30 protein-coding genes (2 of these 30 cut by a window edge) are annotated in these 57,671 nt (G+C 44.6%); 16 read left to right on the forward strand and 14 right to left on the reverse strand.

The genetic code is table 11. From position 1 onward, the window contains the following. The 6 genes from K1X61_00205 to K1X61_00230 all read left to right on the forward strand — a co-directional run. Positions 1–418, forward strand: the end of a protein-coding gene (locus K1X61_00205; GenBank protein ID MBX7107045.1) for an alkaline phosphatase family protein. Its footprint begins 935 nt before the window's first position; only the last 418 of its 1,353 coding nucleotides appear in the window; the start codon falls outside the window, past its left edge; it ends in the stop codon at positions 416–418. 296 nt (positions 419–714) lie between these two features. Further along, positions 715–1,746, forward strand: coding sequence for a UDP-3-O-(3-hydroxymyristoyl)glucosamine N-acyltransferase (gene lpxD, locus K1X61_00210; protein ID MBX7107046.1), 1,032 nt, complete (start codon positions 715–717; stop codon positions 1,744–1,746). A 103-nt stretch (positions 1,747–1,849) separates the two neighbouring features. Then, entirely contained in the window at positions 1,850–3,256 is a 1,407-nt protein-coding gene (locus K1X61_00215) for a bifunctional UDP-3-O-[3-hydroxymyristoyl] N-acetylglucosamine deacetylase/3-hydroxyacyl-ACP dehydratase (GenBank protein ID MBX7107047.1), read from the forward strand. A 56-nt stretch (positions 3,257–3,312) separates the two neighbouring features. After that, positions 3,313–4,113 (forward strand): acyl-ACP--UDP-N-acetylglucosamine O-acyltransferase, encoded by an 801-nt coding sequence (gene lpxA / locus K1X61_00220; GenBank protein ID MBX7107048.1) that lies wholly within the window; start codon positions 3,313–3,315, stop codon positions 4,111–4,113. Beyond that, positions 4,097–4,714: an ABC transporter ATP-binding protein gene (locus K1X61_00225; GenBank protein ID MBX7107049.1), complete on the forward strand. Its 618-nt coding sequence runs from the start codon at positions 4,097–4,099 to the stop codon at positions 4,712–4,714. The genes lpxA and K1X61_00225 overlap by 17 nt, the downstream gene beginning before the upstream one ends. 40 nt (positions 4,715–4,754) lie before the next feature. Next, a complete protein-coding gene (locus tag K1X61_00230; GenBank protein MBX7107050.1) occupies positions 4,755–6,128 on the forward strand; it encodes a hypothetical protein in 1,374 nt (457 codons plus the stop codon). 19 nt (positions 6,129–6,147) lie between these two features. Here the strand turns inward: K1X61_00230 and K1X61_00235 are convergent, their stop codons facing one another. Then, positions 6,148–8,160, reverse strand: a complete 2,013-nt coding sequence (locus K1X61_00235; protein ID MBX7107051.1) for a T9SS type A sorting domain-containing protein — start codon at positions 8,158–8,160, stop codon at positions 6,148–6,150. A gap of 551 nt (positions 8,161–8,711) precedes the next feature. Here K1X61_00235 and K1X61_00240 point away from each other — a divergent pair. The 4 genes from K1X61_00240 (at position 8,712) to K1X61_00255 (ending at position 19,327) form a co-directional block, all read left to right on the forward strand. Then, entirely contained in the window at positions 8,712–10,685 is a 1,974-nt protein-coding gene (locus tag K1X61_00240) for a T9SS type A sorting domain-containing protein (GenBank protein MBX7107052.1), read from the forward strand. A gap of 184 nt (positions 10,686–10,869) precedes the next feature. After that, the gene (locus K1X61_00245) at positions 10,870–13,065 is read left to right on the forward strand and encodes a sulfatase-like hydrolase/transferase (protein ID MBX7107053.1); all 2,196 of its coding nucleotides are present in this window, start codon (positions 10,870–10,872) and stop codon (positions 13,063–13,065) included. A gap of 476 nt (positions 13,066–13,541) precedes the next feature. After that, positions 13,542–16,391: a hypothetical protein gene (locus K1X61_00250; GenBank protein ID MBX7107054.1), complete on the forward strand. Its 2,850-nt coding sequence runs from the start codon at positions 13,542–13,544 to the stop codon at positions 16,389–16,391. Between the two features lie 65 nt (positions 16,392–16,456). Continuing rightward, positions 16,457–19,327: an SBBP repeat-containing protein gene (locus K1X61_00255; protein ID MBX7107055.1), complete on the forward strand. Its 2,871-nt coding sequence runs from the start codon at positions 16,457–16,459 to the stop codon at positions 19,325–19,327. A gap of 403 nt (positions 19,328–19,730) precedes the next feature. Here the strand turns inward: K1X61_00255 and K1X61_00260 are convergent, their stop codons facing one another. The 3 genes from K1X61_00260 to K1X61_00270 form a co-directional block, all read right to left on the reverse strand. Then, entirely contained in the window at positions 19,731–20,990 is a 1,260-nt protein-coding gene (locus K1X61_00260) for a cation:proton antiporter (GenBank protein ID MBX7107056.1), read from the reverse strand. Between the two features lie 519 nt (positions 20,991–21,509). Continuing rightward, positions 21,510–23,996: a T9SS type A sorting domain-containing protein gene (locus K1X61_00265; protein ID MBX7107057.1), complete on the reverse strand. Its 2,487-nt coding sequence runs from the start codon at positions 23,994–23,996 to the stop codon at positions 21,510–21,512. Between the two features lie 72 nt (positions 23,997–24,068). Continuing rightward, positions 24,069–26,567 (reverse strand): T9SS type A sorting domain-containing protein, encoded by a 2,499-nt coding sequence (locus K1X61_00270; GenBank protein MBX7107058.1) that lies wholly within the window; start codon positions 26,565–26,567, stop codon positions 24,069–24,071. A gap of 379 nt (positions 26,568–26,946) precedes the next feature. Between K1X61_00270 and K1X61_00275 the strand changes: the two genes are divergently transcribed. The 3 genes from K1X61_00275 (at position 26,947) to K1X61_00285 (ending at position 33,943) form a co-directional block, all read left to right on the forward strand. After that, a complete protein-coding gene (locus tag K1X61_00275) occupies positions 26,947–28,569 on the forward strand; it encodes a T9SS type A sorting domain-containing protein (GenBank protein ID MBX7107059.1) in 1,623 nt (540 codons plus the stop codon). Between the two features lie 110 nt (positions 28,570–28,679). Then, the gene (locus tag K1X61_00280) at positions 28,680–31,448 is read left to right on the forward strand and encodes an AsmA family protein (GenBank protein ID MBX7107060.1); all 2,769 of its coding nucleotides are present in this window, start codon (positions 28,680–28,682) and stop codon (positions 31,446–31,448) included. Positions 31,449–31,747: 299 nt separating this feature from the next. Further along, positions 31,748–33,943 (forward strand): glutamine synthetase III, encoded by a 2,196-nt coding sequence (locus tag K1X61_00285; protein MBX7107061.1) that lies wholly within the window; start codon positions 31,748–31,750, stop codon positions 33,941–33,943. Positions 33,944–34,870: 927 nt separating this feature from the next. Here the strand turns inward: K1X61_00285 and K1X61_00290 are convergent. The 4 genes from K1X61_00290 to K1X61_00305 form a co-directional block, all read right to left on the reverse strand. Next, the gene (locus tag K1X61_00290; protein ID MBX7107062.1) at positions 34,871–35,323 is read right to left on the reverse strand and encodes a hypothetical protein; all 453 of its coding nucleotides are present in this window, start codon (positions 35,321–35,323) and stop codon (positions 34,871–34,873) included. 238 nt (positions 35,324–35,561) lie between these two features. Beyond that, positions 35,562–35,816, reverse strand: a complete 255-nt coding sequence (locus K1X61_00295) for a helix-turn-helix domain-containing protein (GenBank protein ID MBX7107063.1) — start codon at positions 35,814–35,816, stop codon at positions 35,562–35,564. A gap of 454 nt (positions 35,817–36,270) precedes the next feature. Then, on the reverse strand, positions 36,271–36,876 hold the full coding sequence (locus K1X61_00300) for a hypothetical protein (protein ID MBX7107064.1): 606 nt from the start codon (positions 36,874–36,876) through the stop codon (positions 36,271–36,273). Between the two features lie 12 nt (positions 36,877–36,888). Continuing rightward, a complete protein-coding gene (locus K1X61_00305) occupies positions 36,889–44,688 on the reverse strand; it encodes a hypothetical protein (protein MBX7107065.1) in 7,800 nt (2,599 codons plus the stop codon). Between the two features lie 708 nt (positions 44,689–45,396). Between K1X61_00305 and K1X61_00310 the strand changes: the two genes are divergently transcribed. Continuing rightward, positions 45,397–48,372, forward strand: a complete 2,976-nt coding sequence (locus tag K1X61_00310) for a GH92 family glycosyl hydrolase (protein ID MBX7107066.1) — start codon at positions 45,397–45,399, stop codon at positions 48,370–48,372. A 264-nt stretch (positions 48,373–48,636) separates the two neighbouring features. Continuing rightward, complete coding sequence (locus tag K1X61_00315; GenBank protein MBX7107067.1) at positions 48,637–49,653, forward strand: DUF4421 domain-containing protein; 1,017 nt, start codon at positions 48,637–48,639, stop codon at positions 49,651–49,653. Positions 49,654–49,678: 25 nt separating this feature from the next. Here K1X61_00315 and K1X61_00320 read toward each other — a convergent pair whose 3' ends face one another. The 6 genes from K1X61_00320 to K1X61_00345 form a co-directional block, all read right to left on the reverse strand. After that, positions 49,679–50,188 (reverse strand): YkgJ family cysteine cluster protein, encoded by a 510-nt coding sequence (locus K1X61_00320; GenBank protein MBX7107068.1) that lies wholly within the window; start codon positions 50,186–50,188, stop codon positions 49,679–49,681. Positions 50,189–50,285: 97 nt separating this feature from the next. Next, the gene (locus tag K1X61_00325) at positions 50,286–50,873 is read right to left on the reverse strand and encodes a riboflavin synthase (GenBank protein ID MBX7107069.1); all 588 of its coding nucleotides are present in this window, start codon (positions 50,871–50,873) and stop codon (positions 50,286–50,288) included. Between the two features lie 131 nt (positions 50,874–51,004). Beyond that, complete coding sequence (locus K1X61_00330; protein MBX7107070.1) at positions 51,005–53,698, reverse strand: gliding motility-associated C-terminal domain-containing protein; 2,694 nt, start codon at positions 53,696–53,698, stop codon at positions 51,005–51,007. Positions 53,699–53,873: 175 nt separating this feature from the next. Next, positions 53,874–54,623 (reverse strand): succinate dehydrogenase/fumarate reductase iron-sulfur subunit, encoded by a 750-nt coding sequence (locus tag K1X61_00335; protein MBX7107071.1) that lies wholly within the window; start codon positions 54,621–54,623, stop codon positions 53,874–53,876. Between the two features lie 72 nt (positions 54,624–54,695). Beyond that, positions 54,696–56,612, reverse strand: coding sequence for a fumarate reductase/succinate dehydrogenase flavoprotein subunit (locus tag K1X61_00340; GenBank protein MBX7107072.1), 1,917 nt, complete (start codon positions 56,610–56,612; stop codon positions 54,696–54,698). 10 nt (positions 56,613–56,622) lie between these two features. Continuing rightward, positions 56,623–57,309 (reverse strand): succinate dehydrogenase cytochrome b subunit, encoded by a 687-nt coding sequence (locus tag K1X61_00345; protein ID MBX7107073.1) that lies wholly within the window; start codon positions 57,307–57,309, stop codon positions 56,623–56,625. Positions 57,310–57,613: 304 nt separating this feature from the next. Between K1X61_00345 and K1X61_00350 the strand changes: the two genes are divergently transcribed. Next, positions 57,614–57,671: the start of a hypothetical protein gene (locus K1X61_00350; protein MBX7107074.1), read on the forward strand. The gene runs 533 nt beyond the window's last position; the window shows 58 of its 591 coding nt (coding positions 1–58); it begins with the start codon at positions 57,614–57,616; its stop codon lies beyond the right edge, outside the window.

The raw sequence follows: 57,671 nt of genomic DNA on the forward strand, positions 1-57,671 counted from the left end.
CCTGGTCTTCGGCAGTCAGGTCCTCAATCCTTTGAATGATTTTGAAAGTTTCCGTTTTTACAGGAAAGAATATGATGCCCTGCTGAAACTTATCCGGGAAAACGGCATCACCGGTGTCGTTTTGCTCAGTGGCGACCGTCATTTTTCCGAGATCATCAAAGTGCAGCCGGAAGGCCTTTATCCTTTATACGATATAACAGGTTCTGCTTTCACTTCACGCAGTTATGCAAAATTTGCGGAGACAAAAGAATTCAAAAACCCATACCGCGTGGTGCCTGCCGCCGTCACCGAACAGAATTTTATAAAAGTTACCATCAGCGGCGGACGTAATAACCGTGTGGCTGGTATCACAGCCATCACAGCCGATAATAAGGTGGCTTGGCAATATGAGATCCGGCAAGCGGAATTGAAGTGGTAGTCAGCTTACGGGACTGCATATCGACAATTAAAGCCAACATGCTCCATCAAGTTCCTTATTGCCCGATAAAGCAAGTGCCGGCAGTGTTTCTACTTAAGATGCGCCCCGTTATCACCTCCTTACCGGAAATATCCTAATGAGAAGACCTATATACTTTCAATAATTTCAGGCAGATTTTTTCTTTCACCTGATTTGCATTTCAAACTTGTAAAACGCCCTTGTTACTGTATGGTTTGGCCGCAGCCAACCGGCCGCTTTTGGCGTGTTCAACATGAAAAAAAGGTTATTTTTGCGCGATGAAAATGACGGCCGGAGAATGGTGTACTTTGCTTAAGGGAAATCTGGAGGGAAATCCAGCCGAAATCATTACGCATCCTGCTAAAATTGAAGAAGCGTCAGCAGGTGCAATCAGCTTCATCGCCAATGCCAAATATGAGCCTTATGCTTACAGCACTAAAGCCTCGGCAATTATTGTGGCAAATGACCTGGTACTGAAGAAAAACATCAGGCCGGCTGTGATTCGGGTTGAACAACCGTATATAGCTTTCACCAGTGTGTTGCAGCGCTTCAACAACCCGCATCATGATCTGATCGGTACGGAAGAACCTTCTTTCATTCATAGTGCTGCGGCTATCGGTGCTGATGCCTATATTGGTGCTTTCAGCTATATAGGCAAGAATGTGCAGCTGGGTGACCGTGTGAAAATCTTCCCGCATGTTTACCTCGGTGAAGGCACCACGATTGGCGATGATACGATACTCTATCCCGGTGTCCGCGTTTACCGGAATTGCAGGATCGGGAAAGATTGTGTTATCCATGCTGGCGTAGTGATTGGTGCAGATGGATTTGGATTTGCGCCGCAGCCCGATGGCAGTTACCTGAAGGTGCCGCAGTTGGGCAATGTGGAAATTGAAGACGGTGTGGAGATCGGCTCCAATACCAGTATAGATCGTGCTACACTGGGCTCCACCATCATCAGAAAAGGTGTGAAGGTGGACAACCTCGTACAAATAGCACACAATGTGGAGATCGGTGAGCATACGGTGATTGCCGCTCAAACCGGTATCTCCGGAAGCACAAAAATCGGTAAACACTGCCGCATTGGCGGACAGGTTGGATTTGTAGGGCATATTGAAATCGCGGATGGCAGCAGCATTAATGCACAGAGTGGCATTTCAAAATCCATAAAGGAAAAAAACAAAGCATGGAACGGTGCACCGGCTTTTGAATACACTGCTTCGCTGCGGTCGCAATCCATTTTTCGTAATTTGCCGGCATTGGATAAACGGGTGGCAGAGCTGGAGAAAAAATCATTGCAAAGTCATTAGCAAACCGCGTGTTAACCGGACATACACTGTACTGATGCGAATACAGCCACTACGATGGACACAGGAAGTTGGTAACTAAAGAATCTCTTCGAAAGAAAAAATCATGAGCGTATTTCAACAAACATTAAGCAAGCCATTTACCCTATCAGGAATTGGTGTGCATACCGGCCAGAGTGTCAACCTTACAGTGCGTCCGGCACCGGGCAACCACGGTTATATATTCAAACGTATGGATATTGAAGGGGAGCCTACCGTGAAAGCCGATGTGGATCTAGTGGTGGATGTATCACGCGGCACCACGCTGATGCAGCATGGGGTGAAGGTTAGTACGGTCGAACATCTGCTTGCCGCTCTGGTAGGCACGGAGATAGACAATGCTCTGATTGAGCTGGATGCACAGGAAGTGCCCATCATGGATGGCAGCTCGCTCATGTTCGTTGACGCCATTCTTGATGCAGGCATAGAAGAGCAAACCAATTTCAGAAAAGAATATTTCTGCCTGCCGAAAAACATCAGCTTCCGCGATGAACAGAAAAATGTGGAAATGGTGGCAATTCCTTCGGAAGAGTATCAGCTGACAGTGATGATAGATTACAACTCGCCGGTGCTTGGTCCGCAGCATGCCATGGTGGATCATATCAGTCAGTTCAAACAGGAAATTGCGGAAGCCAGGACTTTCTGTTTCCTGCATGAAATAGAATCACTGGTAGACAGTAATCTCATCCGTGGCGGTTCACTCGACAATGCCCTGGTAATTGTGGATCACAAAATAGAAGACGACCGGCTAAAAAAACTGGCAGGGCTCTTTAACCGTGAAGACATTGAAGTGGAGGAAGGTTATCTCAACAACGTAGCACTGCGCTACCGCAATGAACCGGCCCGTCATAAGTTGCTGGATGTTGTGGGCGACCTGGCATTGATCGGAACACCCATCAAAGCAAGGATACTGGCTACACGTCCCGGGCACTCGACGAATATCGCCTTTGCAAAAAAAATAAAAAGCTTTATCAAGGAATCGAAAGCCATGAAAGATATTCCTGTTTACGATCCTAACCTTCCACCAGTGTATGATATCCGGAAGATCGAACGGTCGCTGCCGCACAAGTATCCCTTCCTGCTCATTGATAAGATCATCGAGATAAGCGATCAGCATGTAGTAGGTGTTAAAAATGTAACCTTCAATGAAAATTTCTTCCAGGGCCATTTTCCCGGTAACCCTGTAATGCCCGGCGTATTGCAGATTGAAGCCATGGCACAAACCGGTGGCATCCTGGTGCTGAATACCGTGGAGGATCCTGAACATTGGGACACTTATTTTCTTAAGATTGACAATGCACGATTCAAAAACAAAGTAGTGCCGGGTGATACTATGATTCTGAAACTCGAACTGCTGAGTCCCATCCGCCGCGGCCTCTGTGAAATGCGGGGCATCGTGTATGTTGGCAACAAAGTGATGACAGAAGCCGACCTTGTGGCTAAAATTGTCCGCAAAGAACAACCGCTTTCCTGACCAGTCTTACGGCGATCGATAACTTTTCTTAACACGACACTATTATAAAAGGCACCATGTCACTGAATCTCACCAGCATTCACCCAAAGGCCAGGATTGGCAAGAATGTGGAAATAAGCCCTTTCGTAACCGTATTTGAGGATGTCGAAATCGGTGATGGCTGTTGGATTGGCCCGAATGTCACGATTATGAATGGCGCACGTATCGGTAACAATTGTAAAATATTTCCCGGGGCTGTTATATCCGGTGAGCCACAAGACCTCAAATATCTCGGAGAAAAAACGCTGGCCATCATCGGCAATAATACGATCATCCGCGAATGCGTAACCGTAAACAAAGGCACCACTGCAAACAATAAGACTATTGTCGGCAGCAACTGCCTGTTGATGGCTTATGCCCATGTAGCACATGACTGTGAGATCGGCAATAATTGCGTTATTGCAAACAATGCAGCACTGGCCGGCCACATCATCATAGAAGATTACGCGGTATTAGGCGGTGTATCTGCAGTACATCAGTTTGTAAAAATCGGCCAGCATGCATTTGTATCCGGCGGATCACTCGTGAGAAAGGATGTCCCTCCTTTCGTTAAGGCGGCCAAGGAACCTCTTTCTTATGTAGGTATCAATTCAATCGGCCTGCGCAGGCGAGGATATAATGAAGCTACCATTAACAGGATTGAAGATATCTATCGCATTATTTTCGTGAAAAACCATAACATCACCAAAGCACTCAGCCTGGTGGAAGAAGAGTTTGGCACCTCCCCCGAAAAAGATATCATCCTCGGATTCATCCGCAACTCCGAACGCGGCATCATGAAAGGCTATACGAACGGTCGCGATGAAAATCACGATTAGCAAGGGAGGTAAGCGTTTCAATTATGAGTGGATATTAAAAAATATCAACCTCACCTTTCAATCTGGTACTGCCTATGCCATTCTCGGGCCTAACGGCAGCGGTAAATCAACACTGATGCAGATTATTGCCGGCATGCTAAGTCCGTCAACAGGTACAATAATCTATGAAATCAATGGGTCGATGGTTGCTCCCGATGACATCTTCAGGCACCTCAGTATTGCAGCGCCTTACCTTGAACTGGTGGAAGAATTCACCATGCAGGAACTGTTTACGTTTCAACGACATTTCAAACCCTTCTGCAACAGGATGAACATTGACGAGGCAATAGCAGCCACCTCATTGTTTCCTGACCCTTCCAAACAGATCCGTAATTTTTCATCAGGCATGAAACAACGCCTTAAGGTTGCACTGGCAGTGCTGGCTGATGTGCCGCTGATATTGCTGGACGAACCAACCAATAACCTGGATGACAACGGCATCGAATGGTATCAGCAACTTATCAAAAAATTCCGGGGCGACCGGCTTATTATCGTATGTTCCAACGTAGCACATGAATATTTGTTCTGCACGGAAAAGATAGCGGTAACCCAATTTAAATAGTTGGCTTTTACTGACTATTTTGCTTTACTCAAACCACCTCATGCTGACCACCGGTGAAATGCTCGCTGCCCTGTTTTATTGGGCACTGGGTACGGTATTGATATTCCGGCTTCCGCTATTCCGCAACACCGGAATAACATCAACACAGTTGGGAGGCATCCTGCTGATTAAGGTGACAGCAGGCATTATCTATGGTTACATTCACCACCGCATGTATGATGGCGGAGACACTTTTGCATATTATTATGATAGTCTCATCGTCACTTCTGCGCTGCGTGACCACCCGTTAAAATTTCTGCACCTCGTATTCGGCATCACGCACAGACCACCCGACAGTGATATAGCGGTGTATGCTTATCGCATGAGTTATTATACCGGCATGAGTTCTTACTTCATGGTACGGCTTCATGCCCTGATGAATCTTTTCACATATTGTCATTACTACGGCAATGTGGCAATCTATAACTTCTTAACGCTCATCGGTCAATTGTACCTGTTCAGGTTTATTATGGTTTTTCAGCCGGCTAAAAAGAATATGGTATTAATACTGTTGTTCCTGTTCCCTTCTGTTGTCTTCTGGAGTTCGGGCATGCATAAAGACGGTATATCAATTGCTGCCATTGGTGTCATTTTATATTATGGCTATAAACTGATTCGCCTGATCTCTTTTACAACCGTGAATGGCGATGCATCAAAAAATAGTGAAGTAAAAATCAGTGAAGTAAGCAGTGAACAGCGGATGAGCCGGTTGATGCAATTGACTTCAGCTTTCTGCATGCTGGCCTTCGGGTTATGGATCTTAGCCGTCGTGAGGAATTACCTGCTATTGCTCCTGCTTCCCGGATGCTGCACATTCATCTTAGTGCAATATGCGCCACGCTATATGTTGCTGAAATATTTATTGATTTATACACTGTTTTATTTCTTGCTTTTTCAACTCGGCTCATTGCATGAAAGCGTGAACTTATCCCTGCAAATGGCTGCCAAGCAGCAGGAGTTTTTTCAAAACCCGGGAGGAAGAACAAATATTATCCTGCCGCCAATGAAGCCCGGAATAACCGGTTTGCTCTGCCAGGTTCCTGTTGCGTTATACAATTGCTTCTTCCTTCCTTCGCTCACAGGTATGTCATCCGCACTGCAAATTTTTCCGGCAATCGATAATATCGTGGTAATCGTAATGCTGGTAACTGCATTATTTTTTGCCTTTCAACAAACAGACAGGCGGCCAATGTCCCTTTTCCTGTTCTGCCTTTTTTTCGCATGGTCGGTATTTATCTTTACAGGCAGTATTGTTCCCAATATCGGAGCATTAGTACGTTATAAAATGCCCGGCACATTATTTCTGCTGGCCGGATGTATCATCGTTATAGACGGTAAAAAGATAAAGCAGCTGATGAAACGCAGCAGTCAATAACTAAAACAGCTCGTTGCTTTTATTGTTTCAGTAATTTAGAAACAAACTGCCTGTTATTGAAATTGATTTTCGCGATGTATAAACCCGCAGGTAAGGTCCGTAAGTCGAGTTGTATATTGTTAATGCCTTGCTGCAGTTGTTGGCTGCCCATGTCCAACACCTTACCATAGCTGTCTACCAATTGCAGGCGAGCCTCTCCATCAACTTCAGCCTGTACGGAAAGCGTAACCTGGTCCGTAAACGGTTGAGGATACACGCTGATTTCGCTGTTGGAAGGGATATCGTTTACCTGTTCTTTCAGGGGCATGCAGTTCAGAATATTGGAGAGGCCTATCAGTCCCACAAATCCGTCTGTCGTCGTTTTATCCGCCGACTGGTAAGCGCCTATTACATTCGTGAGTTTGGTTACTAAACCGATGTCAGGGCTTTTTGTAGCCACAGAAATATAGAACTGATCATTGTGACCGAAATCAAGATAAGGCCCGTGGCTCTCTGTATTGTCAAAATCTTCCATCCTTGTTCCTCCATATAAGGTGAAGAAGTCGAGTTTCTGTTTCTGGCCAACCGGCAGATCAGACAGTTTTGCAATGAATGCATCCATGTTTGGGCCATCATTCCCGGGCCCGTTCAGATCTGTGAGAAAGGGTTGCTGTGCACAGGAAGTGCAGCCGAGGTTGGTGCTGGTGGTCAGGCCGGTGATAATCGCATAACTTTTTGCAGTCACCGGATCTTTGTACCAGATGATGGCATTGGATACATCAATTGAGTTTCCGCCATAAAAGGTGCACCATGGAATGTCGCCGTCCAATGTGACTTTGGCAACAAATGCGTCATTGTCACCGCCGCCGCCGTAAGTTTTATCATATGCATTACCGGTCTTGTACATATTGGAACTCTGTGTCCAGCCTGTCCAGTAAATGTTACCCAGGTGATCCAATGCCAGCCTTCTGCCGCGGTCGGTATTGTTTCCGCCAAAATATAAGAACCAGTCGGGTCCCTTCTTCAGCACACTGTCCCATCGCATCAGGAAAGCATCTATGCAGACGCCGGAGCCTGAACAGTGCATGGCATTGCCATTATAATCAAGCGGCAAGTTGGGAGGATTGATCTGGATATCGAAACTTTCCGTGGTTCCTGAAATAATTGGAATACATCTTCCCTGGCTGGTATCCAGCACAATATCATGTCCCCTGTCATCCTGGAATCCGCCATAGTAACTGAAGAATTCAAGGCTGGAAAGGCAGTTGTCAAACTTGGCGATAAAACAATCTCCCGTGCTGCCGGTAGAGTTAAATGTACTGTCGTATTTGGATAGGGCATTGGTTCCCATATTGTTACTCTTGGCTCTTCCCGTAACAAAAAGTTCACTGGTATAAGGATCAATTGCAATAGCCAGGATATTATCCGGCGCACCCTGGTTGAATTTATTACCTCCCAGTTTAATCCATCTCAGTAAGTTGCCTGCAGTATCATATTTGGCTATAAAGCCATCGTAATTATCTCCTTTCGGCGATTGATAAACAGGTGCGGAGCATCCCTCCTCCGTCACACAACCAACAGTTGCTTTTGCCGATGCATCCGTATTGCGTATTTCTCCTCCTATGAAAATATAACTGTGACCGTTGTAATTATCCAGCGCCAGTGTAAAAGCACGTTCTTTCCCCTGTACAGGGAGCCCATTGGAAAAAAAGCGCGTAGCGAAAATCCGCTTCCACATAATGTCACCGCAATGGTTCAGCTTCAGCAGGAAAACATCATCATCGCCCGATTTCATCATCGTGTCACACATCATCACACTGTCTGTTACGGAAGCGGTACGGCCTACCACATAAATTACTTCCGGATATACAGATTTGTCAACGGCAATCTGTTCGATATATTCATTTTTATGCGTGGTGCTGCCCAGGTCAATGTAGGTTCCCCATCCCGGATAATAAATTTGCGCCTTTGCTGCCGGCAGGAAAAATAAACCTGCAAATACAGTGATGATGAAATACCGCATAACCGTATAAAATGTCTTTCTGCAAATCATAATGATCAAAATTTATAGTACGAATCTCAAACTCTTGCTGAAGCAATGGAATCCATCTTTGCCGCTGCTATCCGTCATTCTTCCCTGAATTTATTCCTCGAAAGGACGAAGCCGGAATTTAGCCTGCACAATTGAATCTCTTCACGCGCTCTAAGCATCAAAAAATAAAGAGGGCAAATATAAACACTCGTTGTAAGTCCGCGTAATTTATCATGGCGGCAACCGGTACTTTATATTATAATCTCCTGTTAATTGAAAAGTATCTATCCACAGAAAGCACCTTTGGAGTATCTGGCAAATCATTTTGCAGGTGCCGGGAAAAATGTCTGTTACCTTGTGGCTCCACAAAAAAGGAAGTGTCATTTTTCTTTATATCCTCAAATTTCAATTGCTTCAGACAGTGCCGGAGCGGAAAACAGATAACTGATCAGCAGGCAATTTGAAAGCAGCATGGTGCATCGTCACATGAGGCAATGTCTTCATACGGCAGATATCACTCCCCTTTTACTTATTTTTGGAACCATTATCACAATAATTTGAAATATTTAATCATGTTAGTCAGACTATTCAATAAGAGCATATACACACTGACTGCTATAGGATTATGGCTGCTGGTATTCAGTCAGCCGGTGAAATCTCAGACCTATAATGCAGTTGACTGGGGTACCTATTTCAACGATAACGTCAACTACCCGGATTACATGTATGAACTGGATGACCTGGTTGATCAGTTGATTGTGGACGAAAATAAACCTGAAAATATTTACCTGGTGAGTCAAAGCAAGGCCCCTCCTAAAATTGATGTCTCCATTTGTGACGGAGAAATTATGGACCTCGGAGGCGGCGACGGCTATGTGGCGAAATATAACCGTTGTGGCGATCTTATCTGGTCGGTTTACATTGGAGATTTCATTCAATGTATAGCACTGGATAAAGAAAATGGAATACCTGTTTTTTATGTAGCCGGTAAAAAAGGGTTCGTGGTAGATCCTGTAACGGCAGTGGCCTGTGATGGAAGCATAGCACCGGTTTTTCAGCCGGAAGCTGCAGACAAAGACGATGCATTTATTGCTAAATTTATTGATAATGGCACATCCGCATCTCTCTTGCGCTGGACCTATTTCGGCGGAAAGACAGCAAGCGGGAGTAAACTGGCCCCTGACAATATCCTGGGTATCGCTGTCAATAGGCACACGGTATTTGTGACGGGCACCACCAAAAGCATTCATCTTGATACGCTGGCACAGCATGCGGGTGATACAACACTCGATGAAAGCGGCGATGCTTTTTTCGCAGTGTTTGACAGCTTGTTAAGTTCATTGGAGTTTTTCTCTTACATCGGAGGCCCTGGCAATGACCGATGCCATGATATTATCGTTTACGACAATGGAACCGCTCCGGCTGATGTCTTCATCAGCGGGACTACGGATAGTCCTTCCGATATAGCATCCGGCACCGGTTTCGATCAAACCTATAACACCGGCACTGATGCGTTTTTATGCCAGTGGGATGATGATGATAATGATGGCATCTTTAAACAGAAATGGGGCACCTACCTCGGAGGATCGAAGTACGACCATGGCAGGCAGATGGCGATTGACGCCGATGGAAATGCATTGATAACATTGTGGGGACAAAGTAGCGATCTGCCGGTAACTGAAAAAGCATATGATAAAAACTTTGGTATTCCCGGACAACAGAATGATGGCAGCGATGCTTCCATCTTTAAAATTAGTAATAGCGGAAGCTTGATGTCTTGCACCTACTTTGGCGGCAACCGTGATGAAACGGTGAATGGCCTGGTTGTTTTCAGAAAGCAACAAAAACAATATGTCATAATATCTGGGCTGACAAAAACACCCGGCGATCAGTTCCCATCCAAATACCCAATTCAGACATCGCTCAACGGCACCAACAGCACAAATTTCTATGATGCATATATAGCAGTGCTTAATGATCCGGTAACCGCTCAGCAGAAGCTGATGTTTTCCACATTTTTTGGCGGATCGGCAGAAGAAGGACAGAAGACTGGCGCCAGCTATCATCCTGTAATTGCACTCGGTCCAAATAATGAATTATATTTCAGCGTCGCGACCACAAGTACAGACTTCAATACCGTGATCGGTAACAACTTTCAGCAGCTGATCAATAATTACAACGGGGAATCAGATGCATTTTTAGCTAAACTAATAAACCTGGATGCGGGCAAACAGTATGATTGCCCCGGGCCGCTGAAAGCCATTATTCAGTCTGATGATTTTCCGGCAGATGAAAATGTATTGTCTGTGTCTCCCAATCCGTTTGCCGACGACTTCACTGTCAAATTCATTGCTGATGCTGATGAGCATGGGACGATACAGATTTTCAGTTGTTACGGAAATAAAGTGATGGATGAACAAACAGGTATTGTCCGCGGCATGAATTACATGCATGTTGATCTAAGTAAAGAACCAGCCGGATTGTATTTGTTGTACATCAACAACGGTAAAAAGCAGATGCTGCAAAAAGTGATCAAACAAAATTAAAACAGATTAAAGGGCATCTCTGCTGAAACCGGTATTTTTAAGCCGGCTTATTTGGCGTAATCCGTATGCATAGTGTTTGTTTACTGAGTGACAAGGAGTTGCTGTTTCCGGCAGCTGAAATTGATACGGACATTACGATAAAACCAGCATTAAACATCATACATCATAGAACCAACCTTCACGCATGAAGTACATTTTACCCTTAATCATTCTTTTCTGCTCTTATCAAAGTTTTGCCAGCTGTACCCTTCCGGCGCCTAATGGATTTAAAACAACTGATGTTGCCAGCTGTCAGCTTTCCGTAAAATGGAAAAAAGTAAACGGTGCCGTTGCCTATCATCTGCAATATAAGCCAATCGCTGCCGGTAACTGGATACCATTGAATGCCATTGGTAACGTAACGGCTTATACCATAACCGGCCTTGCAGCCAGCACTGCTTATGATATTAAGGTTGTAGCAGTATGCGCATCTAATGAGGAAGGCGCTTTCTCTCCTGTCGTTTCAGCTGTTACAACAGCCTGCAGCACGCCAACCAACCTCGCAGTATCAGGTATCACCAGCGCCACTGCTACTGTCAGCTGGAGTGCGCTTTGCGGAGCCACTAATTTCACACTGCGTTACCGCAAAACGGGTACATCAGCCTGGATCACACTGCCCGGTATTTCATCTGTCACCTATCAACTCACCGGGCTCTTACCGGCAACAGATTACCAGGTGCGGGTGCGCGCCAAGTGCGGATCAAAGCCTTCGGATTATTCGGCTATCGTCGATTTCACCACCCAGTCATTGTCAGTTCCATCCAGGAAAAATGTGTTGCTCGTAATCATAGATGATGCGCGCTTCGACTCTTATGCTGTTACCGGAGCACCAACATGGTTTCATGATACTTCGATGTCGAAAATTGCCAATGAAGGGGTGAGCTTCTCATTGAGTTTTCCGGCGCAGTCACAATGTGCACCAAGCCGTGCATCCATAACCAGCGGACTGTACCCTCACCTGCACGGTGTAACAGATAACCCGACACAGGCTAATTCGGATACGATTACACAGATAACCCTTCCGCAGATTTTGCATGATAACGGATACTACACAGGACTTATCGGAAAATACCATGTATCCAAGCATCCGCAGCCGGGCTACGACTACTGGATGGAAATGCATGGCAATGATTATACCGATACAAAGTATAATCTCAATGGCACTACTGTTACGATACCCGGCCATGCCACTGATGTGGTCGCAGACAGTGCGATTGGTTTCCTTAAGAAAGTACCTGCCGATAAACCATTTTACCTGTGGCTGGCTTTTGCCGCTCCGCATACACCGCAGGTTCCGCGCCCGCAAGACGATGGTATTTTTAATAATGAAACAATGCCTGTACCGCTCAGCCCGGCCAAATACACGCAAAACTATCCTGCCTTTCTTTACAATTGCCATAATGCTTCCAATGCCGCAGGGTTGGCTGATTATTATGAAGGTTATTTTGAACTGCTCTACGGTGTGGAAGTACGGCTGGGAAATATTTTCCAGGAACTGGCCAATGAAGGCCTTATGGACAGCACGCTGATTATTTTTATGAGTGACAACGGATACATGATCGGCGAACACCAGCTGTTTGAAAAACAATTGTCGTATGAAGAATCCATTAAAATTCCCATATTCATGCGTTATCCCGGACTGATTTCAGCCGGCACGGAAATAAATGATAATCTCGCGATGAATATTGACATCGCACCTACCATACTGGATTTTGCAGGTATCACTGACACGTTTGGTATGCAGGGTGTTTCACTGCTGAAGATGATGAACAATACCGTGCAACGTAAGGAAATGCTTTACGAGTTTTTCAATAAGGATTGCGTGCCCGATATCAGGGCAGTAAGGTCGCTCGACTTTAAGTATGTTAAGTACAATTGCTCTCAGATAACCGAAGAACTGTATGATCTCAATGGTGATCCGCTGGAAACAACAAACCTGGTTAATACACCGGCTTATGCATCTGTATTGCAGCAGTACCGCGACAAATTAACTTTTTGGCGCAACTATTACCAGGACTTCACCTGGGATTCGCTGTACATCTGCAGCCTTACCAACCCGCAGCGGCTTACCCATACTCAGGGTACACCGCTTACATTGCTCACAACCTTTCCCAATCCCGCCAATAGTGAAATCATGATTCATTTTATTTCTTCCGAATCCGCTCCGGTAACTTTGCGGGTAATAAACACTTTAGGGATAACTGTTGATGAACAACTACTTTCCGAACCTGAATCAGAATTGTTCATCACCTTGCCCGTTGACAAACTTCCTTCCGGAAATTACCATGTCGTTGTACAGCAGGGAGATAATGTATACTCAACAGCCTTTCAACGACAATAGTCCTTGTGCACTGAAAAGCATTGTATTGCATGCACCTCATTGATCTGATGCGGGGCAATTTGCTGGCGATCAGCATACAAACATCATTTATTGTACAAGCAGTCAGATTTACAGCATGTTTTGCACGGAAAGATCCGATTGCATAAACGACTTTCATTACACGACTTCAAGGGTTTCGCGACAGCAAGATGCCAGTTGACTGCAATCACCCCATTTTCTCAAAATCTATTCAAACAAAAAAATGGTCAGCCTCCTGTTCTGTGCCGACCGGAATGCATTGATTGAAAATCAATCAATGATTCTACATGCAATTATATCAATACCATTCTGCATTCTTATGAATAGCAGCACAGGATGAATCCGGCAAGCAGCTAAACACTTAATTTTAGAGAAAGCCTTACCTTTGCAACCTGCATTTTTTCGATAGCTTACAGCAACGCAGGCTCCTTTAGTTATAACCTTTAAACTGATTTTCCTTGAAAAGACTTATCCTACCGGCAATTTTTTGTTTGTGCCTTGGAAATGTTTGGGCACAACAGGCACCGCAATCACATGGCATCGCGCTTCTTGAAAAGGGATTTATCAGGAACGACGGGCAGGTGAAAACATTCTCGGGCAAAGTGAATGATAAAGTGAAATTCGTTTATAACAACGGCTGTTTCAACCTCGAACTCACACAGCATGGATTCAGCTATGAGCTCTTTAGTATCAGTCGCGAAAAAGGTGCTATAGATGAAGCCGGTTTTGAAAGCGGGGATAATGATCCTGATAATTTCAATACGGTTATTACCGGATCTTCCCGCGTTGATGTCGAACTTTATCAGGCCAACAGGAAACCGGTTATCGAGGCTTCCAATCCGACCGGCGCTTATTTCAATTTTTATTACAGCCCTGTTAAGACCAACAGGATTGAAAAAGTACCGGCATTTAATACCGTCACCTATCGCAATATTTACCCGGGCATTGACCTGGTCTTCAATGCACCCGATCTGGAATCCGGCACTTCATTACATTATGATTTTATTGTTCATCCCGGCGCTGATCCTTCATTGATTCAGCTGAAGTACCATGGCGACCCATACGTAAACCTCCAGGCAAATGGTGCTATCAGACTTATTACAGCCCTCGGCTATGTGGAAGAAGGCAAACCATTTTCATTCCAGGGCAATGAGGACCACGAAATTCCATCGTCCTGGCAGGTAATCAATAACCTCGCAAGTTTCCGGATTGGCGGCTATGATAAATTGCAAACACTGGTAATAGATCCCACGCTGATGTGGGCAACTTATTATGGCGGACCTAATGTGGAAGATGTGGCCAAAGTTTCTCTTGACAAGCAGAAAAAGCCGATCATAGCAGGCAATACAGTAAGCACCCTCAATATCGCCTCACCTGGTGCTTTTCAGACAACCTACGGCGGTGGCCCTGCCGACTTATTTGTCGCTAAATTCAAGACTACCGGTAAACTTGACTGGGCATCTTATTTTGGTGGCGCTGACAAAGACCTGGGTTATGGAGCTGTGGCAGATAAAAATAATAATGTTATTCTCTATGGTAAAGCTGCCAGTGATGGCCTTGCCACAACAGGTCAGATGATTGTATATGGATCCGGCGAATGCATTCTGGTAAAATTTACACCAGACGGAATACTGCAATGGAGCACCTATAAAGGTGGTGCCGGCGATGATCATTACCGCAATGCCAGGATTGATTCCAAGGGAACGATTTATTGTACCGGTTATACTGAAAGCATCAACCACATTTCCACACCGGGCGCATTTCAGACTGTGTATGGTGGTGACGGTGACTGCCTGATCTCAAAGTTCACAACTGATGGCGTGGAACTCTGGACTACCTATTTCGGCAATAGTGGTTCTGACCGATTTCATGCAATCAACCTCGATTTATTTAATCACCTGTTGCTGGAAGGCACCACCGGCAGCCCATCCGGAATGACAACGCCCGGCGTGCATCAGACAGTGTATGGCGGTGGCGAGGAAGATGTTTTGCTTGCGCAGTTCGATACAAGTGGCTTCAGGATATGGAGCACATACTATGGCGGCGAATATTCTGATCGCGGAAGAGGTGTGGAATCGGACCTGCAAGGCAATATTTATATCGGCGGTCTTACAGAAAGCGAAACCGGTATTGCTACCGCAGGGGCACACCAGGAACACTGGACGCCCGGCTTCATTAACGGAGTTAGGCAGGAAGATGGTTATGTAGCGCGATTTACCCCAACGGGTCAGCTTGTCTGGGGCACTTACTATGGCGGTGGCGGTTATGACCGCATCTGGGGAATGGCTGTAGACCGCAATCTGAATGCAATTTTTGTTGCAGGTGGAACGCAAAGCGATGATTCCATTGCAACACCGAAAGCATGGATGACAGAAAGGGTTAACGGCTCTACGGAAGGCTTTTTTGCCAGATGGGATTATGACGGACAGCTGGTTTGGGGCAGTTATTGGGGCGGCCTGTCAGAAGATCATTTGCAGGATATTGAGCCGGATGGTGACGGGTTCGTTTATGTGCTCGGAGTTACCAATCAAAACAGGATGCCGGTAACACTCAACGTTTACCAAACCACTACATCCGGCAGTGATGAAGCTATGCTGGACAGATTCTATGCAGGCACAGAATGTTTCGATTATAACGAACCCAATAATTCATTGTCTGCCGGCAAACAAGTGATTGGATGGGCACCGCTTGACAGTTTTTATTACGGATACAACGGAAGTATTGTGAATGGCATGGACCAGGATTGGTTTAAGATTAAGATTAAATCCTCGCTGAACAATTTCATGATCATACTGAAGGATAAGCCCGCTGCCTACAACCTTAAGCTATATAACGCGCAGCAGCAACTATTACAGAGTGCTCAGAATCCTCCTTCATTGAATGACACGATTGTTTTTAACAATGCCCCGGCTGCTTACTACTATATCAGGATTTCCCATGGAAAAAACGTTTTCGATTCCATCAGTTGTTACAGGATGATCATTTATCAGAGCAGCTCTGTTTTTGATCTGTCGCCGGGAATAGAAAAAAATCAAGCCGGTGAAAATGCAATTTCCGAACTTACCATTTTCCCGAATCCTGTTACGGAACAACTCTCCTTCAGCATCAACACTTTGGCTGAAGAACATGGAACTTTGTTCATTTATGATATGCTGGGCCGTTTGTGTTATTCAAATGATTTAATGTTGGACGAAGGCTATCAGATCATGCATGTTCCAGTAGCAGAGCTTCCCGCCGGAAGTTACAGGCTGTTGCTGAAAAGCCATCAGGCAACAAGGGTATCCTCTTTTATTAAGACAGGTAACTGACCTGCTGCACCTAAAAACATCCAGATTAATTTCTTTACCGCTATTCATAAATCACTCACCTGCGAATGAAATCTCCACTTTTTACCTATGCAATGCTACTGATCTGTGTTTTATCCTGCCGGGAAAATACTCTTGCCCAAACATCATGGGCTTCCGACCCGCTGCAGCAGCTGGCTTTTGTTGAGAATAAAGGACAGGTGACAGATCAGCACGGAAAACAAAACAGTGATGTCTTGTTTATATATGCTGGTGAGCGATTCAATCTTCAACTCAAACGCGATGGATTCAGCTATGAGTTGTTTGAAGTGAAGCAACAAGCTGCAGGCATGTCTGAAGCCGGCGTCGTTCCATCAACCGATGATGATTTGACTGATCTTCTGAAAGATAATCAGCAGGTTCGCTCACACCGTGTTGATGTTAAACTTAATGGAGCCAACCCAATTGCATCTATCTTCGGCACAGAGCCTTTAGAAACAGTTGTGAATTTTTATACGGCGCCAGCTGCACCGGACGGCATCACCGGAGTCGCAACATTTAATAAAGTTATTTACCGGAATATCTACGCCGGCATTGACCTCCTTTTCACAGCACCTGATAATACCACAGGATCCTCACTGAAATATGAATGGATTATTCATCCCGGAGCAGATCCATCAAAAATAAAATTGCAGTATGATGGTGCAGTTGCACTTCTTCCTGCCGGCGACGGGGGCTTCAGGCTCGTTACCGGCACCGGACATATTGATGAAAGTAAAGTGTATGCTTATGCCGCTGATTCCAAATTACCCATAGATGCGACATATCAGTTTGATAAGAACAAGGTGAGTTACACAATTGCAAGAGACCCGCTTCAGACGATTGTGATTGATCCGAACATTCTGTGGTCATCCTATTATGGCGGCAACCTTTCGGAGGATATTAACAACGGTGAACTGGCAGTTGACAAACAGTCGAAAGTGATTGTGACCGGCAGCACGCTGAGCACACTGTATGTAGCCAGTACCGGCGCATACCAGACTGTTTATGGAGGCGGCTACCATGATGCTTTCATTGCTAAATTCACCACCGTCGGCAAACTCTCCTGGGCAACATATTATGGCTCTACCGGAAAAGATGAAGGACATGCCATCACTACTGATGGCGATAATAATATCTACGTGGCAGGACTTACTACGAGCAAAACCAATATGGTGACTGTTGGTGCCTACCAGACCGCTTTCGCAGGTTTCCAGGATGCATTTGTTGTTAAGCTCGATGCCTCCGGTGCCAGGTTGTGGGCTACTTATCTTGGCGGTTCTATCCAGGATGAAATCCTCGACCTGGACTGCGATAAGAAAGGAAATATCTATTTCTCAGGTTATACCATCAGCCCTGATAAGATTGCGACTCCAGGTGCATACCAGGATTCAATGAACAATCCGGGTGGCAACAATGGTGATGCCTTCTTAGGCGAATTTACACCAGGCGGTGTGTTGAAATGGTGCTCCTATTTCAGCGGACCGGCACAGGATCGCGCCCATGGAATTTGCGTTGGAAAAAATGGCGACCTGTACATCGAAGGCACTTGTGAAAGTCTCACTGAATTTGCAACACCAGGTGTGTTTCAAACAGTGTATGGTGGCGGCGGCACCGATGCATTTATTGCCAAATGGGATACAACAGGAAACTTCTACTGGTGCAGTTACCTTGGTGGCATCAATGAAGACCATGGCCGTGGAGTGAAAACAGATGCTGCCGGCAATCCTTACGTGATCGGCTGGTCAGCCAGTCCTTCCGGTATTGCTTCAGCCGGTGCCTTGCAGGAACATTGGTACGAGGCGTATGAAAATGATGGCGATCCCAAGTATGACGGTTTCCTGGCAAAATTTCATCCTGACGGCAGCCGCGAATGGGGAACATATTACGGTGGCAATGGAAAGGATCAGACATTCACCCTTGCAGTAGACGATGATAATAATTTTGTGTATTGCGGTGGGTTAACCAGCAGTTCTGTTAATATAGCTACGCCGGGATCCTATCAGCCGACCTACGGTAGTTCAACAGATGGCTTCATCGCAAAATTTACGTTTGGCGGAACAAGAGTGTGGGGAACCTACTTTGGTGCTGATGATAATGATGAAGTACATGGAATGGGCATTGACAAGAACGGATTCATGTACCTGTTCTTTTCCACAGAAGGCAATTCCTTTTCCGCTACACCTGACGCATATCAGACAACCGGTAACGGAGCCAATGAAACAATAGTCACCCGCCTGAATGTGGCTGATGCATGCTACGACAAGTACGAACCAAATAACAGCAGTGCCACGGCCGTACTGCTGAAGGCATTTGATGATTCCAGCCTTTGGGGCTATACCGCAGCGATTTCTTCGGCCACGGATGCTGATTGGTATAAATTGAAACTTTCCGCTCCTACAAATTTAAAACTGACGCTTACTGATTTATTCGCGGACTATGATCTCAAATTATATAAATCCAACGGGCAGCTGCTGTACTCTTCTGCGAACACCGGAACAACGGATGAGGACATCATTTATAACAGCGCACCAAAGGGAAACTATATCATTGAAGTAGTACATACAGCCACTTCGTTTGATGCAAATTACTGTTACCGCCTTTTGCCAGTTACGAATTCATCACCATGGCTGATGAAAGAAGGCCAGGAAATGCTTCAGTCACCGGCAGGTATTCGGGCAATTGTTTTCCCAAACCCTGCTGCAGGACAAATCCATCTGAAGGTATCCGCTGATTTTCCGCAGCAATCTGTCATCACGGTTTATGATTTACTGCACCAACCTGTTTATTCAGGGCAATTTGAACTAACCGGCTCCTCCAGTGAAATAGTGATACCTGCTGCCTCCTTAGCGCCCGGACTGTACCTTGCGGAAGTTCGTTCAGACAATTATAAAACATTGGTGAAAGTAATATTGCAGTAATGATGGATACCCGGAACTTGCCGTAAGCACCTTCATCATTTATTCAGCAGTTAATTTCCGTGAAACAGTTGCCGCGATAAAGCAAAAACCCGTTTTATTTAGCTATACACTTGCAGCATTCTTCCTGCATGCTGTTCATCACGATTTATAGGTTAGTCCATAACAGTGGTCATTAACAAAATCACTCACCCTTTCAGCCATTTTAGAGAAGTGCATCCTGCGGAAAATTGTCCACTCACTACCAGATAGACCAGGAAGTGTAATGAATCAAAAAGCACTTATCAGCAATTGTAAAACCGGGATGAATTTGTTTCCTCACAAATAATAACAGAGGCCTTGCTCTGCACAAAGCGGCACTTGCATGCTTCCTGAATGCGCGTTGCGGTTATTCTGATTGTCCTTTTTAGACTGCGGGAGCATAAATCCTGTCATGTCGCTTCAGGAAATAGTTAATAGCTGGTCCGGCAATAAGAATGGTGATGAAGGTCATAACCACGAGGCCAACAAAAATTTTTTCATTAATTATTCCTGCCTGCATGGCTAACATGCCCAGCACAATTTCCATGGATCCCCGCGCATTCATGGCAAAACCAACTGCAAGCGCTTTATTGGATCTGAAACCACTCAGGCGTGCACCGGCAAACCCTCCTGCTATCTTACCGATAAAGGCAATCGTCAAAATAAACAGGCAAATAAACAAATCGAAATCTTTGAAGAAATTAACCCTCAAACCAATCGAGACGAAAAACAAGGGTGCGAGCAGATTCGACACGAACTCATGCAGCATGTCCTTTGCCCGCTTGGTAAAGTGTTTTGAATCCCCCACCGATACACCAGTCAGAAAAGCACCAAAGATTGCATGAATACCCACCCATTCCGTGAATATCGCTCCAAGCAAACAGATGATAATTGCCAATGCCAGTGCCGCGCCCGGACCTTTAAATTGCACTGCCGTGAATTCAAAAAGCTTGTCAATAACCTGTCGCCCAATAGTCAGCAGAAGCGATGCAAAAATCAATACCAGCGTTACTGTTTGCCAGATATCAAGACTTTCATGGTGTAAGTCCCCTAAACTTATAACCACTGAAAACAACATCCAACCAGCAAAATCATTAATCATAGCTGCCGTAAGCAGTAAACTGCCAAATCTGCTTCTTCCCAAATCAAGATCAAAGAGAATTTTAGCAAGCACGGATAATGCGGTAATTGATAATGCAGTGCCCATGAACATGGCAGCGATTAACTTGTTCATTTGACCACCAACGGCAAAATGATCATAGAATAACCAGGTGCCGGAAAATCCTGCGGCAAACGGAAATAAGATACTCGACAGGCTGATCTTTGCTGCTGCCTTGCCTCGTTTCATTACATCGCTCAGATGCACTTCCATACCTGCCACGAACAGGAACAGGACGATGGCTATTTTTGACAAGCCGTCAAATCCAAGTTGCGCATTGGTGGAAGAGAAGAATAGTTGCTGAAAGAAGGAAGGGAAAAGATTCCCCAGCACTGTTGGACCAATCAGAAGACCTGCGATCAATTCGCCCATCACCGCAGGCTGCTTCCATTTTCTGCATAATTCTCCGAGGCCTCTGCCCAGCAATAATATTACAGTGATAATGACAAGAAAAGAAAGAAAATCATGCGCAGAATTGGAAGCCATAAGCGTGATTATATTATTTGACAAAAGCAAACGAAAATGCTGTGAATGAAATAGCTAAACAAGGTAGTTTTCTTTTGTAATTCCATTCTGTAAAATTTTATTTATCAGCTGCCAAATGACCTTTTTTGCTCCTGTGCATTGATATCCAGGCAAACTTGCGAAAGCGCTCTTGCATCTGCATCTTTAATTGCACACTGTATTTCATTGTCGCTTTGGATTTGAATACAATTACCCTTGCAGCTTAAATGAAACCTTCCTGTCTCAGATCAACAGATAAACAAAAGAAGAGGGCAGTAGTATTTCAATTTGGTTTAGTAATGTTATGATCCGTATGATTGCATTTCATACAATAAACAGAAACATGCTCTTCTATTGTTAAATCTCAACATGAAAAAGGCGCCATTAATCATTTAAATGTAAAATGCCTGGTTACCTATACAATTAAAAGAAATGGGTTCAATGTAAATAAAAAAAGGTGACTATGCGTCACCTTTTTAGCATCGATGATGAACAAAATGTTTACCTGATTATAATCAGCTTTTCCGTGGCCACCCTGCTATTGCCGTTTGCAATCACAACCTCATACAATCCCGGCACGAGATTCAGGTCACTAATATTCAGCTTATGTTGATTGCTGTTCAGTGTCTTTGCATAAACAATGGTTCCTTTCGCATCTGTTACATTCAATGTAGCATCGGATTTTAACTGGTAATTCACTACAAAATTTCCCTGGCTGGGATTAGGATAAATGCTCATAGAATGCTGGGCTGCAGGCTCGGTTTCATTTACACCAACCTCAACGCCCACTTGTATCTTTAGCAAAAAGGCATCATCAAACCCTCCAAATATTTCCTGACCAACACCGGGAGTGCTTATTCCCACACTTTCCGCTGTGCCAACCATAAAAATGTGAACTTTCTCATTATCGGCAGCAAGCGCAAGGGTGCTTTCATTTTCATCTCCACCGCAATATGTTCCCCATATCCTGTTACCGGCTGAATCGAATTTATCGACAAACATATCCTCCTTTCCTCCAAATACAGGTTGAAACCCTTCTGCGGTTGCCATGCTGGTAAGCGACGACGTAGTGCCGCCCATGTACACATCATTATTGATCATGGTGATAGCCCGTCCTCGGTCATCGGGCGGATCACCCAGGTAAGTTGACCAGATCGGATAACCATCCGTACTCCACTTCATTAATACAGCGTCATGATACGGCTGACCCTGATTGTCATAGCCGGCAGTCCAGTTTTCCTGGAAAGCACCGGGTGTGGCAACACCGGTATCACTTGCACTGTAACCGGTATAGTAAACATATTTGCCTTTATCGTCTACACGTACGCCTCGTCCGCGATCTTCTACCGCTCCGCCCCAATAAGTACTCCACTTAAGGCCGCCATTCGGATTGTACTTCGCAAGCAGGTAATCCTGCCCACCGCCGTTATGATCCCTGAACGCATTTTTCTTTATGCCGAACTTACTGCCGGTACTGCCATTGACATAAATGTTATTTTCATTATCCGCATCAACGCTCCTGCCATGGTCCTCGCTTTCTCCGCCTAAAAACGTAGCCCAGATTAACTGTCCGCCAGACGTCCACTTGCTGAGGCATAAGTCGGAATTGCCATTGTTAACCGGCTGCCAGGCATCCGGCGTGGCGATGCCACTGTCGCTGTTAGAGTATCCAACCATAATAATATTGCCGGCATCATCCTTCTTTAATCTGCGTATGATATCTTCATCTTCTCCGCCATAATAAGTAGCCCAAACCCTTTCTCCTGCCGGGCTGAAATAAGCAAGTATACCATCCTCTACACCCGCAAATATTTCCTGGTGCATCCCATTTCCAAGGGTCACAATACCATCTTCACTTGTTGTATGCGCACCGAGATAAATGAATTCATCTTCATTTACAATACAGGCGCGCGCGCGGTCTAAACCGGAGCCTCCGTAATATGTACCCCAGATGCGGGCACCGTTATCATAATATTTCTCGATCATGATATCAATGTCACCAATGAGCTGTGTCTGATAGGCTCCATCTGTGGCAATATTTTCTGTGCTGTAAGTTCTGCCGGTCAGAATCACATGATCTTCACTGTCAACCGCAAGGCCTCGCCCTTCATCACTGTACAAACCACCACAGTAAGTGGCCCAAACCAATGTCGGATCAATTATCAAAGACTGCCTGTTATCATAATGGGGCACATTAAAAGTGATAAAGTCATTCTCCTTCTTAAAGCTGACCTCAACGGGCATCAGCTTAATGCCGGCTGAACTCTGAATGTAAGACTCAGGGATCATTTCAAAAATGCGGCCGATTCCATTTGAGGATTCAAGTGTACCATTATCATAAATCTCCTGTCCGTTAACACCATGATACCGGTACCTGATATCATTTGCATTGCCGCCCGGATGCACAATGAAATCATAAGCAAGCGAACGAACCGGATAATCAACTGGAGCAGCAATCATCACCAGGTCGATATTATCATAAATGCCTTTGTAAGTTACTTTATTAAATTGTTTGACTTTTGTGATACCCTCCTGAGGCGTATAGGACAGATAGTAGTTAAGATAATCCGGCAAAACTTCCTCTGCCACCACCTGCACATCAGCATTAGCTCCAATGAACTCAAGATCAATCCTGTTGCTTTTATAAATTGCTTTAGGCAATGGTGCATCTTCCGGATCAAGGTGATGCGCTGTCGCATACCCGTCTGCTTCGGAAATACTGGCCTGATCTTCTTCCATCGTAAACAGATCAAAGCTGATGCCGTTTGATTTAAGTTGTACCTTGAGTCCGTCGCGGATATACATATACAGCAGATCCTTCCGTACAGATCCTTCCTGATCGAGAAATTGTCCTTTGTTTTCAATAAAACCCATTGGACCATCCAGTGGTATTTTCTGAGGAGCCTGTGCCATAGCGATGGATGCTGCAAATGCAAAAAACAGCGACAGACTGCAGACGATTGCATTAGTGCGGAAATACTGTTTCATATTGTTTTGTTGTTTAAGGTTAAAAAATATTCCCGCTTGAACAGGAATTGAACTATCGGCGAATTGATCAGTCTACCGGATGATGATGAAATTACGGCTGACAAGTTCCTTACCATTGACCGTAATCCTGCATGTGTAAATTCCCGGTGCCACATCGAGATTTGACACGGCTATTTTCTGCTCCGTTACCTGCAGCGGTTGTGTATGTACCAACTCTCCGTTCATGTTATAAATACCCATGGTGCCGGGTTCGGTCAGGTGATATTTGAGTGAAAAGGAACCCTGATTGGGGTCAGGATAGATGCTTACCGTGGAAAGATTGGCAGGTGTATTAACAGCAGTAACCGTGTCAACCTGAATCTTTACGAGATACGCATCCTCGTAGCCTCCATAAACTACCTGTGCTGCGCCGGGCGTAGCAATGTCAATACTGCTCGTTGTGCCTACCTGGTAGATGTGTGTATGCGATTTATCGACGGCCAGTGCCAGCGTGCTCTCACTGCCTTCTTCACCGATATATGATCCCCATTTCCTGTTTCCATCCGGATCAAAATGCTCAATAAACATATCATCATTACCCCCGAAAACAGGCTGAAATCCATTCGGAGTTGACATGACCGTTGAATTGGAAGTTGTACCGGCGATATACACTTCGTGGCCAATCATGGTGATGGCCCGGCCGCGGTCATCCAGTGGACCACCAATAAAAGTAGACCATATCGGATATCCGTTGGTGCTCCATTTCATTAAAACCGCATCATGAAACGGTTCGCCGGCACCATCGTAACCTTCACTCCAGTCAGGCTGAAAGGCGCCCGGCAAGGTTACACCTTCTTCGCTTGCACTATATCCTGTAAAGTATACAAAGTCACCGTCTTTATCTACATAAACACCTCTGCCACGGTCTTCCACCGCACCGCCCCAATAGGTGCTCCATTTACAATTGCCGTCCTTGGTAAATTTTGCAAGCAGGTAATCCTGTCCGCCTGCACTGGAATCTTTAAATGCATTTTTCTTGATACCGTATTTGCTGCCGGTACTGCCATTTACATAAATATTATCCGCATCATCTGTAGCTACACTTCTTCCATGATCTTCATTTTCGCCACCAAGATAAGTACCCCAAATGCGGTGTCCTGTTGTATCCCATTTGATAAGCATAAGGTCAGAGTTGCCATGCCAATCAGGCTGATAAGTATCCGGTGTAGTAATACCGCTATCACTCTCTGAATAGCCGACAAGAATAACATTCCCGTCAATATCAAATTTAAGGCGTCGCACCACCTCTGTTCCTTGTCCGCCGAAATACGTGGCCCACTTTCTGTACCCATCTTTGGTGAAGTATCCCAATACGCCATCATCGCCATCGCCTCCTGCAAACTGATCCCGGAAAATATAATTACCGTTATCCGGATCACCCGCAGCAATACCATCAGGGCTGTCAGTATGACTTCCGAAATATAGATTATCATATTTATCCGAAATAACACCACGGATATGGTCAGTTTTGGAACCGCCCCAGTAGGTACCCCAAAGTCTTCCGCAATTGGAAGTGTATTTTTCGATCTGCATATCAACATCACCCAGCAATTCAGTTTGAAAAGCACCATCGGTGGCTATGCCATCCGAACTATAGGTACGTCCGACAAGGATCACATTGTCTTCGCTGTCTACGCAAACACCGCGGCCTTCTTCACTGTACAATCCGCCGGAGTACGTTCCCCATATCACAACCGGGTCAATGACTAGAGACTGCTGTTTATCGTAAGGTCCCACCTCGAATGAAATAAAATCTTTGTGCTTCGCAAATGCAACCGATACTGGCATTACTTTGTTACCGCTGCTATTTTGCAAGAATGATTCAGGTATCATTTCAAACATACGTCCTGATGCATTAGCAGTAACCATGGTACCATTATCCAAAAAATCACGGTCATTCGATCCCTGGTAACGGTAGCGGATGTCATTCACATTGCCACCCGGGTGAACAATAAAATCATAAACCAATGCCTGATCAGGATACTGTGCAGGATTTGCTATCATCACCAGATCAATGTGATCGTAAAGATTCTTATAGGTAACCTTGTTGAATAACTTCACATCCCTGATGCCTTCTTTAGGCGTAAAAGCAAGATAATAGTTAAGATAATCAGGTTTCATTTCTTCCGCGATCACCTGTGGATGAGGGTTGGCGCCGATAAACTCCACATCAATACGGTTGCTCTTATAACGTACATCCGGTATGGGCCTGTCTTCCGGATCAAGTGAGTGGTCGATGGTATAAGCATCTGACTCCTTTACACTTTGTGGGTCCTCTTCCATCGTGTACATCTCGAAGCTGATTGAAGACGGCAACAGCTGCACCTTCATCCCCTTATTGACATACATATACAGCAAATCCTTCCGCACTTCACCATGTTGATTTCTGAACTGTCCCTTGTTTTCAATAAATCCTATCGCACCTTTCAATGGTAACTTCTCAACCTGATGAGCCTGCAGATGAAAGAACGATACTGTCAGAATGAAAACGCTTAAAGAAATGCGAAGTAACGGAGTAACATAACTTTCCATGCTTTAAAGTATGGTTTAGATTTGCAAAGTTATTGCATTCAGGTAAAACAGCCATTCTAAAATTCTTAACAAGCTGTTAATCGGCGCGCCAAAAGTACTTCATTTGCTCCGGACAACCATATTCAATTTTTGAATTGAAATTTTTAACATTACTTTAACCTGTTTAACAACATAAATAGTGGATGTCCCACGAAAGGTAAATCCTGATACCATTCAAAACAGTCATTTCACCTTGCTGACAAATCATCTGGTGGCATGCAGATAAACCGTTCATTAATTTCTCAGGATGATGTGTTTCAACCGTATATAAAATCCTTGGTGTATTTTCACAGCCGGAAAATCATGATTCCGTTTTTCCAAAAAAAACCTCAACCGATAAATGCAGTTCAGAATTTTACTTCCAAAAAAAGGCAGCCTTTCACCTTGGCAGCTTGTAATGTTACTTGTCGCATTGATCCCGCTTGCTAACGTGAATACCTGCCTTGCGCAGGTACCGGATATCATATGGTCCAAAACTTTCGGTGGACCGGGAAATGATGTCATGCAGGATATTTTCCCTACCGCAGACGGAAATTTTATTATGCTCGGCCTGACGGATTCAACGGGCGGTGATGTGACATGTGCAATAAAAGGTAAACATGATACATGGGTAATCAAGATGGCGCCCGACAGCACGATACTCTGGCAAAAATGTTTTGGCGGAACGCTCGAGGAAGGAAATCCAAATTCAAAAATTATCCAGACAAGCGATGGTGGTTTTCTTTTTCAAACGGAAAGCTGGTCGGATGATTTTGATGTGCAGGGGCATCATAGCCAAAGCGATGCCTGGACGGTAAAGCTGGATGCAAACGGCAATAAGATATGGGCACACTCCTTTGGCGGTACGGATTTCGATACCCCGCGTTTCATGCTGGAATTGCCCGGGCATAAATACCTGCTGATGTCGCGCACCACTTCACATAACGGTGATGTGCCAAACAACAGTTACCCTGATTTTTTTAATGCATGGGTGTTTGTTGTCGATCAGGACGGTAACATCATCAGGAATAACATTTATGGTGGTTCAGGTGATGATGATTTATATAAAGCCATACTGCGGCCGGATGGCACACTCGCTATGTTTGGCCTTACCAATTCCACTGACGGTGATCTTGCAGGACTCAATACGCAGGGGGTTGACGGATGGATGCTGGTGACCGATACCATGGGCAATGTGATCTCAAGCAAAGTGTATGGGCATCAGAATGAGGAAGACATACTCGATGTCTTTCCAACAGCGGATGGAGGTTTCATAACCTTTGGTGATACTCAGGACCCAACAGTTGCAGTGGAGAATGGATCCTGGCATGGTGATTATGATTTCTGGGCGATGAAGCTGGATGGTAACGGCAATGTTCAATGGCAGGGAATATATGGCGGATTAAAACGCGAACAACTGCATCGTGGTGCGATATCTTCGTACGATGGCAGTTATTTCCTCAGCGGTTCAACCTTGTCAACGGATGGTGACATCCTCAATGAAGAAAACAAAGCCAGGGAATATTGTCTCATGCGTATCAGTTCAGCGGGCGTTTTTCAATGGAGTGTAGCAATCGGTGGCAGCGAGCCCGAATATTGTTACTCTATGCTGGATGGCGGATTTGTAGTGGGCGGTGCCTATTCCAATGATGGTGATGTGTCAGGGCTGCAAGGCGACGCTGATGGATGGGTGGTTAAATTTGACGTGCCGACATTGATTCAACAAATGGAGTCATCAACCGGTTTGCAGATTTTTCCCAACCCTTCTAATAACAAAGTACATATTGATTATGGAACTATCAACGCGCCTGAAGTGGTGGAAATAAAAAACATACTTGGCCAGACTGTATGCTCACTTCCTTCCGGTCAACAGCACGCTGATATTGATGTGCAGGGATGGATGCCAGGCAACTATTACCTGGTCATTCGTACTAAATCAGGCTCAGCCCGTCATTATGTAAAACCATTCGAGGTCGTGAAATAATATAGCTTGTAAGCGTTGGTAACAAAATACGAGGCAATCCGGGCGCTGCAACCGGTCAGCGGTCGTACGGATGGCGTGTATCAATCCATTAAAATAAAAAGCTGTTACCTATGAAAAAAGCAGTGATCACTTTCTTGCTTGTAGTATCACTCCTTATCGCCGCCGCAGTCATTCTTCCATTTATATATAAAGACCGCATTGTAGCGAAACTGAAAAACGCGGTCAATGAGCAAATCAATGCAAGAGTAGATTTCGGCAATTTTGATCTCACACTTTTCGCTGCCTTCCCCAACCTTTCGTTTTGCCTGAATGATCTTACCGTTATCGGCATAAATGAATTTGACGGTGATACACTTACTTCAGTGAAAGAGCTGAAAATAACACTTGACCTGATGAGCGTTATTAAAGGTGAAACTGTAAACATCCGTTCAGTTGCTGCTGACGGCGTATTGCTTAACCTGCAGGTGCTGAAAGACGGACAAGCAAACTGGGATATTTCAAAACCGGCGCCTGTTACTGGCACATCCTCCGCCACTGCTTACACGATATCGTTAAAATCCTACAAACTGACGAATGCCGAAATCCGTTATGATGATCAGTCGACCGGAATGAACCTATTGCTGAAGAATGCAAATCATGAAGGAACCGGTGATTTCACGAAGGATGTCTTTATACTTTCTACTAAAACGGATATGGAAAAACTTTATGCATCCTATGGTGGCATAAGTTACCTGCATGGCGTGCATGCCTTGCTGAACGCAGATCTTGAAATAGACAATAAGAACAGCAAGTACACTTTTAAAGAAAATACACTTACCCTTAATGATCTTGCAATCGCATTCGACGGGAATGTTGCCATGCCTGCAGACGATATCGTGATTGATATGAAGTTTGCATCAAAGAAGTCGGGCTTCAATGCCCTCGTTTCTCTCATTCCCACTATTTATAAAAATGACTATCAGCAGTTAAAGTCATCCGGAACATTTGCATTTGATGGCTTTGTAAAAGGCACCTATAATGATCATGCTTATCCTGCATTCGGCATTAACCTGTCGGTTCAAAATGGCATGTTTCAATATCCTGCATTGCCTGCTGCCGTAAAGAATGTTGCGATCGACCTTAAGGTGAATAATCCGGATGGCATCACCGACCACACGATCATCAACCTGAAACACCTGCATGCGGAAATGGGCGGTGATCCTTTTGATGCACGATTGTACATCAGCACTCCTGTTTCTGATGCCCGCATTGATGCAAGCATTAAAGGCAGGATTGATCTCGGCAAAATCAAAGACCTTGTACCACTTGAAAAAGGCACGAACTTGTCCGGATTACTGACTGCTGATGTAACCGCCAAAGGAAGCATGTCAGCCATTGAAAGCAAAGCTTACGATAAGTTTAATGCCGGAGGCACCATTTCCATTACCGGCATGTATTATAAGAGTTCTTCCTTCCCGTCAGGCATGATCATCAATAGTTTCCTGCTTTCCTTTAATGCAAAGAATGTGACGCTTAACAATTGCGATGTAAAAGCGGGAGGCAGCGATATCAGGACAACCGGCACAGTGGATAATCTCTTCGCGTGGTATTTTAAAGACGAACTGTTAAAAGGATCGCTCAACATTACTTCCGGTCTTCTTGATCTGAATCAGCTCATGACATCATCATCGTCTGCTGCTGCGCCGGTGGTGCCCGATACGGCTGCAATGTCCGTGATAACAATTCCGTCCAATATCGATTTCAACCTCCACGCATCAGCCGCCAAAGTGCTCTACCAGGAATTTGTGCTGCAAAACCTGGAGGGAAATGTTTCCATGAAAAATGCTGTACTCGATATGAGCGGTCTGACCTTTAATATGCTCGATGGCCGGGTTGAAATGAATGGCGTATATTCAACTGAAAATGTAAAACAACCCGGTTTCAATCTGAGGCTGGCCCTGACCGGTTTTGACATTGCAGAAACCGCAACATCCATGATCACAGTTCGGAAAATGGCCCCGATCGCTGAAAGATGCTCCGGCAGTTTTTCATCATCACTTAATGTCCTCGGCACATTGAATGGCCATATGCAACCGAATCTGAATTCACTCACCGGCAAGGGAACACTGAAGACCGGCAATGTGGTTGTTTCCAATTTTGAACCACTTAATAAAATGGCTGATGCGCTGAAGATGCCGCAATACAAACAAGTGGCACTCAGCAATGTCAACCTTTCGTTTGAATTTAAGGATGGAAGAGTACATGTTGCCCCGTTTGAAACCATTATTTCCGGCACGAGTGCTTCTATTGAAGGGTCGAGCGGATTCGATAAGACGATTGATTATAACCTTAACCTTTCCATACCAAAAGCACAACTCGGCACACAGGCGGTTAACATGGTGAATAACCTCCTGACGGCCGCTAATAAAACAGCAGGCACCCAGTACGCAATGCCGGATCCGGTGCATGTGAAAGTGAATATCGGTGGAACAACTACCCATCCTGTAATAAAAACAGGATTGAAAGATGCCGCAACCAATCTTACCGAAACAATTCAGGAAGAAGTGAAAACGGTGGTGGCAGAAAAAATAGAAGATGGCAAAGCGGAGGCAAAGGCACAAGCCGATAAACTGATTAGTGATGCCGAAGCAAAGGCAAAAGAGTTACATGCAGCCGCAGTAGTGACGGCAGATAAGGCAAAAAAAGAAGGCTATGTCGCGGCTGATAAACTGGTAGCACAGGCCAAAGATCCGATATCAAAGGCGGCGGCAAAGGCTGCTGCCGATAAGCTGAAAAAGGAAGCTGATGCACAATCTGCAAAAATTATAAAAGCAGCCGATGATGAAGGTAAACGGCTTGTGGATGAAGCACATAAGCAAGCCGATGCTTTATTGAAATAGCCAAACTATCCGGCAACCCCTTTGTAAGCAATTAAAGCTGCCGGCTTTCTTTGTCAGCCTTTCAAGATTGATTGCCGAAGTTATTCTGCCCAATATGCACGGGAGCGCTTCCTTCGTTCTTCCGGCTTAATAGATTCCTTTCAATTTTTTACATTTTTTTGCGATACAAATTGATATCTATGGCTGTTATCCACAATTTTTTCTACTTTTTTCCACACAAATGACAAATTTAGGGAACTGCATGTAAATATTTTCTGAAAAAATAAATTCCGGTTTACCTTTGATGCAAATCCTGCATCATGACCAATCTTCGATTAAGATCCGTTGAACGTGTAGCTGAACCCAAACACGTCGACATCCGGAATCAGGGTAAGAAAATCTCCGATTACTTTGCCGAAAACGTCTTCACGGAAGCGGTAATGAAAAGCTACCTGAGTGAGGATGCCTACCTCAGTGTAATGGCAGCTACCAAAACCGGGCAGAAAATCGACCGGAAAATAGCGGATCAGGTTGCTTCTGCCATGAAATCCTGGGCCATCTCGAAAGGCGCCACGCATTATACCCATTGGTTTCAGCCCCTCACCGGCGCCACCGCTGAAAAGCATGATGCCTTTTTCCAGATCAACAGTTCAGGAAAAGGGCTGGAGATCTTCGACAGCAATGCTTTGGTACAGCAGGAACCGGATGCCAGCAGTTTTCCCAGCGGAGGATTACGCAATACTTTCGAAGCCCGCGGCTATTCTGCATGGGATCCTTCATCGCCGGCATTCATAATGGAGATTGGCAGCGGCAAAACGCTGTGTATCCCAACCATCTTTGTTTCATACAATGGTGAAGCGCTCGATTACAAAGCGCCGCTCCTCAAGTCGCTGAATGCACTGGAAAATGCAGCGGTGGAAGTATGCCACTATTTCGATAAGAATGTGACGAAGGTGGTGCCTACCCTCGGATGGGAGCAGGAATACTTTGTGATTGATGAGGCATTATTTGAAGCACGGCCCGACCTTGTATTCAGCGGGCGCACCTTATTCGGTCATGCACCGGCAAAAGGGCAACAGCTGGAAGATCACTATTTCGGTTCGATTCCCGAACGGGTTTATGCCTTCATGCTCGATTTTGAATCAGAATCCTTCAAGCTGGGTATCCCGTTAAAGACAAGGCACAATGAAGTCGCTCCCGCACAGTTTGAAGTGGCCCCGATTTTTGAAGAAGTGAATGTGGCAGTAGATCATAATCAACTGCTCATGGATGTAATGCAGCGGGTGGCACGCAGGCACAAGCTGCGCGTTATCCTGCATGAAAAACCCTTTGCCGGCATCAATGGCAGCGGCAAACACAATAACTGGAGCATGGCGACCGACACCGGGAAAAACCTGTTATCACCCGGCCGTACACCAAAAACCAACCTGCAGTTTCTCACCTTCTTTATTAATGTAATCAAAGCGGTGAGTGAAGGAGATGACCTGTTGCGCGCCTCTATTGCTTCAGCCGCCAATGATTTCCGGCTGGGAGCAAACGAAGCACCACCCGCCATCATCAGCGTTTTCATCGGATCATACATGACTGATATCCTCACCGAAATCGAATCGAAGGTGGAAAGCGGAAAGTTTACCGAAGAGCGTGAACAGACGCTGCGCCTGGAGATTCATAACAAGATACCTTCGCTGATGCAGGACAATACCGACCGTAACCGTACCTCGCCGTTTGCCTTCACAGGAAATAAATTTGAAGTGCGTGCCGTCGGCTCATCACAAAACTGTTCCTCCACCATGACGGTGCTCAATACGATAGTTGCCGACCAACTCATCAAATTTAAAGCGGAGGTGGACGGCCTGATCGGGAAAGGCAAAAACCGAGAAGTGGCGATCATGGAAGTATTGAAGCGATATATCACCGAAAGCAAAAAAATCTGTTTCGAAGGCAACAACTATTCTAAAGAATGGGAAGAAGAAGCCGCACGCCGTGGCCTGCATAATGTGAAGAATACGCCGCGCGCTCTCGACTTCATGGTTACACCGGAGAGCATTGATCTTTTTGTACGTAACCAGGTTTTCACCAGGGAAGAGATTCACGCGCGCCATGAAATTGAACTCGAAAAGTATATCAAGATAGTGCAGATTGATGGCCGCATAATCGGTGAGCTTGCTGTCAATCAACTCATCCCTGCAGCCATTCAATATCAAAACGAACTGATCAGCAATATCAAAGGATTTAAAGAAATCGGTTTAGATGTAAAGCATACAGCGGCGCAGCAGGAACTCGTTAAAGAAATCAGTGAGCATGTGAATGCCATTCTTACGCTCGTGAATGAAATGACCGAAGCACGCAAAGCGGCCAACAAGACAGATAATATTCGAGAACGTGCCATCGCCTATTGCGACCGGGTGAAACCATTCTTTGATGAAATCAGGTATCGTGCCGACAAGCTCGAACTTATTGTAGACGACAAACTTTGGCCATTGCCTAAATACCGCGAATTGCTGTTTATGAGATAGGCTGTATATGCTATTGCAATTTCCCTCAATAAAAAACCGCCGGAAGTTCATCCGGCGGTTTTTTTACATTATGAACATGAAATACTGAATATAGCAGAACCAGCCATCAACTTCTATTCAACTGAATCGTATATGAGAGTGTTAGTCAATCTTGAAAAGTTTTCGTGTTATTTACCATTTACGCTGCAAGAACTCCCAGTGCTTTTCTCTCATCCAATCCATAAACCAAATATCACTGTAAATATAGCTGATCTCACAACTATCTTGTTTAAAGTAACCGTCTGTAATAAGATCTTTAGTGACATAATAAAACATAGTATCCGCAGGGAAAGGCCTTTTAGGATTTAAGTCATTTCTGTTAAAAGCTACATTAGGATATGATTGGATGTAAAATTGCCATTTGTTATTAATTTTTCAGCCCCTGCGATTTGTACTTCATCGTGCATTGCTGATGTATCAGGATCAATAGAAGCAAATAGTAATAAACTTTTTGATTTGTTAGCATTAAAAAAACAACATCAGCCATTTTCCATTCTTCTCTCTTTAAATATTTTATGATTTTTATGTATCTTTCCATCCACTGATTAAGTGTATCCTTAAAGTTTTACATTACATATACATAATCAAATGTTGATTTTAATTCTTTAACTTTCTCACGAAAGCATTGCAACTGTTTTTCTTCTTTCACCTGATAGCAGAATTGCACAGAAGAAATCACCTGAACAAATAAGCTGATCAATAAGATCCGGGACATGTTCATACGTATATTATTACTGACCTGCTTCCTTCCGCATACTACAAAGCGATCTTCTTACATATACTTCTGTCACAGACAGTCGACAAGAGGTTAGCGTCTTAAATGCCAGCTATGAATCGAAAGTTACATCTGGTGGAGAAATAGTCCGAGAACTTATTAGCTGACGAATTTTAAGCATCCTTAACCCTCTTAAAAAGAGTCATAAACAATATTATAAGAATAGGAATAAAATTTATAGCCGTAAGAAAAACACCATCATCAGAATTTATTAGAAAATAACCCATAAATGTCCACAATCTGTAATTGATGTATATGTTGCTAATATCCAACGTATCTAAAGCCAATGCAAAGTATACTCCTGTTGCAAAAATAAATCCATTTCCGAATAAATTAAATTGAAATATCTGTAATATATTACTAACAATAGATAAATTGAAAGATAGCTGGTCTACCCTGATAAAAAGATAGCCTCCAGACACAAGAAGCAGCAAAATTAAAGGTCCAAGAAACAAAAAATTCAATAATGTATATGTTACAGCTAAAGTATACATACCCCAAAGGCCGCAAGCAAATTGGTATAAGCCCAGTATTCTAAAAAAAGTGTTACGGAATTTATTCTCCATGAACTTTGAAACTTACTTTATTAATTAATGTAGGGCGGATATAGTGCTGCTTCTTACCGTCAAAATCTATCATGATCACATCGGCTGCACAATACCCAAGATGCATGGTAACATCCTGTCTTTTCACATACCGGCTTAAGTGATAGCAATACTGACTATAGCCGTAACCATCCGGATGCTGCCCCAAATATTCCTGCCACAATAACTGGCGGGTTACACCGGTCTTTTCTAGTTCAGATCACGTACTGCTAAAATGCCGAACAAGTTGCTCCAGGCGAACGGTATCCTGCCTTGGTGAGTCGTTCAGATATGTCCCGTCCGCTAACTGTTTATTAGTTAACTCACCGACACTGTCTTCCAACAGTGACAAATATTTACGTACACTGTTCCTGCTAATCCCTATGCGGCGGGCCATTTCACGGATGGCGATGCCATCGGTTCTAAGCTGCAGGATTTGTTTTATTTGTTCCATTGCAATAGGCTTTTGTGACATGTCTCCCGTATTGGTTTAAGGAGTCCAATAATATCAAAAGCACTGATGCAATGATTACTTTCAGGTGGGTCAACATGCCGGAATGTCAGTCGACAGAACTTGTCTTCCCATGACCTTGCAATGGGTGGGTCAACATAGCTCGGAATCTCCACCTAATCTATGCAAGGTTGGTATTTCTTCAAGTCTTTCCTGTAAAGTTGTTACAGCATGACGATTTATTTTTTGCATCTAGTTATTAATTCATTCAAAAAATTTGGCTTTTGTATACTTACATTCACTCAGAGCATTGTGATATTACTTTCTGATCTGGTCGCGTATAGCCTATGGCAAATAGCTCAATAAATTTTCCCCTTTATGCCATGTCCAACGTTGAATTAAATATTCTTAAGTCACTTGTTCTGTAGTATGTTGATTTCTAAAACGCCCGCATTTTAGTGAAAACTAGATGCTGTCATCACTGTACTCGACGAGAAGATTCATAGCCGGTCGGCATTATGTTTCCTTCCAAATCGGTAACATTTGGCTTGTGAAGTTCGTGCCATCTTTTTAAAAAGCCATCTATATTTTCCATATCCGATTTAATCAATTTTTTTAATTTCTGGATTTCGATACCATAGCCTGATTTTGTATAGTAAGTTCCTACTTTATGCTGAGGCAAAAAAAACATATAAAACAATGGTGGACCTTTATAATCTTCACTTCGTAATCTCATATTTGTGAAATTATTTGGAGGAATTCCAAACTTAAGACCATCATAACTATTTAGTTCGCTTATTAAATTTAATTTATGTATAATTTTAAATACATTTATGTATATTTTTATATATTTATCTCCACTTGAGATATATACTCTAACTATTTCTAAAACATCTTCATTTTCAACTCTGCCAAACTCATAAATATATCCTTGAATGCCGCTGTAATATTCTCCATACCATGAATTTTTAAATGGCCGTGAAACGAACTTGCATTTTTCTAATGCAGGTATTCCCGCTTCTTTGAAAAGTTCATTTCTGTCTCTCAATAGTTTTTTATCAGATACTTTATAAAACAATCTCATATTTATTGCTTATTACTTTTTTTGCGCATCCACACCTGTACCTGCTCCAACAATTGCGGCTTTCGCTATGTTGCCTAGTCCTTGACTAGTAGTTCTATCTATGATTAGCCCACCAGGGGTGGTAACTAGTGGTCGCGCACTAACTTGATTACGCGTTAATGTGGAACTATTAAATTTACTTTCTACAGTTAACCTTCCTCCCGTAAAAACATTTATCATATCGAAATCATACTTTGCAACCGCAGGTCTACCTGTTGATGTTTTACCACCTGTTAGAACTTCAGCTTTTCCAGCACTTTTATAACCTTGAACTCCATATTTAATTTCAGTGACTGCTTCTCCTAGTTTACCTTTAGCGGATTTTGATAAGTTATTAGTTCCACTATTTACAGCATTGCCAACCAACTTCCCACCAGCACCCAAGGCAGCTCCAACAGTTGCGTCAGCCACTACATTAGTAAGTGTTGTGCTCTTTCCTTGAATGATTCTATTAGCTGCACCACCTATCGCATTTGCACTACCTGATACTGCCCCTATGCTTAATAAACTTGCTCCACCTGTAAACCCTGCTGTTCCACCCGTCAAAACGCCTTGCAAAGCAGCTCCACCTACAGCATTCCAGTTGTTTACAATTCCATAATCATAAAGCTGAGATAATATTTCAATGCCACCGCCCATAAGACCACCAATAACGGATCCAATTCCAGCTGTAGCACAATTTGGACATTTTCCATCAGGGTCAATGTTCATAACAGGGTCATTCCAAAATGCTGCATAAGGCGCTTTGTCAACTTGCTCAGGTTCATTAGCTAAAGGATCCACCACCCACCATCTCCCCACCTGTGGGTCGTACCAGCGGGCCCCGTAATCGAGCAAGTTTAGATTCAAAGAACGATGTAACTCTTTACTGTTATAAAGATAATTGTTTGTGTCAGAATTTTCTGATTGCCAGCTGATATCAGCCATAAGATTTCCATAGGGATAGTAATGATTAACCTGTACTACGGGGTTTGTCTGCTGACCAATCTTCAGCAACAAGGTGTCAAACCAGACATCCTGTTCACTGTCATTGTGCATTGAAACCCGCAGCTGATATTGCTGCGAACCGTCCGGGACATGAATGCCAACAGAATCAGCGATACAACTCCAGTAGCCACCCGTATCAACTTCTACACGCCATTGATTGATTTCCTGCCCGGATGTATCCCGTAAAGAAAGCAAGATGTAAGCCTCAGGTACGGCAAAGGATGTATCAGTTTTCAGTTGAGTACCAGCACTTTTCTTTTTTCCGGAGAGCAAAGCAGACAATCCTGTGATATTTAATTGAATACCAAAGGAAGGTTTGTTGACCTGGTTTCCAAAATCTGTTCCGTGCGGATTGCGCGGTGCATCTTGCATTTCAAGACTAAATGTTGGCCGCAATATTTCCTCACCATGATCTTGGGATGGTGCAGATTTCTGTGGATTGTTTTCAGCATAGTAATAATACACAGACAGTTGTAACGTATCCCCCGACTTAACAGGTACGTCTGTGTAGGGACCATCCATATCAGATAATTTACCCGACCAATTTCCCTGTAACGCAACTTCTTCATTACGGACGGTACTTACGTTTTTAAATTTGGGAAATTCAGCACCCTCTTCATTCGCATTTATTTCAAAGGTCAGATTGCTATTGGTCCAGGTCAGCTGCTGACCTTTAAATACAACTCTTACATTGCCAAGGTGATCTTTGATATAATAATAAGGTATCCAGTTTTCAGACGTATCTCTCAGCAGGTATCCATCCTCAAAAAGAATACGCTTTGGCCTGCCATCCTCATGGATAATATCACCGAAATAACCGGTTGCATGTACCTGTAGATTCTCTGTAATTTCCTCTTTCCTCTTTTCACCATTTGCATTGTACGTAACTTTTAAATGATCCTCCGCTTTCATAAACAATGAAGGAAGATTCAGATGGTTATAACTGATGTCTATTGACTTGTTTGCATCATTCAACATATTGCCGTTCGCATCATATGCATAGTCTGTTACACCTGGAACATCCTTAAAATCGAGGCTATTGCCCCAGCCAACCAATGGGACGTTGTCCGAAACCGATTTTAACTGATTACCGTTGTAACTGTAATTCAAATCGTCTGTTACGCCATATTCGAAAAGTGACGTTTGTGCATTACACGACACTGCACCATGAACTTTCATACCTTCAATGTTTCCATTTTCATCATATGACAATCCATCAACCGTATAGTGATCCGTTTCCGTAATACCTGCATTTGACGCCGTTCCATACTTAGCTTTTACCAAACGGTTCAACGGATCATAGTTAAAGCCATACATGCGGGTGCCCTCGTCACGGCAGCTTTTCCATGCCATCCATACAATATTACCGCCATATTGTGCCTCTGCATCAAGCAAAGGATATCCGTCATTATAATGCAATTCCATTCCCCAGTAGTCACCGTTTTCCTTAACATCATCAATATCATTCACTGTGGTAAGCCAGCCCCGGATATTGTATTTATAGTCTATTGTTTGCATTGATTTTTGAATAGCTACCGGCATGATACCTAATAAACTATTGTGGAGTTTACGCTTTATCATTTGTCCCAGTTCATTATAACTGAAACTTCCAGTCCAGATCTCAAGCTCTTCATTAACCTGCAGATACGTATTCTTCAAACGACCGGCATGATCATACTCATTCCTCGTCTTCCGAATCAGATCCGTATTGTAGCCCAGTCCGCCGCCTGACGGTACATAGCTATAATGGTGTATACGTTCCTGTTGCAGCACATCGCCAGAAAAGTTATATACAAAGGATTCACTTTCCGCTTCACCTTCATGATTGTTACCCTTTGTCTCAATTATTCTTCCCAGGTAATCATAGAAAGGAATTGTTTTTTCAATGATAGCTGGTGCTGATCCAATCACAATGTTGAATTGGCCGGTAATTTTGCCTTTCGACCTTGCCACCTGGTTTGACGAGCTGCTATAATCTGCATTTCCATCATCGTTAAAATCATAATGGTCATAATAGTTTACGGATAATTCTTCCAGCAATGTGGTAGGAAATGAAACATTAGTATATCCATTCGAAGATGCAGCCATCGATTCGTGGCATATTACAGCGGGTTGCCACAGATCATCCTGTAATTCAAGATAGGTTTTGCCGGCGATTGTTGTTAGGCCGGAAGAGATCATTCTTCCAAATGCATCAAACTTATGATACATCCACTTACCCGAAGTTCTGAGATTTGGATCCTGGGAAAGTGCTTCCCTGTTTAATTGATCATATACCAAATAATTCCAATCAATACCGGGCATTTTTTTTGCATATACCAATCCCCGCTTATTGTATTGACAAAAGAAATTCCACACATCGTCGGACTGTTTGACAGCAAAATTACCGGCTGCAACCATCTTATTGTATCCTTCCGGCGTAATAACCAATTGTAATCTTTCGAGATCATCATAACCATAGCATGTAATTGCGTAGTCAAATGTTTTCGGTACAGTACCGGAGTTAACTTTCGCAGGATGCTTTTCCATAATAACCTTGCCATTATTATCCTGGTAGGAAACATGCACATTGTCATTTTCATCTGTTGTTTCGGTCACCAGCAACGTTCCGGGTGCATAAAAGGAATTACCCGACCAGCTACCGGCAGATTCATTTAGAAGGAACAGTCGTACCTCGTTCAGATAATTCGCGCGATAGCTGAAGCGGACATTATGAAATCCCAAACTCCATGATTCACCCTGGCTGGCTTGCCGTAGAACCGTGTTCAATGGCGAGTTTTCAAATTCTTTTTCCGAGAATGGATATTCGGTTTGTTCGCATTCTGTGCCGGCAGCATAATAATTATACAAATCGGCTAAAGCATTGATTTTGTATTGCCCGGGAAAAGTGGCGGAAGGATATGGAAGGTAAGAACGCGGCTGCCTGCCATTAGCATCATATTCAATACAGGTTACAATATCCTTGCCTTGGGGACTTAAACCCACCTCAACTTTTTGAAAGGGCCGCCCGATACCATCTATATAAGTTATCGACCTGCGGCTTTGCATATTTGACAACGACGCGGATGAAAGAGCGGTTTTTTGTAATCCTTCCTGTATACTTGTTTCACTACGAATAAAATTGAGGTCATCGGAATTAGACTCATCACGATAATGATATTCTGTAAAACTTAAAGCATTGCCGAAATGATCTTCTGCATACTGAAAACGGCTAAGATGATCATATTCAAAATGGCTTATGTAGCTGTTTTCATCGCAAATCTCTGTGATGCCAGCCAGGGGCTTATAGGAATAACTCGTTACTGATGCGGTAACGGGATAAAACCGCAATTCATCAATTTTACCATTTCCGGTGATAAGGACTGAGCCGCTGCCCGAAAAATCCAATTGATACTGGTAGTAAGTGAAACCACCTATTACTTCACCCGTACTGCTGGATGCAACCGTATAACCAGTTCCCGAGAGGGTTACAGGTACGGTAGACCAAAATGTAAGGATGAATTTACCCAATTCGGGCACGTAGTGTGATATTGAACCCAGGTTGTAATAGCGCACTCCTGAAACAGCCCTTGGCATTAATCCTGAAGGATCCTCGCTTTGAATATTTGCCTGGTCATAGACAAACTGCCCCTGTGACGTGCTTTCAAATCCTGTGTAACCCACCTCATATAAGTTAGTATTATGGAATACCGCTGATACATCGCCTGAAATGTCGTCATAAACAACTGAAGTAATTTCTCCATAAGGTTGATGAAACTGCACCGGCTGTGCATGACTATTGTAATAATCAAATTTTAAACTGCCGCGATACCTGACATCGCAGATAAAGACATTGTTGACTACCTGCGACGTTGTGAAAGATGATTTTATGAGCGCATCCTTCAGATCCAGTTGAAAGATGGTATCCAATAATACCTTGTCATCAACTATCTTGAATTTGTTTAATGAACCGGCAACCAGGAAAGTGTCTTTTGCCATATTCAATTTACCGATTTCAGGATTATCTATGGAAAGCGCAATGCCATTTTTAATGCTTCCTGTGATAACCCCGTCACTCCCGCCATACACCTGGTTTGACAGATTTGCTTTCAGGGGGCTCTTCTTTGTTAGAATGTAGCTGTACTTTTCAACCACAGTATTATGCATATGCCTGGCATCACGCATTGCATCAAGCGCCTGTATCATTGGGTCATTGCCGCTATAGTTGTCAATAGCATAATCGGCAGGGTACCGGCAAACCAACGTTGCTTCCGTACCATCGGATCGGACAGTTTTCTTTCTGGTTAACTGAATATGCTCAGGGTTATCATAGAAATAACTTGTTGTTGATGTTATCAGTGTACCGTCGTGAAAATAGTCCACCTTCGTCTGCTCACGCAGATGAACCCATTGTGTTGTATAGTTGTAAAATGCGAATTGAAATGCATCTGCCCCTATTCCATTATAAAGTTGATCATTGATTAAATAGGCCACCTTTAATCCTGTAATGGCATTGAAATGATTATTCGTTTCAAAAACATATTCTGATGATGTTTCAGTAATAAGTCTGTTTTGATCATCATAAATCTTCTCGTTAAGCAGCAACCCTCTTTTGTAATCATAACTATTCGGCGGGGCAAATGGATAAGCCAATTTGCCGATATCAGGTGCAAATGAGAAAACACTGGTCTTGCGGCCAAAGGAACCGCTGCCATTGATTTGACGGTCGCCAAATACTTCAGTAACCTCCGGATAAAATACCGGATTACCATTGTAAGAATAAATGGGTGATTGGGAAATTGATGTTCTCACCTGGAAATCACATGTCATACCATCACCGCCTAACTCACTGAATCCCCTGGTTGTATAACCATAATCATAAACTATTGAGCTTATAAGGAAGCCGCTACACCTGGCAGTATCCGAATCCATTTGGTATGAATAATGCACGACCTGGTCATCTGCTGCATCTTCATTCGATTTTCTCAGATGTACTTCTTTTATGCGCAGCCCGCCGGCTGCCATAGATTTAACAGTGTCTTGCAGAAGTTGATAATAGTAAGTTGTAATAGTGGCATGCGCGCCAGTTCCGGAGCCAAGCATTTCAGCATAGAGATAGTAAGTGCCGGGGGTCAGTGTAATACAGTTTTCATATGCATCCGGTGTGCCTCTTTCAAAAAGTATCTCTCCAAGACTATTGCTAAGCACTACGTAAGCCTCGCATTCACAGGGCGGATTGCCAAGCTCTATCGATGTTGATATCCTGATTAACTGTTCTGCATTCACAAAAAAGGTATCCGCCGGTTTTGCGCTATTTGTGCCGTTGGCAGAAGCAAAGGCGCTCAGCATGATTTTCGGAATTTCATTAGCTTCGAAGGTATCGATGCCAAACTCATCCATGTATCTGCCGAACCTGTTACCTTCAAAGGTATAGGAGGCAGAACCTCCGAGCGGATAATGAATGCGCTTAAGGATGGCGGCCTTCGCGAACTCAGTGTTGGGATTCCGGTTGGCACCATCGGCAGCACCGTTAAATGACAGGCATTCCTCACCGGGATAAGCAGGAACGAGTGTCTGATTTGACAGCGCACCATTGTAATATCCCCAATGATCCTGGGCTTTGGAATTCCTCGAAGGCATGGGAAGGGAGTCATATTCAAGCTGGTATGGAGGTAGTGAAATTCCATCGCTACCCCGCTCCGTAATTTTATCCAGCATAAGCCTTTTGCACTCCCTGGTATTGCAATTTTGATCTTCAACAGGATGATAGTGATATTGAAAGTCATAAGATTTAACAATTTCATTTTCTGCGTTCACTACTTCAATTTTCGATAACGCATAATCAAATTCCGCATCTTCGCGTTCTGTTTCTGCATAAAACTTTACCGAGCCGGTTGAAAAATTTATCGCCTGTAACCTTTTCAATTCAATTTCAATTTGCGTCTCACATTCCGTGTCAAAATCTGCGCAGTACAAAAACGGGTCATTGAAGCGGGATTCGCTTGTGGTCGCATAGTATGCTATATCACCATCGGCATAATCAAAAGTGATGACGGTGCCACTGACGCTGGTTAGTGATGACAGATACCATGCTGACGGAATATTTTGATCAATCTGTTCAACACCTCCTTCGCAAACGGTTGTGGCTCTTGTCAATTCAATTTGATCGAATACATAAGTGCTGCCGTCCGGTGTAATGAATTTGAAAGAAGATAATTGTATTGGTGCAATGATCTTAATATCCTGATACGGAATGGTCCGGAAAATAAGTGCGCCTTCCGCGTCTTTTCCATCAATCACAAATTTTCCGGAATAGCCGGCGAAGTTGAAGAAGAATTCGTCCGGCTGCGCATCTATATGGTGGTCTGCAACATCCTCCAAATATTCATGCTGCTCCGCTGCATTGTAATTAGGAAATTCTGAAATACTCCCGGCAGTACTGATGAATCCTGCTATAGGCCGCTCATCCGGAAGGCCCATGACTGTTCTGGAAACTACTCCACCTGCATTCAGCGACCATCCTAAACCGACCCATGATGCTATTTCTCCAACTTTAATACCGCCACCATGATAAGAGAGCGAAATTGGAAGTTTCACATCATGATCGGCGATTTCATAGAGTGGAATATTTATGGAAGGAATCCCGGAACTTAGGTTGACCGGCGTGAGCGCATATTGCGCAAGTGCCGCTGCAGTAGGCGACGGAGGAATAACGGATATGTTCAATGGATCGGCAGGTTGTCCGTATAGCGAAAGATTGAACAGGGAAGCAACAAGCAGCAGGGTTAATCTGTGATATCGCAGCATATAATAAATACAGTTACCAGATATTAAATAATAACTTCAAAGATATCTTCATGCATAGCTAATGACAATAATCAAAAGAGATGATTTTACGAGGAAAATCCAATGCAGCTATATTGTTGTGCCATGTGTTTAGGGCACCTAGCTATTTATCGCGTATAAAAATGCAGTGTGGGTTTGTTACTGCGATAATAAGGTCACCAATCTGCAACAGTCATATTGATTGCGTACTGCAGAGTGTATCTTGCTTATGAGCCGGACAGGTTTATGCAACGGAAATAGTTTATCAAAATATCCCCTGCTTGTATGACGCGTAAATATGTTGCAATTAGAAGCTTTCCGCATGAAAGAAATCTTGGCGCCGTTTGCAGAACTGAATGACTTTTCCGATAAAACGGATTAGAACGTCATTACCTAATTTATTTTCTATGGCAGATTTAGTCACGGCACGGTGCAAACATGTAGTGTATACTTTGATCCGCCCACCAGTTTCTCATGGAGCCAAATCCGATCCACGGGAACTCTGCTAACAACTATCACAAGAATCATTTGATATGTCAACCGTGACACACAACGGCCGAGACATTTTTATCTGAAAATGATCAGTGCTGCACAACCGATTTATCTTTTTCCGCCAACCTCCAACCTCCCCAAACATTTGGAGCACACATTTTATTTCTTGAAATTCACCCTTTACCTATTTTCAAGCCCGTGAAAAGAAAAACATCCCACTCCTGTCTGAAGGTTTTTATGCTGGCCATTGGTTTGTGCCCGCAGCTTTCACTTGCGCAATCTTCCGTTACCTCATTCGTAAATCCGTTCACCGGCACCGGCGGCCACGGCCATACTTTTCCCGGTGCAACGCTTCCCTTCGGCATGGTGCAATTGTCGCCCGACACGCGTATTGACGGCAGTTGGGACGGCTGCGGCGGATATCATTACAGCGATTCCATCATCTACGGTTTCACGCATACCCATCTCAGCGGCACAGGCGTTAGCGATTACGGCGATATTCTGCTGATGCCAACACTGGGTGATCCCGTACTGACTCCCCTGAAAAACGGATCTTACAAAGCGGGATATGCAGCTCATTTTTCCCATGCACGCGAATCGGCATCGCCGGGTTACTATGCCGTTCATCTCGATGACGATAACATTGATGTGGAACTGACGGCATCCGTCAGGGCAGGCATGCATAAATACACCTTCCCGAAATCAGACCAGTCGAACATCATCCTCGACCTCGCCCACCGTGATGAGGTGGTTACCTCTTCCCTGAAAGTAATTGATGAGCGGCATGTGGAAGGTATGCGGCAGTCGAGAGGATGGGCAGCAAACCAGGTGATCTATTTTGCGATTGAGTTCTCCAAACAGTTTAATGGTTACGGCATTTCCGATAATGGCGCACTGCTGCCGGCAGGCTCCCTGCTGACAGATCAGGAACATTCATCAAAAAACCTGCAGGCCTTCTTTCAATTTAATACAGCCTACGGTGAAATCATTTCAGCAAAGGTGGGATTGTCTGCCGTAAGCATGCAAGGTGCGCGCAACAACCTGGAGCGGGAACTTCCCATGTGGGATTTTGAACAGGTGCGGAGGAATGCCGATGCCACCTGGAATCAGCAGCTCAGCAAAATTGAGGTGAAAGGCGGCTCGCCTGCACAGCTGAAAATATTTTACACGGCACTGTACCATTGCATGATTGCACCCAATACCTATAATGACGTGGACAAAAACTATCGTGGCAGAGACGGTAAGGTGCATAATGGAAGGCTTACCTATTACACCGTTTTTTCATTGTGGGATACCTACAGGGCTTTGCATCCGCTGCTTACCATCCTTGCGCCCAAAGAAACGGGTGACTTCATCCAGACTATGCTGTTGCAATATGAACAGTCGGGAAGATTACCGGTGTGGGAACTGGCTGCCAATGAAACGGATTGCATGATTGGTTACCATGCCGTTTCCGTTATTGCGGATGCCGCCGCTAAAGGGATTAAAACTTTCGACTATCAGCAGGCGCTCACTGCAATGAAAGGCAGTGCCAGCCAGGATATTTTCGGTTTATCCGCCTACCGGGAAAACGGCTGCATCAGTGTGTCAGACGAAGGAGAGTCTGTTTCCAAAACGCTGGAGTATGCGTATGACGACTGGTGCATCGCGCAAATGGCGCGAAAGATCAATGACACTGCTGCTTACCGCGCCTACCTGCAACGCGCACAGTACTGGAAGAATCTGTTTGATCCCTCCACCGGATTCATGCGGCCCAGGAAAAACGGGAATTTCATTTCACCCTTTGATCCATTTGAAGTGAATTTTAATTATACCGAAGCGAATGCATGGCAGTACCGGTTTGCAGTGCCGCAGGATATTGACGGTCTGAAGAAGATGATGGGTGCACAAAATTTTGAAGCTGCCTTAGACGCACTTTTCTCCGCTTCCACAAATATTTCTGGCAGAGAACAGCCGGATATCAGCGGCATGATCGGACAATATGCACACGGCAATGAGCCGAGTCATCACATGGCTTACCTGTATGACTATGCCGGTAATCCCGCGAAGACACAAACGCTGACACATAAGATCATGAATACCATGTACCATGATGCGCCGGATGGGCTCATCGGCAATGAAGACTGCGGGCAGATGAGTGCCTGGTATGTGCTGAGTGCCATGGGATTTTATCCCGTTACACCGGGCCAACCCGATTACGCTCTCGGCACGCCTCTCTTTGATACCATCAGGATTCACCTGGATAATCAGCGGACATTTACAATTGAAGCGCATCATAGCAATGACAGTGCTATATATATTCAGTCTATGAAGGTTAACGGCGTACCAACTGATACCTTTTTCATCACACAGGCAATGATCCTGACCGGCAAGACCGTTCGTCTCCAAATGGGCAATCAACCCGCTGCCGTTAAGCAAAATTGGATCACAGCTCCGCCTTCCGGTATTAGCGGTTACCAGATTGCAGTAAATCCGCAGATTGTGGCGGCAGACAAGTCATTCAAGGAGCAGATGAATGTTTCCCTGCAGTCAGCTGAACCGGGGAGTAAAATCTTTTTCACAAAAGACAATACCCATCCCGGAAAAAAATCTACGCCTTATGTAAAACCATTCACGATACGGGATAATACAACTGTGCAGGCGATTGCCGCCGGCAGTAATGGTGCCATGAGCAAAGCAGTGACGGCGCATTTTACAAAGATTGAAACAGCATGGCAGATTTCTTACCTGACCCGTTACGATCCGCAATATAACGGAGGTAGTGACCTTGCATTAATAGACGGGGAAACCGGCAACAGCAATTTTAAAAATGGTTCCTGGCAGGGATGGTGGGGCAAGGATATGCAGGTTATCGTTGACCTGGGAAAAATTCAAACCGTCACCGCTGCAGGCGCGGAGTTTCTGCAAACGCAGCAGGCATGGATCCTGTTGCCATCGGCGCTGGAGGTTGAAGTTTCTACAGACGGAATCGCATTTTCACCGTTCGCCATGGCACGGCATGATGTGGCAGCGATGGATAACAATGCCATCATAAAGCAACTGATTGCCAAAGGAGCGCCGCAACAGGTCCGCTTTCTGAAATTCACGGCGTATAACTACGGCAAGCTGCCTGCAGCACACCTGTCAGCCGGCAATGATGCCTGGATTTTTTGTGATGAACTATTTATTCGCTGAGAAACCCGTTGCACGCGGTGCTGATAATTATCTTATCAGGTCATAATAACCAAGGGCATGATATCTTACATTTACAGACTGTACTGAACGACATATTGAAAATCAATAAGAAGGTGATAAGTAAGCATGGACTGCAGGGTGGGATGAAGTTTCATTGAATGAAAATCAGCATCGGGCGTAACTTCCTGCAGATTGCATGAATAATTTGAATTGAATAATCAATGCATTGAAGCGAACATGCAGCACCATTTAGTAAAACAGTTTATGAGGTTTTTTCTGTTACTCCTGCTCTGCTTTGCCATGCAATCCACGTTACCGGTGGTTGCACAGTTGCCGCGATTCAAACCCACCACGATTGTTTATGACACCGCTTACCTAAACCGCTCGCCGTCCAAATGGTCTATCAGGCTGTATACTATTTCAAAGTATCAGCAATTCAGGTTGTACAGCGGTTCAACCGGTGCCTCGCTGCGCTATGCACCCAACAAGTTCCTGGCAATCGGCGGCGGTGCTTCTTACAACCGGCTCAACCTTGATTTAGCTTTTTATTCCTTCTCGAATAATCCGCAGGATGACAACACGCATGAAAGCAAAACTTTTGATTTCATCGGTTCATTGTATACCGGGCAGCACATGTTTGAGATATTCCTTCAGCAGAGCACAGGTATGTTTGGCTGGCTCTACGAAAACGGAGGCATCCTGCCCTCGGCAGCGGATACACTGATACCATTCCGGCCCGACATCAATGCTTTTAATGTTGGCGCAGATTATCATTTCCTTTTCAATTCCGAAAGGATGACGTTCGCATCGCTGATTGGTACTGAGGTACAAAAACGCAGTGCGGGAGGTGCACTGTTAGGTGTCAACTTCAATTCCTTCAACCTGCATGCCGACAGCAGCATAGTGCCTGTCGGATGGTCAGCTTTTTTTGAAGACCATGGAGAGCTTAACCAATTGAATATTTTCAATCTCGGACTGAGCGCAGGATATGGCTACACCTTTGTTTTTCCACTGCACTTGTTTCTTACACTGTCCATCGCGCCCGGCATTTCCTTCACCCGCAGTGAGGTATATGCAGATAATGCATGGTATGTTGCCGGTGATCCGGTAAAGGTTTCTTTCAAAGTAATCTCCAGGGGTGGATTCGGATACAGCGGAAATAAAATATACAGCATTCTTTCACTGGTGAATGATCAAAGCCTGATCAATCTTAATCACAAAAACCATTTCCAGGAAGACCTGGGTAAAGTAAAACTGGTTTTCGGCTATCGCCTGCATTAATGAATATTACGGGCCGCTGTTACGGTTATCCGAACTTCGCCTTTATCTTATCCACCATTTCACTCACGGCCGGGCAGATACCGATATTTTCAAATATTACATCAAGCTGTTCCGGCGACAGCCTCAATTTTGCAGGCGGATAGGTTCTGCAGCCCATTGGGCGAACTTCATAGATTGAACATTTATTATCGTCGCCTAAAAAAGTGCAGGGTAACGTCTTTGTAAAATATTCATAGTCCGGATCCGGCTTAAGATACTTTTTAATGAATGCTTCTTTCGTCATCTTAAAATGCCGGGCAATGCGCCTTATATCTGCAGCTTCAAATACCGGCTGCGCTATCTTACAGCAATTGGCACATTCAAGGCAATTGGTATGTGCAAACACTTCGTCGTTAACCGCCTTAAATGCTTTATCAAGGCCTTTGGGTTTATCAGTCTTGAAACGATCAAAGAGCTTCTTATTACTTCGCCGCTGCACTTTTGCCTGTTGCTTTACTTTTTCAATCAGTCTTCTGAATTTCGCTGTTGTTGCCATCGTATTTTTATCGCGCGCAAAGGTATATAAATGGAATGGTTGTAGTGAGTGACGGCATCCATCAACATTGTGACCTCTTACAATGTTTAGCAGGATATCAGTCCCGCTTCAACAACCGCGCAACATACTTGCCGATGATGTCATACTCAATGTTAGCCTGATCGCCTTCTTTTAAATCCTTGAAGGTGGTATGTTCAAGTGTATATGGAATGATGGCCACCGAGAATTTCTTTTTGGATGCTTTGACCACCGTAAGGCTCACCCCATTTATACAAACTGAACCTTTCTCCACCAGCAACCGGCTTTTTGCTTCGCTGATCATGAAGGTATACATACGGCTGCCCTCTCTTTCCTCCACCTTCGCGCATTCCACCAGTTCATCCACATGACCCTGTACCAGGTGTCCGTCCAGTCTTCCGTTCATCAGCATGGAACGTTCCAGGTTAATCTCATCTCCTACCTTTCGATTCCGCAGGTTCGACCGTTGCAGTGTTTCATCGATTGCAGTTACTATATGACGATTGCCATCCACTGCTGTAACGGTAAGGCAAATTCCGTCATGTGATACACTCTGATCAACCTTCAATGCATGGCTGATCGCTGATTCCAGTGTGAAATGGATATTTCCGTCCTCCCGTTGAATAGCTGCGATATGTCCCGTCGTTTCAATAATGCCTGTAAACATGCTGATTTTAATTTTTACTGTGATGAAGTTTATTCAATCACTATTCCCGCAGGTAGCTGATCCATCATCATGACAGCAGTAATTAGTTTTGTGCATCTGCATGATGATGAAATTACAGCGTTACTGCAATATCACCTGAACAGATGAATATAACCATTCAGCGTAGGCAATGCTTTTATATCACCGCCGGCAAACACGTCACAAACATAATAGTAAGTGCCTGCGGCCACCTCCTTGCCTGTTTTCATATCCCTGCCATCCCAGCCGATAAACGGATCAGTGGTTTGATAAACCAGCGTGCCCCATTGATTAAAGATCTTTATGTCTATTTTCTCAACAAAGCGAATGGGCAGGAACGGATGATACAGGTCATTTCTTTCGTCGCCGTTTGGTGTAAAAACATTAGGCAACTCATACACCGGGCAGTTCTCCACACACACTACATTCGACTGCGGGCCCTCATTGGCATAAGAATCAACAGCTGCCACTGCATAACAACCGGCTATCGCATCCTCCTGTGTATGGATGAAAAAAGTATCACTCAGAGCAGCTAGCAAGGTCAATGGCTGATCGGCAGTTGGCGCGAAATATACCTTGAATGAGATTACATCATCTGCGCAACTGTTATTCGGGTTAGTCCATGACAATAGGTTGGAAAAACCGGTTAGTGAGAAATTATCGGTGTTGCATAGATTACTGATGGCAAGCACCGGCGCGCATGGGCCTATCGTATCAACAGGAACATCGCAAACACGCTGAGAGAGGTTGAGGATAGGGTCAATAAAGCCGGGAGCGGAATAGCTGCCCACACTTTTCACATAATAACATTGCTCAATGCCGTTGGCCAGTGAATCATCGGCATAACTCAATGAAGTGCTGACACCAATTGAATCAAAAATGCCCACCGCATTTTTACGATAAACCACGTAATAAGTATTTTGCCAGGGAACCTGCAATGTCCAGTCAAGCAAGACAGCATTATCAATACCAGTAGTATTCAGAAAAACGCTGGAAGCAAGTTCCGTTTCTCCTATGAAATTACCATTTGAGTAAAAGCCGATTTTATAGGTATATGGATTACTGAGCGTGTTCAATCCTGCATCATCATAAGTGGAATCAGTCAGCGTACCAAATGTAGCCGCAGTGAATGAGTCAATACGCTGCATTTGTCCGCCCGGCAATCCTGCCGAACGCCAGATAACATATTTGTAGGGCCCGGGATTCTGCAGCGTGTCCAGGTCAAGCGGACTTGGTTTTGACCATGCGATGTACATCGTACCATTGCTTGCGGAAGTGGACGTTACACTTACATTCGTTATCACCGGCACTTCTTTCAGCAGTTGCGCACATGCTTCTGCAGAAGGAAGACTCTCCACATTGTTATAGTAGAAGCCGGCAGGTTCAGGTGTTTTATCTGCAAACTCTGCCAGTATCCGGTAACAGTACAACTTACCCCGGTCTGCACCTTCATCTGTGTACTGATAACCGGGAAGATGTTCTGCGATTTTTATATACCCTTTACCATTCAAACCTACGTCGCAGTTGCCGGCCGTAAATGGATTACTGCCTTCCTTTCTCCAAACGGAAAAACCTATGAAACGCGCTGTAGCAGCACAGGAATATGGCTCTTCCCAACTTACAATCACATCATTTCCTGCCGGTATTGCCTGCACATTTTGCGGTGGCGGTGCAACAACAGTAATAAGCCAGTTTTTCAAATCTACGAGGGGAATCGAATAGCTGTCCTGCGCCTTAAATATCACCTGGTAAAATGGCCCTCTGACATGATCGCACGTTGTATTCCATGTAAAATTGCCAACGGCTTCTCCTTCCCCTGAAACCGCGCTGAAAGTGGCAGGGCTGATGGCCAGTTCATAGGGGCCGCCATTGGAAGTCATGGTAACATGCTGGCCAAAATCCGGATCTGTCGCTGTTACCTCCAGTTCTAACTTACTGCCTGCAATTACGCAGGTATCAAAAACTTCTTCCACCACCGGTGGATTGTTGTTTGTACAGTTTACAATCACTTCCATGTCGCGCACCATGGTGCCGATACAAATGCCCTTTCTGAATTCCCTGATAAGGATTGCGAAGTTGTATATATCGCAGAAAATAGGTGTGCTCCAGACCACTTCACCGGTAGCATGATTAATAGTGAATGACTGACCTGCCGGTGTTCCGGGAATCTGATCCGGATCAACATAGTTCTGCACGGGAAGGCTTGCACCCTTCCTGGGAACAATAAAATCAAAAGTCAGGCTGTCGCCATCAGGGTCATATGCATTCGGATTATGAATAAAAGTCTGAAAGGCATTCGCAAAGTCAATCGGCGGATTTAATAAAACAGGTGAGCTGTTAAATGCATAAAACTGCGGGTCAGGAATCTTCAGCGTGTCTTCGATATAAAATGGTTCGTTTACTGAATTACCGCCATTGATATTGATGATATCGGAAATACGGTTCGGATCTGTCATCGACAACACATAAGCGCCCATTCCCGGATAAGTATGAACACCGGTATATTCATTGTATTTTATGTCGTTGCCTATGTAGACGCCATTGCCGCCTCCGTTGGTACGTGCCAGTGTATCGCGGGTGCCATCGCCCCAGACAATCTCGAGACTGTCTCTGTCGGCTGCCACAGAACTCTCTTTAGTATATGTAATGATTGTTGCCTCGTAGGTAAAGCCGGAAAGGTGCCTGTAGACAATTTCTCCGGCGCGGTTATGCGTTGCACTTGCATCTGAAATGAAAACCAGACATAGAAGAAATGAAAAGACGGATTTCAGTATACCCCTGCCTGATAAGATGAAATTACTGCCCATGAATTTCCGGTGTAGTCTTGCAAATTACAACTATTTTAGAAGCTGCATGAAGCGCAAACAGGTTGGAATTAATTACTGGTATATCAGTGACGGCAGACTGTTCAAGGGTGCCATTATAAAACCAAACTGCAAGAAACCAATATGCATTCCGCTGTCAAACCGGCTTAAATAATATTTACTTGTTTTCAGTAAGGCTTGCCCACAGATACTCGCGGTTGAGGCGTGCAATATTCATGGCAGAAATTCCTTTCGGACATTCGGCTTCGCAAGCCAGTGTATTCGTACAGCTTCCGAATCCTTCGAGGTCCATTTGTTTCACCATATTCAGCACGCGCTGTCCGCGCTCCGGTTCGCCTTGCGGCAATAAGGCAAGATGTGATACTTTAGCGCCGACAAATAACATGGCTGATGAATTTTTGCAGGCTGCTACACATGCTCCGCAACCAATACAGGCGGCCGCTTCAAAGGCAAGATCTGATTTTTCCTTTTCTACCAGGATGGCATTTGCATCAGGTGACTGACCGGTATTGACAGAGATAAACCCACCTGCAGCGATGATACGGTCGAAAGCGGAACGGTCGGTTACAAGGTCACGCAGCACAGGAAACCCTTTTGCACGCCACGGCTCTACCGTGATGGTATCGCCATCTTTAAAGTGCCGCATGTGCAGCTGACAGGTAGTTGTAGTGCTCATCGGTCCGTGAGGACGGCCATTGATCACCATGCTGCAGGTTCCGCAAATGCCTTCCCGGCAATCGTGATCGAATGCCACCGGCAACTTTCCTTCATTGATCAGCTGATCATTCAATACATCAAACATTTCGAGGAAAGAAGCATGCTCATCTACATTGGAAAGCTGATAAGTTTCAAAACCGCCTTTATCATCACGGTTTTTCTGGCGCCAGACTCTGAGGGTTAATTTCATAGTGGATATCGTTGAAAGGTTAATGGCCTGAAGCGCCAGCAATTAAAAAATTTTATGATTGAACAATTACAACTACTTATAACTCCGCTGTGTCGGATGCACCACTTCGTATTTCAATTCTTCTTTATGCAGTTCGGCCGGCATATCATCCCCTTTAAATTCATATGCACTCACATACATGAATGCATCATCACGGCGCATCGCTTCGCCTTCAGGCGTCTGGTACTCTGTTCTGAAATGGCCGCCGCAACTCTCCTCCCTGTTCAGCGCATCCTGTACCATGAGTTGACCAAGCTCAATAAAATCAGCTACGCGACATGCTTTCTCGAGCTCCTGGTTCAATTCGTTTTCCGATCCCGGAACGCGCACATCGCTCCAGAAAGCACTTTTTATTTTGGCGATTTCCGTGGCCGCCCTCATGAGGCTTTCACGGCTGCGCGCCATGCCGCAGTCGTCCCACATCACTTTTCCCAGTTGCTTATGGAAATAATCTACCGGCTTTGAACCCTTGTTATTCACGAAAGCAGAAAGACGTTGCTTAACAGCTGCTTCCGCTTCGGCAAACTCACTGCTGCCCGTATCAATTTTTCCGGATAAAATTTCGCCGGACAAGTATTCGCCAATCGTATAGGGCAACACAAAGTATCCATCGGCAAGTCCCTGCATCAGCGCAGAAGCGCCTAACCTGTTTGCTCCGTGGTCGGAGAAATTACATTCGCCGGTTGCATACAAACCCGGAATGGTAGTCATCAGGTTATAATCCACCCAAAGGCCACCCATGGTATAATGCACAGCAGGATAAATCATCATCGGCGTAGTGTAGGGATCTTCACCCGTTATTTTTTCATACATCTCAAACAGGTTTCCATACCGCGCACTCACCACTTCCTTGCCAAGTCGTTTTATGGCATCTGCAAAATCAAGAAACACTGCCAGGCCAGTTGCGCCAACGCCACGGCCTTCATCACAAACTTCTTTGGCAGCACGTGATGCAATGTCACGCGGAACAAGGTTGCCAAATGAAGGATACTTTCTCTCGAGGTAGTAGTCGCGTTCCGCTTCGGGAATATCTGCCGCTTTACGTTTGTCGGCTTTGGCTTTCGGCACCCACACTCTGCCATCATTGCGCAATGACTCACTCATAAGCGTGAGCTTCGACTGATAGTCGCCATGCTGCGGCAGGCAGGTAGGATGAATCTGTGTGAAACAAGGATTCCCGAAGTAAGCTCCTTTTTTATAAGCACGCCAGATGGCTGTGGTATTACAGCCCATCGCATTGGTGGAAAGGAAGAAAACATTGCCATAACCGCCTGTGGCAAGTACCACAGCATGCGCACCATGCCGTTGAATTTCGCCAGTTACCAGGTCGCGCACGATGATGCCTGCAGCTTTCCCGTTTTTTATCACCACTTCCAGCATTTCATGACGGGTATACAGCGTGGCATTCTTCAATCCGACCTGTCTTTCCAGGGCCTGGTATGCACCAATGAGCAACTGCTGGCCTGTTTGGCCACGGGCATAAAAGGTTCGGGATACCTGTACGCCGCCAAATGAGCGGTTATCGAGCAGGCCTCCATATTCACGTGCAAAAGGAACACCTTGTGCCACGCACTGATCAATTATAGATACACTTGCTTCAGCCAGCCTGTAGACATTGGCTTCGCGGGCACGGTAATCGCCACCTTTGATCGTATCATAAAAGAGGCGATAGATACTGTCACCATCATTACGATAGTTTTTCGCTGCGTTAATTCCACCCTGTGCAGCTATGGAATGCGCTCTCCGCGCGCTGTCCTGGAAACAAAAAGCCTTTACATTGTAACCAAGTTCTGCCAGTGATGCCGCTGCCGATGCACCGGCGAGGCCGGTACCAACCACTATCACATCTAATTTCCGCTTGTTCGCAGGGCTCACCAGCTTTACGGTTGAGCGGTAATTTGTCCATTTATTTTCCAGCGGACCAGCAGGAATTTTTGCATCTAAAGCCATTGCGGACGAATCATTTTAAAAGTTGAACCAAATACCAGTAAACAGGTAAAAACATGAATCCACCGGTGATGACAACGGTGTAAATTTTTCCAAGGCCTTCAATGGCAGGCGTGTACTTGGAATGCATCAGGCCTAAAGAGCGGAATGCACTTTGGAATCCATGCCACAAATGATACCCTAATCCAAACATGGCAATGAAGTACAGCAATGCATAAGGAAACTGTCCGAATGCGCCTACTGTTTCCCTGAAGAGGTTTACATTACCATTGGCATCCACGCCGAAATCTTCATCTCCGAATTTCAGTTCGTAAAAAAAATCCTTAAGATGAATCACCAGGAATATCAGGATGACAACACCGAGCACTCCCATATTGCGTGCATACCACTTGCTGTTGGAAGAACCGGCTGAAACGGCATACTTCACGGGTCTTGACTGCCTGTTCTGATAGGTAATGAAAGCTGCCTGCACGATGTGGATGATGAATCCCGCGAACAACACATACTCCATAACCTTAATCAGGATGTTCGTTTCCATAAAATGTGTGAAGGCATTAAAGGTGAGCCCGTTGTCAGGCACCAGTGTAAGCAGGTTACCGCCGAGATGTACAATGAGGAAGGAGCAAAGAAACAAGCCTGTAAGTGACATCACAAATTTTCTTTCAAGGGTAGATGTGAACATTGCAGTAACCCAGCTCATGGTCGGTAATTGTTTTTGTAGTGAAAGGTATGTTGAGAAAACTTGCGATATGCATAGATCCGCAATTGCTCCCGGCAATGCAAAACTAAATCACGGATGCTAATGTAGTGAATGGAAATGAAAGAAATTATGCGGCTGTCTGCGCATTTTGATGCAGTAATGGATGAAGCATCCGGCTACCATCAGCTGCAGGATGCAGGCAGTTATTTAATAATGAGCTGTCCTTATTACCATTAATTTTTTGCAAATTTGTCACCGTTCGTGCGAATGTACTTCTATTTTTACGCAAAAGAAATTATCACCTATGCAACGCCTTTACTTCATATTCTTCTTAACAGCAGCATTGTTTCTGCAACATGACC

The organism is Chitinophagales bacterium (assembly GCA_019694975.1).
Taxonomy (GTDB): Bacteria; Bacteroidota; Bacteroidia; order Chitinophagales; family UBA10324; genus JACCZZ01.

Bases quoted from the DNA above. Each gene is read 5' to 3' on its own strand.
- K1X61_00245 (MBX7107053.1), top strand. From the start codon at position 10,870: ATGAAGTACATTTTACCCTTAATCATTCTTTTCTGCTCTTATCAAAGT.
- K1X61_00240 (MBX7107052.1), top strand. From the start codon at position 8,712: ATGTTAGTCAGACTATTCAATAAGAGCATATACACACTGACTGCTATA.
- K1X61_00235 (MBX7107051.1), bottom strand. From the start codon at position 8,160: ATGATTTGCAGAAAGACATTTTATACGGTTATGCGGTATTTCATCATC.
- K1X61_00295 (MBX7107063.1), bottom strand. From the start codon at position 35,816: ATGTCACAAAAGCCTATTGCAATGGAACAAATAAAACAAATCCTGCAG.
- K1X61_00305 (MBX7107065.1), bottom strand. From the start codon at position 44,688: ATGCTGCGATATCACAGATTAACCCTGCTGCTTGTTGCTTCCCTGTTC.
- K1X61_00345 (MBX7107073.1), bottom strand. From the start codon at position 57,309: ATGAGCTGGGTTACTGCAATGTTCACATCTACCCTTGAAAGAAAATTT.
- K1X61_00285 (MBX7107061.1), top strand. From the start codon at position 31,748: ATGACCAATCTTCGATTAAGATCCGTTGAACGTGTAGCTGAACCCAAA.
- K1X61_00230 (MBX7107050.1), top strand. From the start codon at position 4,755: ATGCTGACCACCGGTGAAATGCTCGCTGCCCTGTTTTATTGGGCACTG.
- K1X61_00260 (MBX7107056.1), bottom strand. From the start codon at position 20,990: ATGGCTTCCAATTCTGCGCATGATTTTCTTTCTTTTCTTGTCATTATC.
- K1X61_00340 (MBX7107072.1), bottom strand. From the start codon at position 56,612: ATGGCTTTAGATGCAAAAATTCCTGCTGGTCCGCTGGAAAATAAATGG.
- K1X61_00330 (MBX7107070.1), bottom strand. From the start codon at position 53,698: ATGGGCAGTAATTTCATCTTATCAGGCAGGGGTATACTGAAATCCGTC.
- K1X61_00215 (MBX7107047.1), top strand. From the start codon at position 1,850: ATGAGCGTATTTCAACAAACATTAAGCAAGCCATTTACCCTATCAGGA.
- K1X61_00270 (MBX7107058.1), bottom strand. From the start codon at position 26,567: ATGGAAAGTTATGTTACTCCGTTACTTCGCATTTCTTTAAGCGTTTTC.
- K1X61_00335 (MBX7107071.1), bottom strand. From the start codon at position 54,623: ATGAAATTAACCCTCAGAGTCTGGCGCCAGAAAAACCGTGATGATAAA.
- K1X61_00300 (MBX7107064.1), bottom strand. From the start codon at position 36,876: ATGAGATTGTTTTATAAAGTATCTGATAAAAAACTATTGAGAGACAGA.
- K1X61_00225 (MBX7107049.1), top strand. From the start codon at position 4,097: ATGAAAATCACGATTAGCAAGGGAGGTAAGCGTTTCAATTATGAGTGG.
- K1X61_00265 (MBX7107057.1), bottom strand. From the start codon at position 23,996: ATGAAACAGTATTTCCGCACTAATGCAATCGTCTGCAGTCTGTCGCTG.
- K1X61_00320 (MBX7107068.1), bottom strand. From the start codon at position 50,188: ATGGCAACAACAGCGAAATTCAGAAGACTGATTGAAAAAGTAAAGCAA.
- K1X61_00315 (MBX7107067.1), top strand. From the start codon at position 48,637: ATGAGGTTTTTTCTGTTACTCCTGCTCTGCTTTGCCATGCAATCCACG.
- lpxA (MBX7107048.1), top strand. From the start codon at position 3,313: ATGTCACTGAATCTCACCAGCATTCACCCAAAGGCCAGGATTGGCAAG.
- lpxD (MBX7107046.1), top strand. From the start codon at position 715: ATGAAAATGACGGCCGGAGAATGGTGTACTTTGCTTAAGGGAAATCTG.
- K1X61_00290 (MBX7107062.1), bottom strand. From the start codon at position 35,323: ATGGAGAATAAATTCCGTAACACTTTTTTTAGAATACTGGGCTTATAC.
- K1X61_00280 (MBX7107060.1), top strand. From the start codon at position 28,680: ATGAAAAAAGCAGTGATCACTTTCTTGCTTGTAGTATCACTCCTTATC.
- K1X61_00275 (MBX7107059.1), top strand. From the start codon at position 26,947: ATGCAGTTCAGAATTTTACTTCCAAAAAAAGGCAGCCTTTCACCTTGG.
- K1X61_00255 (MBX7107055.1), top strand. From the start codon at position 16,457: ATGAAATCTCCACTTTTTACCTATGCAATGCTACTGATCTGTGTTTTA.
- K1X61_00325 (MBX7107069.1), bottom strand. From the start codon at position 50,873: ATGTTTACAGGCATTATTGAAACGACGGGACATATCGCAGCTATTCAA.